This is a genomic window from Pseudomonas fluorescens (assembly GCF_001708445.1).
GTDB lineage: Bacteria > Pseudomonadota > Gammaproteobacteria > Pseudomonadales > Pseudomonadaceae > Aquipseudomonas > Aquipseudomonas gorinensis.
On the sequence record NZ_CP015637.1, the window covers coordinates 2,049,581 to 2,106,519 of the forward strand.

Here is a 56,939-nt window from a genome sequence, read left to right on the forward strand (position 1 = left end):
ATCCCGTTTTTTTCCGGCGGCAAAGGTGCGAGCAGGGCGATGCGCATCAGAGTGCCCCCTGGTACTTGGCGATGGTTTGAAGCACCTTGGCCGGTACTTCGAATTTACGCCGGTTGATGATGATGCCGTCGACTTTGCCGAATGCGGTATTGAGGATCGACAGCGCATGCTCCACCACCGGCACCGTGCTTTTCTGCGCTTCCACCACCAACGCGATCAGGTCCGCGCGCCGCAGCGTGATGAACGCGTCGCGGTTGTCCAGCAGCGCCGAGGCATCCAGCAGCACCACCTCACCAGGCGCCGCCGGCTCCACGCCGCCGACGCGTACGCTGATGCCGTTTTCCTGCAGCAATCGGCGCAATTGCTCCACCACGAACGTCACCCCCTCGCCGTGGCGCGCCGAGGTCAGCCCCAGGGTCATCCCGCGTTCGGCGATGCGCTCCAGTTGCAGCAAACCGTACAGCCGGTAGATGCTCGCATTGAACGCGTTGGTGCTTTGCGCGGTGCTGGTGTCCAGCTCCGGCAGGGTGGTCCATAGCGGCAGGCCGAACTTGCGTTCTACCAGGCCGCCGTCGTGGATGCGCTGGTCGAGCAGGTAGCACAGGTAGATCACCAGCAGGCCGACGACAATGGCGAACGGGATCGCCAACACCAACATCATCAGGGTTTTCGGGAAGATGCGGCCGGGGTTCAAGGTGGCTTCCTCGATCACCGCGATGTTGCTGATCTGGCTGTTGTCCAACTCACGGTCGATGCGCGATTTTTCCAGGTTATCCACGTACAGCGCATAGTTGCGTTCGGTGGCACTCAGCTCGCGGGCCAGGCGGGCCAGTTCCGGTTCGATCTCCAGGGCTTGCTTGCGCTGGCCTTCAAGGTTCGCCAGGTGTTTCTGTTGCTGCACCAGCTGGGTACGCAACGCCAGGTTGTTGCTCGACTCATCCAGCAGCACCCGCTGCAGGTGGATTTCCAGGGTGTTGGGCGCACGGTTTTCCGAGCTTTGCACCGTGTTGCTTTCGCCTGCGACCTGGGCCTGCATCGCGCGTATCGAGGCATCCAGGGCTTTGACCGGCGGCGCGTTATCCGTGTAGGTGCGCATCATGTCGGCCCGTTCCAGCAGCTTCTGGTTCAGCAGGCGACGCAAATCCTGCTGCTGCGGGTTCAGTGCGATCTGGCGCACCGTGGTCACTTCCTTGGGCTGGGTCTTGAGCTGAGCGCGGGTGCTGGCGATGGCGCTGTCGGAGGAAGCGATCAGGCGCGTGGTATTGAACACTTCGCCGCGCAGCACGTTGATGCGTTCGGACAAGTCTTCCAGGCGGTCGGTGATGCTCGCCGCGCCGATCTGGTTCAAATGCGTAAGGATCTGTTGCTTGTAGCGCTTGATCTCGGCGGCGCTGGTGGACACCTGGCCCTCATAGAAGGTGTACAGGCTCTTGCGCCCCAGGGCCTGGGTACGCTCGTTGATGTAGGTCTCGACCCAAGCCTTGACCACCGCCTGGGCGATGTGCGGGTCGCCCCAGGTAAAGGTGATGTCCATTACCGTGGAGCCGGCGGCGTGGCTGACCTCAAAGCTCTTTTCCAGGCCGGCGGCCAGGCGTTCCACCGCGGTGGTTTTTTCAATCACACCCACGGTTTCCAGTACCACGCGCAGGCCATCGAACACCGCGCCCACGCCCTCCTTGATGTAATGCTTGGTGCGCTTCCAGAAGCCCTCCGGCGGTGGCGCGTTGTTGATCACTTCCAGGTAGTGCTCGGCCACCGCGCGCACGATCGGGCGCCCGGTCAGCAGGCGTTCCTCGTCGACAATCGGGTCGCGCTGGGTGCTGGGCATCACCAACGCCTGGCGGTTGCTGATCTCGATCGGCAGTGTCGAATCACGTCCTGGCTTGACCAGCAGGCGCGCGGTGGATTCGTACTTGGCCGGCAGTAAAAAAGCGCCCAGCAGGATGATCACCAGCGCGGCAATCGCGGCCAGTTTGAACTCACGCCGGAAGATGAAGAACAGGCGCAGCAGGTCACGAAAAGAACGGATCTCGATCATGGGATGTCGCTCCTTCAGTTACTGCCGCTGCTGGTTCGGGTGTAGTTGTAGCCAACCCCAATGGACTTGGTGAACGGGATCAGTTGGTTCATGTAGGTATCCACTCCCTGGATGCGTTCGCCGACGTTGGATTTGGGCACGAACACCACGTCGCCGCGTTGCAGGGCTACGGGTTTGCGCCCGCTGGTGCCGGTCTTGAGGAACTGGCTGAAGTCCAGGAAGTAGGCGTGGTAGGCGCCTTGGGCGTCTTCGCGCAGCAGCGCGACCATGCTCGCGTTGCCGGCCTGGCTGACACCGCCCGCACCGACAATCGCCTGTTCCAGGGTATTGGCCGTGGCGATCTGTACCGCCGTGGGGTTGTTCACCGCGCCGCCGACGATTACCGAGTTGCCCGGCGCCTGGTTGATATTCACTGTCACGCGTGGCTCGCGGTACACCGGCGCCAGGCGTTCAGTCAGTTCCTCTGCCACCTCGGCGGGCGTACGCCGCGCGACTTGGATCGGCCCCAGGAACGGGTAGTTGATCTTGCCGTCGTTCTGCACCGTGTACAGCGTCAGCTCGTAGATCGTGCTGACGTTGAACGCCGACAGGGTCGGCATCTCACCGGCATCACGCACGATGCGCAACTGGTCGCCGACGCGAATGCGTTCCACCGCCGGCGGCAACTGGGCGAGCTGCTCGAGAGCGCGCTTGCCGTCTTCGACGGTCTGGTCGTCCGGTGGCACGATACGCGCGGGAGTGTTGCAGGCGGTCAGGGCCATCAAGGCCAGGACGAGCACGGTGCGTTTCATCAAGGGGGACCTCCTGTAGGTCATGATGCTCACCTCCAATAGCCGGGGAACATGCTGATGCGCCGCTTGAGGGCGACGGGGAGGCGGCGCTCCAGTTGGCCCAGCCGATAGCCGAGCAACTTGAACGCGCTGCGCACCAGGACTTCGGGGACGCGGTGCAAGGCACCGGCCCTGCGCAAGGCCGCCAGCTCGGCCATTACATAGCGTTTACCTTCACCGCCGGCATCGCCGAAGGCCTCGCGGATCCACGGCTCGCGACCGTAGAACACGCCAATGTCGAAGTAGCGGTGAAACTCATCCATCAGCCGGTAGTCGTGGGAGTGGTACACCCGCGCCGTGGCGGCGTAGCGCACTTTGTAACCGTCGAGCAGCAGGCGTGCTGCCACAAACGCGTCTTCGCTGCCGATCACATCCACAGGGAAGCCGCCGACCGCCTCCAGGGCGCTGCGCCGGTACACGGAAAACGAGTCGGAGCTGAAGCAGGTCTTGATCCCCAGTTCCGGCGCGTCGGCCAGGCTCTTGCTGCGGCTCTGGGGCGGGTAGTTGAAGTGCCGCGACTGCGCGCCCAGCACACCGGCGTCGGGGTGTGGTAATTGGCGGCCGTAGGCCACGCCGTTGAGCGGGTCTTCCTGCAACTCGTGCAGCAGATTAGCGAAGGTCTGCGGGTCGGCGGGAATTGCGTCCTGGGTCATCACGATCAATGCGTCGCCGTCCACCTGTTCACTGGCCCAGCGTCGCGTGCCGCCATGGTTGAACGTGCTGGCGTCGATCACCTCGACCCGCGCGCCAAACGCCTGAAAGCGCGCCGCGGTGTCATCGCTGGAGGCACTGTCCACCACCAGCATCTCGTCCGGTTGCAGGGTTTGCATCGTCAGGGCGGGCAACAGGCGCGCCAAATGACTGGAGGCGTTGCGGGTCGGGATGATCAACGCGGTGCGCATATCATTTGTTCACGTCGAGGGGCGCGCGCCCGTAGATGTCATCGAAGCGCACGATATCGTCCTCCCCCAGGTACTCGCCGCTCTGCACCTCGATCATCACCAGGTCGATGATGCCCGGGTTGCTCAAACGGTGTTTGTGCCCGGCCGGGATGTAGGTCGACTCGTTGGCGTTGATCAAGAACTCGCGCTCGCCATTGGTGATCTGTGCCGCGCCGCTGACCACCACCCAGTGCTCGCTGCGGTGGTGGTGCATCTGCAAAGACAACGATGCCAGGGGCTTGACCACGATGCGCTTGATCTTGAAGCGGGGGCTTTCCTCCAGAACGGTATAGGTGCCCCACGGCCGCGTCACGGTACGGTGCAAGCTGTACGCCGGGTGGTTCTGACGCTTGAGTTCGGCGACGATGTAGCGCACATCCTGGCTGCGATGGGCGTCGGCGATCAGCAGCGCGTCGGGGGTGTCGACGATGATCAGGTCGCGCACGCCCACCGCGCCCAATACACGCTTGGGCGAGTCGATGTAGCAGTTGTGCACGTCGTGCAGGATCGCTTCGCCATTGACCTGGTTGCCCTGGGCGTCATTGGGGGTGAGTTGGCGCAGGGCTTCCCAGGAGCCGATGTCGCTCCAGCCGATGTCGCAAGGCACCACGGCCACGTGCTGGGATTTCTCCATCAGTGCCACGTCGATGGAAATGTCCGGTGCGCTGCCGAAGGCATCGGCGTCCAGCTCTCGCTGGCGCGAGGTTTTATTCTGCAGGCTTTGGCTATGCGCCAGCGCAGCGCTGGCCGCTTCCAGGACGTCGGGAGCATAGGTCGTCAGTTCGTTGATCAGGGTGCTGGCCTTGAAGCAGAACATCCCGGCGTTCCACAGGTGCTTGCCACCGTCGAGGTAGGCCTGGGCCGTGGCCAGGTCGGGTTTCTCGACAAAGCGTTTGACGCGATACCCGGCACTCAAGGCCTCGCCTTGCTCGATGTAGCCAAAGCCCGTCTCGGGGCGATCGGGCTGGATACCGAAGGTCACCAGGTAGCCGGCTTCAGCCAGCTCGCGGGCCTGGCTCACGGCGGCGGCGAACGCGGTTTCATTGAGGATCAAGTGGTCGGCCGGCATGACCAGCAACGGCGCGTCGTCGCCGAAATGCTCCTGTACATGCAATGCCGCCACGGCAATCGCGGCGGCCGTGTTGCGACCGAACGGCTCCAGCAACAGGTCCAGGGGCAGGTGCGCCTTGTTCACCAGCCGGTAGTCATCGAGGGTGCGAAACAGCAGGTCGCGGTTGGTGACCGTGAGTACGCTCTGCACGCCGGGCAGGCGGCTGGCGCGCTGGAAGGTTTTCTGCAACAGGCTCTGGCCATCGCGCATGCGCATGAAGGGTTTGGGCATGTTCTGCCGCGACACCGGCCACAGCCGCGTGCCCGAACCACCGGAAATGATGCAGGGAATTAATCCGTCGAGGGGATTCATCAATAGACTTCCTTGGTGGAAAGGACGGCCGGGACCGTCATGAAGACGATGTACAAGTCAAACCACACCGACCACTTGGAGATGTACTCCAGGTCGTACTCGACACGTTTCTGGATCTTGAACAGCGTGTCGGTCTCACCGCGGTAGCCGTTGATCTGCGCCCAGCCGGTGATTCCAGGCTTGACCCGGTGCCGCGAGCTGTATTCGCTCACCGCCACTTCGAAGGGAATACCGGCGGCCTTGGTGGCCGTGGCGTGGGGGCGCGGGCCAACGATCGACATGTTGCCCAGCAGTACGTTGAACAACTGCGGCAGCTCGTCGATGCTGGTCTTGCGGATAATGCGTCCGACCCGGGTGATACGTGGGTCGTGACGGGTGGTCTGGCGTTCGGCGGTGAAGTCGCTCTGGTCGGTGTACATCGAGCGGAACTTGAATACGCGGATTTCGTTGTCGTTGTAGCCAAATCGATTCTGGCGAAACAGCACCGGGCCCCTGGAGTCGAGCTTGATCGCAATCGCGGTCGCCAGCATCAACGGTGACAGCACCACCAGCGCCAGGCTTGCCAACAGGCAGTCTTCCAGGCGCTTGATCACCGGCGACCAACCGCGCAGTGGCAACTGCGAGGTGTTGAACATCAGGATGCCACCCACTTCGCTGATGCGGCTGTGGCCATAGCGCAAGGCGGCCATGTCGGGCACCAGCATCACGTTCACCGACATCTGGCGCAGGCGATTGACCAGCCCATGGATACGCTGTTCGGCCGCCCAGGGCAGGCAAATCATGACCTGGTTGACCTGCTCGGCGCGGATCAGCTTTTCCAGCTCGCGGGTGTTGCCCAGCAAGGGCAGGTTGCTCAACGATTTGGGAATGCGCTCGGTACGGTCATCGATAAAGCCGATCAGGCCCGAGCGGATATCGCCGTTGCGTTGCAGGTGATCGGCGACGTGCACGGCGGTATTGGTGAAGCCCAGGATCACCGTGCGTTGCAGGTACATGCCGTGGCGCATCAGCTGGCGGTACAGGCGCAGCATGAGCAGGCGCTCAAGGCAGAACAGCCCCAGGCTGGTGATGTACCAATACACCAGGTTGCGCGGGGTCAGTTGCGGGAAAAACTGCAGGATCTGGTACATGAACAGCAGGATGCAAAACGCTGCCGACCAGGCCTTTATCTTGGTGCGCAAGCGCAGTCGATTGCTGAACAGTTCCTCGGAATAAATACCGAGAGCCTGGAACAGAATAATGGTCAGGATCGCGAAAAACAGCAGCAGGCCGAGAAAGTGGGAGCGCAGTTCAGGGGCCATCGGGTCGATGAAAAATACCAGCACCAACGGCGGCAGGATAGCCGTCAGGCCATGGATCGATTTGACGAAAACAACAAAAAATTCAACAAAACCCGCACGTGTTAAAAACAAGCTGTCGACGGACGACGTCTCTGGCATAAAACATCCCTCATTGCACTCCAGACTTCTCTGTTCGGTTCTTTATTCAATAAGGCGGCGGGCCACTTTATTGAGGGAACGTCGAACGACGGCAACTCTGGATAAAACGCAACCGCCCATTCATATGAGTGGAATGTGCGGGGTAGTGACTAAAGGAGTGGTCCCTTTGTGTGCTCTGTCAACGAATTGACGATGTTGCGGAAGTGTTGTGATAGACGCTTTAGGCGATATTCTTTTGGCATTTTATTGACGATCCTTGTCCAGGCACTCGGTCATGGCGTGTGTTTTTGAGTGTAGGAACAAATGTGAGATTTTTCCTGTTTAACGCAAGAACCTTTTCCAAAGAGAGGTAGGAAAAGGGGACAAGTATGGGTTGATCAGGAGCATAAAGTGCCCAGCCGCCGGGCTTTCGTTGGTTCGGAAGTTGTCTGCGGAACTTACGCTTAAATGATCCGGTTCATCCAGGAAGTTGTCCTGGGAGGCGGTGCCCACTGTTTGATAATAGTGTTTGGCGAACAGGTGAGTGCCCGCCAGTGTGAACGTCCAAACGTTATTCATGCTGTAGTCGATGACCCGTACGTGCGGGATTGTATCCAGCACAATTTTTTGTTTGCGTCAGGTTCGCTGCTTAATCTACGGGCTTTCCCGGTGGATGGGCCGAGCATGATAGATCTCGCAACCTTGGCGGTTTTTTCCGGTGCTGTTGTGCTGTTGCTGTTATCGCCGGGGCCGAACATGGCGTTCGTCATCAGCCACGGCATGACCCATGGCTGGCGCGGTGGCGCGGCCTCGGCCCTGGGCATCGGCGTAGCGGACCTGCTGCTGACGGCATTGACGGCCATGGGCGTGACGGCCTTGGTCGCGAGTTGGCCTCCGTCATTCGACTTGATTCGCTATGCCGGCGTGATTTACCTGCTGTGGCTGGTATCCAAGACCTTGCAGGCAAAGCCCGGTGGTGCAGCTACTCAGGTCGAACGCGTGCGGTTGGGCCGTGTATGCGTACGGGCCATGCTCAACAGTTTGCTCAACCCCAAGGCGCTGTTGTTTTTCGTGGTGTTCCTGCCGCAGTTCGTGCGCCCCGAAGCAGGCCCGATCGCGACGCAACTGTGGGTGCTGGGCGGCGTGCTGACCTTCATCGCCGCCGTGTTTCACCTGGTGCTGGGGGTGTTTGGCGGGGCGGCCAGCCGGTTTTTCAGCGGCCGCCCCAGCACCGCCACCCTGCAGAAGTGGGGCCTGGCCACGGTGCTGACGGTGTTGGCCGTGCGCCTGGCGCTGATGGCCCGACCGACGTGATGGCTTGTTGAAAAAAAGCACGCTCCCCCGGCTCATCGCTGCTGCGATAAGCCGGCGCCCCTACACAACCCACGTTGGCCGCGAGCCGCGTTGTCAACCCAATCGCGCTGCCGCCCGCGCCACAATCTCAGCGCGGGTCTTGCGCGATTCGACCGTACGCTTGTTGGCTTCTTCCAGCACAGCGGTGGGCGCCGTGTCTGGGCGGCCGGCATTGAACGGTGGCGCCGGGGCGTATTCGATCTGCAACTGCACCAATTGTGCCGCCGCTTCGCTGTACAACTCCGCTGCCAGGGTCAGGGCGAAGTCGATGCCGGCGGTGATGCCGCCGCCGGTGAACAGGTTGCCATCGCGCACCACGCGCTCCTGTACCGGGATCGCGCCAAGAGGGGCGAGCAGGTCGTGGTAGGCCCAGTGCGTCGTCGCCTTGCGCCCGCGCAACAGGCCCGCCGCGCCGAGCACCAGCGAACCGGTGCACACCGACGTCACGTAGCGCGCGGTCCGGGCCTGGGCCTTGAGGAAGTCCAGGGTTTGCGGATCTTCCATCAACGGGCCCACACCGGAACCGCCGGGCACGCAGAGCACATCCAGGTTCGGGCAGTCGGCGTAGGTCATGGTCGGGGTAAAGACCAGCCCGGTGCTGGACGTGACCGGAGCCAGGTCTTTCCAGACCAGGTGCAACTGTACGTCCGGCAACGAGCCCAATACGTCGTACGGGCCGGTAAGGTCCAGTTGCTGGATGCCGGGGAACAACACAAAGCCGATCTGCAAAGTCATGAATGACGCTCCGATAAAGGGGTGGACGGCTTCACTCTAGAGGCCTAGGCTTTGGCGCATACGCCATTGAGCCCACGAATCACGCCAATCATGCCCAGACTTGTTCACGTACTCGCCTTCGACAATGCACAAGTGCTCGATGTCACCGGGCCGCTGCAAGTGTTCGCCTCGGCCAATGACCTGGCGCGCCAACGCGGTTTGCCGCTGCCCTATGCCGTCACGGTGATCGCCGATCAGGCACAACCGGTGATGACCTCCGCTGGCCTGGCGCTGGTGGCCGAGCCGTTGCCTGCGGTTGACCAGCCTTGCGACACCCTGCTGATCGCCGGCGGCTGGGGCGTGTACGGCGCCGCCGAAGACCCGGCGCTGGTGGATTGGGTGCGGGAAAAATCCCGGCATACCCGACGCATGGCTTCGGTGTGTACCGGTGCGTTTCTGCTGGCCGCCAGCGGTTTGCTCGACGGCTGCCGCGTGGCCACCCACTGGACGCGTTGTGACGAGCTGGCGCGCAAGTTCCCCGCGCTTCAGGTCGAGGCCAACCCGATCTTTATCCAGCAAGGCACGCTGTGGACCTCGGCCGGCGTGACGGCCGGTATCGACCTGTGCCTGGCGCTGGTGGAAGAAGACCTGGGCCGCGCCGTCGCCCTGGAAGTGGCGCGGCATTTGGTGGTGTTTCTCAAGCGCCCCGGCGGCCAATCGCAATTCAGCGTGACCTTGTCGTTGCAAAAGGGCGACAGCCGCTTTGCCGAATTACACGCCTGGATCGCCGAGAACCTGACCCTCGACCTGACCCTCGCGACCCTGGCCGCCCAAGCCGGCATGAGTGAGCGCAGCTTCGTGCGCCACTACCGTGCCGAAACCGGGCAAACCCCGGCGCGTGCCGTCGAGTTGATCCGTGTTGAGACTGCCCGCCGGCAACTGGCGGACAGTACGGCATCGATCAAGCGCATCGCCGTGCAGTGCGGCTTTGGCTGTGAAGAGACGCTGCGCCGCAGCTTCCTGCGGGCCTTGGCGGTGACGCCACAGGCCTATCGCGAACGTTTTTCGCCAGTGGCCTAGGCAAGCAATTCCAACAGCGCTTCAAGGGTCGCGTGTGGCGCTTCCTGGGGGATATTGTGGCCCACACCGGCCAGCACCTGCCGGCGATAGACACCGCTGAAGTGCGCCACGTCGTCGTCCTCCAGGGGGATCGCCAGCCCATCCATGAGTTCCAGCAGATCCTTGGCCAACGCCGGTATCTACACAACTTTTCAGCCCCTGACACATCTCCCTGTGGCGAGCGGGCTCGTCCCGCGTTGGGCTGCGTAGCAGCCCCAAAACCAGGCACCGCGGTGTGTCAGTTAAAAACACATCGCCTGTAATGGGGCCGCTTCGCGCCCCAACGCGGGACGAGCCCGCTCGCCACAACAGCCTCATCTGCCGGGCATTCAGCGTTGAGCCAGCGTTGTTTAGAACCCTATGGAGTGATAGGGGAAGCCGTGCAGCAGGGGGACCGGCTCACTGTCAGTGGGGCCGTGGGCGACAAGCGCCACTCCTGCGCCAACACCCCCAGCACACACAGGCGACCTCAGGGCTGCCACACCGTCTTCTCTCCACTCAACTTGCGATCCAGGAATGTCGCCGCGCTGATCAACGCCAAGTGGCTCAACGCCTGGGGGGTGTTGCCCAAATGCCGTGCCTGGCTGTCGAACTCTTCGGCGTACAACCCCAGCGGGTTGGCATAACGCAGCAACTGTTCGAATTCCAGGTGGGCCTTTTCCACCTGGCCGGCGCGGGCCAGGCATTCGACGTACCAGAACGAGCAGGCGGCAAATGCGCCTTCGGTGCCTTGCAGGCCGTCGATCTGGCTGTCGTCGTTGCGATAGCGGTACACCATGCCGTCGCGTACCAGGCTGTCCTGGATCGCTTCCAGCGTCGACAGCCAACGCGGATCGGTGGCGGCAACAAAGCGCACCAGCGGCATCAGCAGCATCGAACCGTCCAGCGCGGTGCTGCCGATATGCTGCACAAAATGCCCGCGCTCTTCGTTCCAGAAGTTGCTCCAGATGTCGGCGTAGATCGCCTGGCGTGTCTCGTCCCAGCGCGCGAACGGGGCCGGCAGGGAACGCTTGGAGGCCAGGCGGATCGCGCGGTCCAGGGCTACCCAGCACATCAGCCGCGAATGCAGGAAGTGATGCTGCTCGCCGCGCATTTCCCAAATGCCCACGTCTTTCTGGTTCCAGACTTCACAGACCTGATCGGCCACTTCCACCGTGTGTTTCCAGCCTTCGTGGGAGATGGCTTCGCCGTATTTGTTGACCAGGTACACCGCGTCCATCAACTCGCCGTAGATGTCCAACTGCACCTGGTCGAAGGCTTCATTGCCGATGCGCACCGGGGTCGCGCCGCCATGGCCGCTGAAGTGATCAAGGGTGGCCTCGGGCAGCTCCTGGCGGCCGTCGATGCCGTAGAGGATATTGATTTTGGTCGGTTGGCCACAGCAGTCGCTGACCCGGCCTTTGAGCCAGCGCATGTAGGCGTTCGCTTCATCGATGAAACCCAGGCGCATAAAGGCGTAGACCGTGAACGAGGCGTCGCGGATCCACGTGTAGCGGTAGTCCCAGTTACGCTCGCCGCCGCGGGTTTCCGGCAGGCCGAAGGTGGTGGCGGCGATGATTGCGCCGTGTTTGCGCGAGGTCAGGAGCTTGAGTGCCAGCGCCGAGCGGTTGACCATTTCGCGCCAGCGTCCGCGGTAATTCGATTGGGCGATCCAGCCGCGCCAGAAGCTCAGGGTACGTTGCAGGTACAGGTCGGTGCAGGCGTTGGTGACCCGGGGGTCGTCCTCGCCACCGAGGATGAATTCGGCGCTTTCTTCCTGGTCGAGGGTAAACGTCGCCACGGCGGCCTGGTTATCCAGTTGCAGCGCATGGCTGCCCGCCAGGCGCAGCCCAGGCTGGCCATCAGCGGTGAACAGCACGGCGTTTTCATCGGCGCTGGCGTGAGTTCGCGCACGCGCATAGTCATGGCGCACAGCGCAGCGCAGATGAATCGTTGCCGTTCCGCTGACCACTCGCACCCGGCGAATCAACAGGGGCAGGTCGTCGACGGCTTCACTGACACACAGCAGGTCGGTCACTTCCACTACCGCCTCGTCGCTGAGCCAGCGGGTTTGCAGCACGTTGGTATCGGGCAGGTAGATCTGCTCGCGGCGGGCCTCGGGCAGGTTCGGGGTGAGTTGAAAAATGCCGGCCTCGGGGGTGTCGAGCAGCGAGCAGAAAATCGATGGGCTGTCGAATTCAGGCCAACAGAAAAAGTCGATGCTGCCCTTGTCGTTCACCAGGGCGGCGCTGCGCATGTCGCCGATAATGCCGTGGGCATCGATGGCGCTTTGGGGCTCTTTGTTCAAATCAACCATTGCCACGAAACTCCGGATAAAGGCTCATCCCGCCATCAATGAAAAGGGTACTGCCCACCACATAGTCCGAGGCGTCGCTGGCCAGCCAGACCACCGCATTGGCCACGTCTTCCACGTCGCCCACACGCCCATACGGAATCAACTTGAGCAGCTCTTTTTCCGCCGCGCCCTCAGTGGCCGCCTGGTTGATCGCCGTGCGAATCGCTCCTGGGGCAATGCCGTTGATGCGGATGCGTTGCTCGCTGACTTCCTGGGCGAGGGTGCGCATCAGCATCTCCACGCCGCCCTTGGACGCGGCGTAGTTCACATGCCCGGCCCAGGGGATCAACTGGTGCACCGAACTCATGTGGATGATCTTGCCCGCCGCTCGCGACACACCATCACGCACGCCCTGGCGCTGGAAAATTCGCACGGCGGCGCGGGCGCAGAGGAACTGGCCGGTGAGGTTGACGCCGATCACCGTGTTCCAGTCGTCGAGGCTCATGTCGACCAGGTTCGCGTCTTTTTGCAGGCCGGAATTGGCCACCAGAATGTCCAGGTGGCCAAAGGCTTCGAGGCTCTTCGCGAACAGGCGTTCCACGTCGGCCTCCTTGGACACATCGCCACCGATGGCAATCGCCCGGCCGCCGTCGGCATTGATCTGTGCGGCGAGGGCCTCGGCGGGTGCCGCCTGGGCGTTGTAGTTGAGCACCACGGCCGCACCGGCAGCGGCCAGGGCCTTGGCTGCACCGGCACCGATGCCGGAGCTGGCGCCGGTGACCAGGGCCACTTGTTGCTGCAATGAAATCTGCATCGACCATCCACCGTATTGTCAGAGTCCTTTCAGCTGACTGGCGGCGCGGCGCGGAAGTTCACCGGATGTCTTGAGCGCGACGACAGCTGTCTCTTTCAATCGTTTTCGCCAGCGTGCTTTTCGCTAGACTCAGGGCCTGTTGACGCGAGACCCGCCCATGACTGCCCAATCGTCTCCCAGGCCGTGGCTTGAAGCCTATGCCGACAATTACCACAACGATGAGGTGGTGCACGCCCATTGCCATGCCGAAGCCCAACTGATTCATGGCGTCTCCGGGGTCATGCTGGTCAGCACCGCGCAAGGCAGCTGGCTGGTGCCTTCCGGGCACGCGCTGTGGGTGCCCGCGGGGACGGCCCATGAGATTCGCATGGCCGGTGACGTGCATATGCGCACACTGTTCCTGGCGCCGGATGCCGAGCCCGAATTGGGCCGAGTGTGCCAGGTGATTGAAGTGTCGGCGCTGCTGCGCGAACTGATCGTCGCCGCCACCTTGATCGCCGGGCAGAACAGCCCGCGCATGCAGGCGATGATCGAGCTGATCCGCATGGAGCTGCTCACGGCGCCCGTGGTCGCGATGCATGTGCCGGTGCCCGCCGAGGCGCGGTTGGCGCGGTTGTGCACGCACTTTATCCGCAACCCTTCCGATGACAGCAGCCTGCAAGCCTGGGCCGACATCCTGAACATGAGTACACGGACCCTGAGCCGGATTTTCCAGCGCGAACTGGGCATGAGTTTTGGCGAATGGCGCAAGCGCGCGCGGCTGGCCCTGAGCCTGAAATTGCTGGCCCAGGGCGTCTCCATTCTGGAGGTGGCGCTGGAGCATGGCTATCAAAGCCCGAGCGCCTTCAGTGCGATGTTTCGGCGAGCGATGGGCTACCCGCCGAGTCATTTCCGCCCGGGGGCCTGATTCGCTCATCCCGGTGTCTGTCCGGCGACGACACATGGCCTGGGTGCGCGCGAAACCCGTGGGGCGACTGCCTATGCTGCAAGGCCCTTTCTTGAACGAGCCTTGTGATGCCCAGCTCTGTGATTGTCGCCTTACACCGCACACCGCTCGCGGTTGTGTTGAGTGCGCTGGTCGCGTGCGGCCACGTGCCGTCGACCCAGGTCACCGCGCAGCCCGCGCCACGCTTGTCGGTGGAAACCAGTGACGCGCTGCCCGACCATTGGTGGCAGTTGTACCGCGACCCGCAATTGGATGCCCTGGTGGAAAAGGCACTGCGTGAGAACAAAGACCTGGAGGCAGCCGGTGCCCATGTCGATGCATTGCTCGCGCAGTTGCAGCAATTTGAAGGTGAACGCCGTGCCTCGACGACGTTGTCCTATGGCCTGGACTATGGGCGCAGTCGTGATGACCGGACCCTGGCCAAGGCCTCTGGCCAGTCAGCGGATGGACAGTGGAGCCATACCCCGCAATTTTCCCTGAGCTACACCCTGGACCTGTGGGGCGCGGTGCGCTATCGCATTGCCGCCGCCCGCGCCGATGCCCAGGTGGCACGGGCGATGGAAGATGAGTGGCGCGTGACCGTGGCGGCGCAGACCGCCAGGGCCTATGCCCAGGCGTGTGTCTACACGCAACAGGCGCAGGTGCAACGCCATTCGGTGCAATTGCTGGAGCAGAGCGTCGACATCACCCAGCGCTTGCGCCACGCCGGTGCCGCCACCGAACTGGACGTCGCGCGCCTCCAGGGCTTGCTGGAGGAGACCCGCGCGCCCTTGCCCATGTTCACTGCCCGGCGCCAGAGCGCGCTGTATGAACTGGCCGCGCTCAGCGGCCAAACCCCGGAAAAGGTGATCGCCTTGCGCTGTGCCCAGGCGCCGCAATTGCAGGCACCGTTGCCAGTGGGCGAGGGCTGGGCGCTGGTGCAACGGCGCTCCGATATCCGTCGCGCCGAAGCGCGGTTGCGTTCAGCCACAGCGTCCACGGGCGTTGCCCGCGCGCAGCTTTATCCGCGTATCACCTTTGGCGCCATGTTGGGCTCTTCGGCTGCCAGCCTGGGTAAGCTGGGCAATGCTGACGCTGTGGTGTACGGCATTGGGCCCTTGCTGTCCTGGCAGTTTCCCGACCGGCAGATCGCCCATGCGCGTATCAGCCAACGCCAGGCCGAGACCCACCAGGCCCTCGCGCAATTCGATGCCACGGTGCTGGGCGCGCTCAAGCAAGTCGAGCAAGCCTTGGCCCTGTACCAGGGCGAACAGCAGCGTCGCCAGGCCGTTGCCGACGCTCTCGATAACAGCCGTCGCGCCTTCGACCTGGCCCGGCGTAGCTTCCAGGCCGGTGGGCTGGATGCCCTGCAACTGCTCGACAGCGAACGCAACCGGGTCAGCCTCGAGGCGCGCCTGGCCCAGGTCGACCTGCAATTGATCAACCGTCAGATCGATGTGTTCCAGGCCCTGGGTGGCGGCTGGCAGCGTGACGATCCAGCGTCTTCCATCACTGTTAATACCCTCGGAGCTCGCCCATGAACCAGGCAATTGAAGTCCTTCCTCCTACGTTGATGCAGCGTCATCGCCGGGCACTGGTCAGCGCTGTTTCAGTCGCCGCTTTGCTGGGCGTCTTAGGGGCTGGCGCCTGGTGGTGGAACCTGGGCCAATACTTGGAGGAAACCGATGATGCCTATGTGCGCGCCGACTGGGTGGCAATCAGCCCGCGGGTGGCCGGTTACGTCAGTGAGGTGCTGGTCGATGACAACCAGGCGGTCAAGGCTGGAGATGTGCTGGTGCGTATCGATGCACGGGATTACACCGAGCGCCTGCACAGTGCCGAGGCGCAGTTGCAGCAAGCACATGCGGCGGTCACCGCGCAGCAGGCACGCCTGGACACCTTGGACGCACAATTGAGCGAACAACAGCAACGCATCGTTCAAGCACGTGCAGCCCTCGACAGCGGTGAGGCTGAAGCGCGACGGGCGCATTTGGACTACCAGCGCTATCGCGACTTGGTGGCACAACAGGTGGCCAGCGCGCAGCACCTGGAAACCGTGAGCGCCAGCCAGGCCCAAGCCCTGGCGGCGCTGGCCCAGGCGCGTGCCCAGGTCGCGCGCCAGCAGGCGCAGGCGCAGGTTATCCAGGCACGTCGACAGCAAGCCCAGGCCCAGTTGCTCGAGCGCCAGGCGCATATTGGCGAAGCCCAGGCCAGCCTGGCCCTGGCCCGCAATGCCTTGGCCGATACCGCCATCCGTGCGCCCTTTGATGGCGTGGTCGGGCAACGCAAGGTGCGGCGCCAGCAATACGCAACGCCGGGTCTGCCGCTGTTGGCCGTGGTACCGGTGACCCAGGCTTATGTGATCGCCAATTTCAAGGAGACCCAGCTGCAGCACATGGCACCGGGGCAGGCGGTGGAGATTGCGGTGGACAGCTTCAGTGGCCAGCACTGGCAGGGTGAAGTCCACAGCATCGCCCCCGGTTCCGGCGCCGTGTTTGCGCTGTTGCCGCCAGACAACGCCACGGGCAATTTCACCAAGATCGTCCAGCGTTTTCCGGTGAAGATCCGCCTGGTGCAGCGGGGCGGCGCGAGCCCGCCGATCCTGCCGGGCATGTCGGTGATCGCCACGGTCGATACCCGTGGGGAGCGTGCCCATGGAGGCTGAGGCGCATTCGTCCCAGGTCTCGCTGCGTGCCTGGGTGGCCGTGATCGGCGGGCTGTTTGGTTGTTTCATGGCCGGCATGAACGTGCATGTCACCAGCGCCGCGCTGCCGGAAATCGAAGGCGCCCTGGGGGCGACGTTCGAGGAAGGCTCGTGGATTTCCACCGCGTACCTGGTGGCGGAAATCATCATGATCCCCCTCACGGCCTGGCTGGTGCAGGTGTTCTCGCTGCGCCGCGTGATGCTGGTGGGCTCGGGCCTGTTCCTGGTGGCGTCGGTCGCCTGTTCGCTGGCGCCAAACCTGCAAACCATGATCGTGATCCGCGTGGTGCAGGGCGCGGCCGGGGCGGTGCTGATTCCGTTGTCGTTCCAACTGATCATCACCGAGTTGCCGGCTAGCAAGGTGCCGCTGGGCATGGCGCTGTTCAGCTTGGCCAATAGCGTGGCCCAGGCGGCCGGCCCTTCCATGGGCGGGTGGTTGACGGACATGTATTCCTGGCGCTGGATTTTCTACCTTCAACTCTTCCCCGGTATCGCGTTGCTGGCGGCGGTGGCCTGGTCCATCGATCGTCAGCCCATGCAACTGAAGCTGTTGCGCCAGGGCGATTGGTGGGGAATTGCCTGCATGGTGCTGGGCCTCGGTGCGCTGCAAATCGTGCTGGAGGAGGGGGGGCGCAAAGATTGGTTCGGCTCGCCGTTCATCGTGTGGATGACGTTGTTGGCGGTGGTGGGGTTGATCGGCTTTGTTGCCCGTCAGTTAGGAGGGCGGCACGGGTTTATCAACTTGCGGTTGCTGGGGCATTACAACTTCGGGGTGGCCAGTGTGGCGATGTTCATTTTCGGCGCCAGCACCTTCGGCCTGGTGTTCCTGGTGCCCAATTACCTGTCGCAACTGCAGGACTACAACGCGCGGGAAATCGGGGTAAGCCTGATTCTCTACGGGCTGGTGCAACTGGTGATGGCGCCGTTCTTGCCACGGCTGATGAAGTGGCTGAGCGCCAAGCTGCTGGTCGCTTCGGGCTTCGCCATCATGGCGTTGGGCTGCTGGATGGGCGCCCATCTATCGACCGACAGTGCCAGCAATGTGATCGTGCCGTCGATCGTCGTGCGCGGCATCGGCCAGCCGCTGATCATGGTGGCCTTGTCAGTACTCGCCGTGCAGGGGTTGGCGAAGGCGGAGGCGGGCTCGGCGTCGGCGGTGTTTTCGATGCTGCGCAACCTGGGTGGTGCCGTCGGCACGGCGCTGCTGGCGCAACTGGTGGTGGTGCGTGAGCGGGTGCATGCGGCACGCATCAATGAGTCAGTCACGGTGTTCGACCCGGCCTTGCAGCAACGCTTGCCCGGTGAGGGTGTGTTGCAGGCGCAATTACCGGACCAGCAATGGGCCTTGCAGATATTGGATCAGGGCATTCATCACCAGGCGTTCCTGATGGCCTACAGCGATGCGTTCTACCTGGCATGTGTGGCCTTGACGCTGTGTGCCGTGGCGGCGTTAATGTTGCGGCGCGGTTGAATCTCGACCCCAGTGAAGGCCCTCAAGAAAGTGATGCTTTTCGATCTTAAAAATCAATAGGTTGCGCGTTATTTAATGCATGCACTGCTTAAGGGAGTGGCACTGCGATTCGAGCCTGTTAGCCGAAACGCTTGAAAGGAAAAAAGTAGTGACGATGCACAAAGTAATCTGGATGAAGCGTTACCGCGCAAGGTTGATTTTTGTCATCTGTCTCATCGTGGCTATCGCTTTGGTGGTTCTCGCGCGGCTTGACACTTATGGTCTGGATCGCAGGGCCAGCGAACCTTTTGCATTCGACGCAAATGGACTGCGCCTGGCCGGCACGCTCTGGCTTCCTGACCACGCAGCGACAGCGGCAGTCGTTCTGGTTCACGGAGATGGCCCCCAGGATCGCACGTCGCAGCAAGGTTACGATCCCCTCATCAATGCGCTTCTCGATGCAGGTATCGCGGTTGCTTCGTGGGATAAACCAGGCATTGGGGCGTCGCAGGGGAATTGGCTCAGCCAGTCCATGGCTGATCGCTACGTGAACGCGCGCAGCGCGTTGTCCGCCTTGCGCAGTAAGCTGCAAGGAATCCCTGTCGGTGCGCTTGGGTTTTCTCAAGCCGGCTGGGTACTGCCCCGATTTGCGTCGGGTGAGGCGGACTTTCTTGTGCTTGTCGGAGGTGCGGTATCCTGGCAACGGCAAGGTGATTATTACACTCGGACGCGGTTGCAACGCACAGGGATGTCCGAGCGTGACATTGACACAACGATGGCTGAGATGGCCGCCGCCGATGACCGCTTGTTTGCCTCTTCGCAGGTGCCGTCGGCTGCTCTTCTGGACGGTATAAGCCCAGAGCGCTGGGCTTTTGTACGGCGAAATGTGCACGAAGATGCGACCAGCGCCTTGAAAAAACTCGATATACCGCTCCTTGCGTTGTGGGGGGCGGACGATCTGAATGTCGATCCCGAAGCCAACCCAGCCCTCTATCGAAAGACAGTTGGGGGCAACCATCCAGCCAACCGGATTGAAGTCATACCGGATGCAACTCATGGGCTACTGAGGGCGGCGTCTTACAACACCCAACTCACCAGCGAATGGTCCTGGTTCACCACGATGAGGTTCCTGATGGAAAGTCGTCATGCCTACGCACCAGGCGCCCTTGAAACGATAAACGAGTGGGTTCATGCAAGATCCGGCCAGTAGATGCGCTGGCTGCTAGCAGTTCGACTGCATGCGGCCAACCACTCGGCAAGCGATGCAGGAGCATCAAGGGTTTTGATTGTCGAGGTGCCGTTTAAACGCGTCGAGCGCAGTAACAATCAGAGGGCCTATCACCGGGTCGGTGGTGATGCCCTCGGCGCTCAACTCGCTGGACAGGAGGTTAACCGACATCGACGCCTCCTCGATGACGCGGGCGGACATCGTATCCAGGACCAGCCGCAATGCGGCTTGCGCATGACTGGCTCTGGGTGAAGCGTTGAAAAGCGCGACAGGCTTGCCTGGGAACTCTTCACTGCTCACGAGCCAATCGAGCATGTTTTTGAATGCGCCGGGAATACCTCGAGCGTACTCGGGGCATGAAAACAACAGCCCATCCGCTTGCCCGATAATTGAGCGTAACTCGATGATTGTCTCGGGGGGATCCTCGAGCAGATCCGGGTTGAAGTGAGGCAATTTACCGATACCGTCGTACTGTGCGACCGATACCCCTTCGGGGCATAGACGCTCCGCTGCTTGTAGCAAAATTGAGTTGGAGGAGGCCTGACGCAGACTTCCCGAGACAGCAAGCAAACGCACCATTTCAGCACCGTTCGTGGTTCATCAATCGGTGAAGTTTCGCACGAGCCGAACCACATGCACCATTGCGGCATAGCCATGCGGCAATGGACATCTTCTTCCCGCTTGCGGCTACGAACGAATGTGTTTACAGGATGAAAATCTATTCGTTGGATTCAGGGAGAGGGTTGGTCGGATGTATAGGTGCACCCGTCATCGCACCGAGCGCATAAGCAGGGACAGCAAAGCCCGCTTGGCTGACGCTGGCGTGCAAGTCTGCGGGCTACTGGCGCAGTTGTTTTGGGGAGGCGTTCAACAGGCGGCGCATAAGTCGCCGTAGGGCCGTGGCATCCTGGTATCCCACCTGTTCGGCGATAGATTCAACAGAATATCTGCTGGTTTCCAGCAGCACACGGGCCCGGTTGAGTTGCACACGCTGGATCAAATATTGGGTTGAAAGGCCGGTAGCTTTTCGAAGGTGTCGGGACAGCGTTCGCTCAGACATGCCGGCGTACGCTGCAAGGCTCGGGACACTGGGCGGATGGGGCAGGCATGTTTCGATGTAGGCGGTGAGGTTAGCGACCAGTGTATTGCCCTGGGCCATGATTGCTGGGTTGATGAAGGGGGTCTGTAGCTGTCGGCCGGCGAGCAGAAGCGCTTTGCCCACATAGTCGGCGAGCTCCGGCGACAAGCGTCTACGCAGCAGGTGCAGCATCAGGTCAGTTTGCGCGAAGGCCGCGCCTGCGGTCGTCAAGGGTGGGTCGCAGAGCACCATGACGTTGGGGTCGACAATGCAGTCAGACGCGATGCTCGACAGCCAAGGGGCGAGCCACCAGGAGGTCGTTACCTGTCGACCATCGAGTAATCCTGCGGCATGCAGGAGAAAGACCGCCGAGCACGACGCTGCAATCTCCCTGCCTTTATCCGCATGAGCCTTCAGCGCCGGCAGTATCTGACGCACCCAGTCTTCCTCAAGACGCTGCAGCAGCGTGTCGAAGTCGCTGATGCCAAGGCCTGGAATGACCCAGCAGGAGTTGTCCTCGACGTCTGTTGTCAGTTCGTCAACCAACAGGTGCATGCCGTGCCCTAGCGCAACCAGCCCCGACTGCGGCCCACAAACTCGCCAGCGTGGCACGGCAAGGCCGTGCCGTTGCGCAAGTGTTGCGGCGGTGCCGAGGATGTCCAGGGTCGCTGCGACGCTTGAAGCGAACGCCCCAGGAAAGATGAGAATAGTGAAATCGTACATTGTCCGATTGTGCCCGAAAACAGACGAATCGGTCACTTATGCGCTGAAGAGATAACTGGCCCAATGGCGTTTCCAGTTAACAATGAGGTTTCGCCATGCCAAACATTCTGATCAAAGTGCCTACCGGAGCTTTCAATCAACCACAGCGCCAACAGCTGCTTCGAAGCGTGAGCGATGTGGCAATGGTTAACGAGCATATGGGCGATGCCCCTCAACAGCGTGCGTTGTGCTGGGTGCTCATCGAGGAAGTTCAGGCTGATGAATGGCTGTGTGGGGGCGTTGCTCCTCATGCCCGGTTTGTCCCATGCATGGTCGTCGTCAAGGTACCTGCCGGCGTTCTGGATGCGCCGATGCGCCAGCGCTACGTGCGTGAACTGCATGGCGCACTACAATCGAGCCAGGCAGTGGGGGATCAGCGCCAGTTGCTGAGCTCAATACAGATCCAGGAGGTTGTTGACGGAACCTGGGGGGCGAATGGTGATATTTGGCATTTGGCCGACTTCACCCGTGCAGCCGGATACGGGCATCTATAGGCCCTCCAGACAGCTTACATCTGAACCTCCATGTCTTCTTCCGTGCCCCTGTCTTCAGTTGAAATGTCGTCACCGTCACCGGCGGCGTCAGCCCCGAGGCATCCGAAAGTGCCTCACTTCGAGGCTGGAAAACATCTACGGAGGCGGGGGCGATTCACTGGGCGAGCCACGTACTTTCTTCGTACGGGCCAGTGTCGGGTTCTGACTCTGGGAGGAAGGAGAAAAGTCGCAGCACCACGCTGTGTTTTTTTTCGCGTATCGATCCGATCTCCTACCGATCAGTCGGCGATTTGATGCCGACTGGAGGAACTGAATCAGACATGTCCGCCACACAGAGGTTGCCTGCATTCCCTTATTGGAAGCCGGTGAACCCTGTAATACAGCCGGACTGGAGATTCAAAAAAATGGCGGTATCAGCCCTCGATAAATCCGTGTCTCATTCGCCCCCTAATTCGTCGTCCTCCAAAGCCGAGACCAAGGTCAAGGACACTGTCACCTCCCAGGGTGATGGGCAAAAAGGCGCACGTATCGCATTCAACCCGGGCGGCGACAAACCTGGCAAATTGTTTGCCAACAAAGAGCTTGCCCAGCACCGAGAAAGTGGGAGCGGGGCGCAGGGTGAAAGTCGACAGACACCGGCGTCTGGGACCCTCAGCCAAATCACGCAAAAAATGAAGGGCTGGTGCGGTGGGCAGCGACCGCCCAAGCCGGTCCCGTGCAAGCCCGACCCTTGCTACAGCAAACCACCGAAGCCGCCCAAGCCGGTCCCCTGCAAGCCCGACCCTTGCTACAGCAAGCCGCCGGAGCGACCTACGCCGTGCAAGCCTGACCCTTGCTACGGCAAACCACCGAAGCCGCCCAAGCCGGTCCCCTGCAAGCCCGACCCTTGCTACAGCAAGCCACCAGAGCGACCTACGCCCTGCAAGCCTGACCCTTGCTACAGCAAGCCACCAGAGCGGCCTACGCCGTGCAAGCCCGACCCTTGCTACAGCAAGCCGCCGGTGCGCCCCACGCCCTGCAAGCCTGATCCTTGCTACGGCCACAAGCCCGACCCTGCGTACTCACAGAAGAGCAACGACGATCTGGCACGCCAGCTGTTGAACAACTTCGATGCCTTCAAGGATCCGAAAACGCCGTGGTTCGTCACCACGCAGGGTCTTTCGGACATGGCCAACAAGCCGTTGACCGGTAACCCCGCCCAGGATCAGAACATCCGCCTGGCGCGTGAGCTGTTAAGGCGCCCGGAAGTGGTGAACGCATTGGATCGACACAGCTCCACCGGCGCGCTGGATGGCCTGATCGACCGGCAAAAAATTCAGATGACCCTCAGCAGCCAAAGTCCTTTGAAATACCAGGATGACTCGCGGTTGGCGCAAGAGATGCTCGAGCATTTCGAGGGATTGAAGGACCCGGCCAACCCGGGCTTCATCAGCATCGACAAGTTGCACGGGCTCGCCTCGTGGCCGACGAGCGATCCGGTTCATGGACGCCTGGCCTGGATTGCGCAGGAAGTCCTCAAGCGCTCCGAGGTGAAGGAAAACATGGACGGTGGGGATTACTGGGGCAAGGACGGCTGGATTCACTGGGACACATTGCGCCAGATGTCCCGCGGATAAACGTGCACCGCAGAGTAATTCATTGAGCGGGAGAATCGCCACGAACCCCTCGTGGCGCATTCCCTTGGGGGGCCCTATGACTTCGACTTCGTTCAACGCTGGTCAGTCTGGATACCGACAGTCTGCCAGCGATCAAACCCATGCGGAGGCTCAAGAGCCCACTTGCGACAAAGCCCCCGCGCAAATACTCCATGCTTATGAGACCCAGCGCATGAAGGACTTTGCCGGTCAGCGCAGGTTCCAGGCGCCAGTGGCTGACGATTTTGCCCGAGGCATGCTTGCGCCCGGCCAGGAACTTGGAAGGGACGCTCAACCCCTGGCGTCGCTTCGTGGTGTCATGGTCTCGGTGATGATTGGGCTGAGGTCCATGTGCAGTGGGCAAAAGGCCGAAAACAACCGCGCGGCGCCTCCTCACGACCGCGACTGATCGGCCATCGTGGTGCGTGCGTTTACATGCTGTCATCGCTATTCGCTCGTCCCCCGGAACTATTGCGATCGCCCAGCCACACATCGGTGGCTTGACTGGTATCCATCCGCGGATCTCGGCCACCTTGGCAGTGGGCGCCAGACAAGCTCGGATCTGGAAAAAGTTGGAGATAATGCATGAAAATTGATGGTGCAATACCTCTCGGGCGGCCAGCGGCCATGGGAGGGGCAGAGGTGCAACCGGTTTTGCCGGCGCCCGTTGTTCACACGCCGTGCGAGGAACCCAGTCTCGCACCGGATGCGCGGCCACGGCGTCCGGTGCTGTTGCGTGGGGCCTTGTCGGCGTTGCGCTACCAGGCATTACAAAATCCACCGGCTGCGCGCGCGAATACGGTCCCACCCGGTCCTCACTCCACCGATAGCCAGTTGGCGGGCGAGCTGGAGAAAAACTTTGGTGAATTGCACTCGTTTTTCAAGGAAGGGCGCCTGACGCAGTCGTCCTTGCATCGCATCGCTGCTGAAGCGTTGAGGGGAGAGTAATGTGCGGGACCGCATGATCCTGATGGTCAGGGAAATTCTCAAGCGTCCGCCTCTTAACGACGCAATCATCGATTGCGAGGGGTACATCACTCGCGACAGCTTGAGGGTGGCTGCTGCAACGCTGCTGGGCAACAGTACGCCAGGGGCCTTCAGCCAGGATCCTTTCCAGGGGCAGGGCAATGCCCTGGTTGTCGAGGCCCTGCAAGGTCATTTCACACAATTGAAAGACCCGACCAAGGATCGCAAGTTTTTTTTTGAAGCGCTTGAGTACGTGGAAATTGCGCTGCTCAAAACCGTGATGAATGACCCCGATGCCATTGATTCACTGGGCCTGCCCATACTGGAGCCTTGCACTGGCCTGCCCAGGAAGAAGTACAGCGAACATTGCGTGTACATGGCGAAAAATATTATCGAGCGCCCGGGGTTACTGCGTTCGCTGGAGCGTGCCAACCACACGCGCCTGTTTGGTTGGCCCCGGTATGAGGGTTGGCTCAGCAATAAGAGTCTTGAACGCTGGCTTGAACAGTACAAGGCGCATAAGGCCAGGTAGCCCTCGATCCGGGCTTATTGCCTCGAGTGGCCTTATACCTTGAGGATCTTGCCACTGATGGCCACACCCGCCAGCAGCAGCGCGATCAACACAAAGGCGGTGCTCAGGCTACTGCCGTGGGCGATAAAGCCGATCATCGCCGGGCCTGCGAGTATGCCGGCATAGCCGAGGGTGGTGATGGCTGGCACGGCGATATGTTCAGGCATGACGGTCTGCTTGCCGACCGCGGTATACAGCACCGGCACGATATTCGAGCAGCCGGCGCCCACCAGGGCGTACCCCAGCAGGGCGGTTTCCCACGCAGGGAGCAGGGTGGCCAGTAACATGCCCGTGGTGGCCAGCGCACCACCGATCATGATGACGCGGGTGGCGCCCAGACGCCGCACGATCGCATCACCGGTCAGGCGTCCGGCCGTCATGGTCAAGGCAAAGGCCGCATAACCCAGGCCGGCATAGGCTTCGTCCAGGCCGCGTTCGGCGCTGAGGAACACCGCGCTCCAGTCGAGCACGGCACCTTCGGCCAGAAACACGATAAAGCACAGGCAGCCGATAAACAGCACGACGCCGTGCGGCACCGCAAAGGCCGGCCCCGAGCTTTCACTGCCATAGGGCAAGAAGTGTGGCCCGGCCTTGAGCAGTGCTGCCGCCATGATGACGATCACTACCAGGGTCGCCTGCAAGGGCGACAAGCCCAGCCCCAGCATCCCGGCAACGCCCGCAGCGCCGACGATGCCTCCCAGGCTGAACAAACCATGGAAGCCCGACATCATGGTTTTGCCGCTGGCGCGCTCAACGATCACCGCTTGCAGGTTGACCGTGGAATCCACCGTGCCCAGGCCTGCGCCAAACAGGAACAGCCCGGCGATCAACAAGGGGATCGAACTGACGGTGGCCAGCATCGGCAGGGCCAGGCAGATCAGGATCGTCCCGGCGGTCAGTACGCGTCGGCAACCGTAGCGCGAGGCCAGCGCGCCCGCCACGGGCATGGCAATGATCGAACCCACCCCCAGGCACAGCAGCAACAGGCCAAGCGTGCCTTCATTCAACTGCGCGCGCGCCTTGGCATACGGTACCAACGGCGCCCAGGCGGCGATGCCGAAGCCAGCGATAAAAAAAGCGATACGGGTCGACATTTGTTCCAGCCGACCGGGAACCACGGGCGCTGGGGTGGGGATGGCAGTCATGAAAAATCCTTGGTCTTGCGTTCAATGAACGATGTCCGGCGCGACATCCTTGCATATCAAGCCGTATCGAGCGAGTCAGGGTTCCCCTGGTTTCAGGTTTGCTGCCCAGGCGGTGAATTCTTTTTTTACAAACACGGAACGCTGTGGACCTGATTTGCCACACAGAGCCTGTCGAGTTTGTAGGAGGTGGCCTGGAAGATGTGTAATTCCTGTGAGAATGGATGAACCCCAGCTTTCTTGTGGTGGATGACCACCTTCCAGCCCACCTCCCACAGCTCGACCATTCTGTAATACGCTGCTGCCCCGGTGAGTAGGCAACTGGATGGACGAGCTGATGAAAGTTCTCAGGCAGGCGGCAGCATGACCCTGTTCTACGATGCACGCGGCAATATCTATGGGGTAGTCAACCCCGCCTTTTTGCGCAGCCGGGGTGTGGGTGTGCCCGATAGCGCCGCCCTCGCGGCGAGTAACCGGGAGGCATGGGCGGCATCGGCCATCGCTTCCGAATGCGGTTGGGGTTCATTGCCGCGTCCGGCCGACGCCAAGGCCCATCGCTGTGATGGGCTGCTGGTCGGGCCGTTTCAGGCTGAGCCGCCGTTCGATCTGTTGATCGTCAATACCGATGGCTCCCTCGCCGAGCGCAGTGGCAACGGCTTGACCATCTTTGCGCAGGCGTTGACCGACCAGGGGTTGATGACCCAGGGCTGTGAACTGCGGGTGCATCACGACAAATCGGATGCCGCGTCGCCGGTGGCTACGTCGGTCGAGCCCGCACGGTATGGGCAGGTCGATGGGTTCTGGCTGGCCTTGGGGCAACCTGAGTTCGGGCCCTTGGCCGTGGGGGCGGTGGGCGTCGAGCCCGTGCGGGTGGAGGCGCATGGGTTCAGCCGGGTGGACGCGTTGGTGGCAATCAATCCGCAATGGGCCTGCAGTCAGTTTGTGCGGGTCGGCAACCCTCATTGCGTCACACTGGTCGACCAGGTTTCGGCATTGCCGGACAACCCTTCGATGCACCAGCCCGCATTGTTCCTCGCCCTGCAAGCCGTTGCCTTCGCACCACCTGTCGGTAGCGGCCAACCCTGTGCCGCCGGCATTAACCTGCAATGGGCGGCGCGTGATCACGGCAACCGGGTGTTGGCGCGAGTCTTCGAACGGGGCGAGGGACCTACGGCGTCGTCGGGCACCAGCGCCAGCGCTGTGGCATGCGCGGCGTGGCGGGCCGGTTGGGTTGAGGGCGGTGAAGTGGCCGTGGTCATGCCGGGCGGCACGGCGCCAGTGCGCTTGCAAACGCAGGCCGAACGCTTGCTCGGCGTCAGCCTGTTTGGGACGGCGCGACCACTCCCCGCAGCGTAGGGGAACCCTTGGCGGCTTTAATTTATGTGGGCTAGTTCTTTAGCGGTTAGTTATTTAGATGTAAGCCTGTGTCGTACTTTTCTTATTGTTGATCACTGGTTGAGTGGCTGTATTTAATATTTAGCAAAAGACACTTCCATCCTCATCGTACGAATATTCTGTTTTATTTCTGACCGGCCGAATTTCCGCTGGAGACGCTAAGCTTTTGGGCGTTCAGGCGCTTTTTCTCTGCAACTCGATCGATGTTGCGAGAGAGGGTATTTCAGTCAGAAAGTGGATGGCGGGTAACAACGGATGGTTAATGCGTTTGTTTCGTCACGTTTCAAATTAATAGTTCCAGGCATAAGTACAGACTTTCAAGTACTGGCTTTCAACGGCAGCGAGGCCGTCGATCAGCCGTACTTCATTGAGGTGCAACTCGTCAGCGAAAACCCTTCCCTTGACCTGGAGCGTTTGCTTCACCAACTTGCCTATCTGGACTTCGGCGAGGCCGATCAAGGCCTGCATGGGCAGGTCTACGCCATTGGCCGGGCTGATCCGGGTGTTCGGCTCACCCGCTACCACCTCACCCTGGCACCGCGCCTGGCCAGCCTGGCCTACCGGCGCGACCAACGCATCTTCCAGCAGCGCAGTGTGCCGCAGATCATCATGGCCGTCCTCGAGCACCATGGCATCCTGGCCGACGCCTATGCCTTTGAGCTCGGCCCGGTGGTCTATCCGCCGCGCACATTCTGCGTGCAATACGCGGAAACCGACCTGCACTTCATCCAGCGCCTATGTGAAGAAGAGGGGATTCACTACCATTTCCGCCACAGCGTGAACAACCACCTGCTGGTATTCGGGGATGACCAGACGGTGTTTCGACGCTTGCCACAGCAGCGTTACTGCGTCTCGCCTGATCCGACGACCGAGGCGCGGGGCGTCCAGCGTTTCGACAGGCGCCTGGAAACCCGCAGCCGGCAAACGGTGCGCCGCGATCATGACTTCGAACACCCAGCGTTGCGCCTGCAGGACCAGGCCGGCACGGTGTCTGCGCAACCGCTGGAAGACTATGACTACCCCGCTGGTTTCACTGGCCATGCGCGGGGTGTGCAATTGGCGCGTCGAGGCCTGGAGCGCCATCAGAGCGACCGTCATCGGGCATCGGGCCAGAGCGATCAACCCGTATTGCGCAGCGGTCATTTCCTCGACCTGCGTGACCATCCGGACCCGGTCTGCAATGACTTGTGGTTGCTCACCTCGGTGCGTCACGAAGGTTATCAACCGCAAGTACTTGAAGAGGCGGTATTTGCGCCAGGGGCCTTCCAGGGCTATCGCAACCGCTTCACCGCGACGCCCTGGCGCGCGGTGTATCGTCCGCCCCTCAAACATGCCAAGCCAACCATCAAGGGCAGCCAGACCGCTACGGTGACCGGGCCTGCGGGGGAGGAGGTGCATTGCGATGCCTATGGCCGGGTCAAGGTGCGCTTTCATTGGGATCGCCTGGACCCGACGGATGATAAAAGCAGCGCCTGGGTGCGCGTGGCCACCGGTTGGGCCGGTGCCGGGTTTGGCGCCATGATGATTCCCCGGGTCGGCATGGAGGTGCTGGTGACCTTTCTTGAAGGCGACCCCGACCAGCCGCTGATCAACGGCTGCCTGCCCAATGCGCTACGCCTGCCGGCCTATTCGTTACCGCAGCACAAGACCCGTAGTGTGCTGCGTACCTGCAGTTCCCCGGGAGGCGCAGGCGGCAACGAGCTGCATCTGGAAGACCGGTGCGGCGAGGAGCTTATTTACCTGCGCGCCCAACGTGACCTGGAACAACAGGTCGGCCATGACAGCCGGCTGGAGGTGGCCGGGGAGCGACGCGAGATCATCCACGGGTTAAGTACGGTCCGCCTGGATAACGAGGAGCATCGTCACATCACCGGTGATCGCAAGGTGGTGTTGCAGGCGAACGACCACCTTGACGTACAGGGCGAGAGCCGGACCTATGTGAAGCAGACCCTGGTGGTCGAAGCCGGACAACAGGTGCATATCAAGGCCGGTGCCAACCTGGTGATCGATGCGGGCGCACAACTGAGCCTCAAGGCTGGCGGAGAGCACCTGGTGCTGCAGGCAGGAGGGATTTTCAGCAGTCGGCCCATCAGCCTTGGCGGCTCACCGTCCGAAACCCGTGCTGCGAATGCCTCGCCTGTTACCGGCAGCCTGAAAGTCGCCGCCGTGCAAGGCGTCATCATGGACCTGGCGCGGCAACTGGGCGCGGACTTCTGCCCCCTGTGCGAACGCTGCCGTGAAGGCCAATGCGACATGACCGGGAGGGCGGCTTGATGCCGATGCTTCCCAACCGCTGGATGGCCCGACAACAACAGGCAGGACGCCGGATATGCCTGATGCTCGATGGTTACAGCGCGGCCCGCCAGCCCATGTTGGCGGCCCGCGACCTGTCGCACTATCGCTGTCTCTACAGCGAGACCGTCGCGGCAGAACTGGCGAACACGGGGCCCGTACTCCTGCTGCTGGGGCCGATGAGCGAGCCCGCATTGGTCGACCTGTTGCAACACCCCGAAGCCAACTGGGGGTGGCTGGGCAGCCTGCCTGACGACGATTTGACCGGTGTGACAGCGCATTGGCGCGAGCGGCTGATGGTCGGGCCCGAAGGGGAGCAGGCGCTCTACCGTCTTCACGATAATCGCACCCTGGCCCGTGCCCTGGCCTACCTGCCCACAGCGCTGTGGCCGGAATTCCTCGGGCCACTGATCAGCGTGTGCTACTGGCACGAAGGAGGTTGGCGCCATGGCGAAAACCCTGCCCCCGGCCACTACCCGGTGCCTGTTCCGGCGCCATGGCTGAACACCCCGAACCCTCAGGCCGACGCCATCCTGCACGCCAATATCCTGCGATACCTGCTGGCCGAACACAGTGAAGACCTTGCCGCACTGGTCGAGTTTCAAGACCCCAGGGCGTGGCTGAGCCAAGTGCTGGAGCAGGCTCGCGCCTGGCAATGGCACGCGCCGGAGCAGCTGGAATTCCTGGTGGTTCGACGGCTGAAGGAGGCGACTCGCAACCGTGTGATCTGTTGGCAGCCGCGAGCGGGTGAGGCGCCAGGGGAGCATTTTGAACGGCTGGTGGAGCAATGGCGTGGGGAGGAGCGCAATCATGAGTAGATGGATAGGCGGTGCGTTGTTAGTTGTTGCCCTGGTGTGGCTCCCTGGGTGTACGGGGAAGAGAGGTGAGCATTTTACGCTGGAGGTGGATATGCCGGCGGAGTTCAAAGTCAAAACGGCGGCCAACTACCATCCCGCCCCTGGTGAGACTTGCACGTTGCCGCAGCGCCGGGGCAGGCGTCCTGAGCGCAAGGTGTTTTTTACTGAATACAAACCCGTGGCCAGTCGGGTGAGTTATGAGCTGCCGCTGACTGAAACAGTAGACGGCTGCCCGCTGGTCGTGAGTAGTGTGGTGTTTGATTTTTATGCGAAGTGGGGCAAGCGGGATACGGATGTTGGGGGGGATATTGCAGGTATCTCCATTCAAGACCGCTTAGAAGACAAATTGCCGACGATGCCTGAGTCACGCGTGCACGAATTGTCAGGGCAATGTCAGTGGTTGTTTCGGACGGTGGGCCCACAGCACGCAATCATAAAGGTCCTTAAATGCAATTCATTGAGCGAAGGGGGGCAGTTACAGAAAACACCAGCAGGAGGCGTTGTACAGCGGGCTCAACTGACGGGAAAAACACTTAGGATGGCCCTACACGTTATTGGTGAAGAACGACCTTACATGGGAGATAACTGGATTCGTTTTCCCCAAGGCTGGAGGCGCTGCCGAGGGAAGAGCTTAGAAGATCAAGACGCGTTCTGTCGGGGTAATACCACTGACTTCAAGTCTTTCAAAATGCCAGATGGGCGTATTTGCGACTGGTATCCACACTGTACTGAATAAGGATGTTCAGCATGGCAATTGAACAATGGAAGCGCGCTTTTTTTAATGGAACGATGCCTGCTTGTGCGTTACGAGGAGGTTGGCTGAGTTTTTGTCTGGTAGACGAGTTAGGTGATGGGAAAGCCTATGGTGGGCTTGCTTATGAAATGGCTGATTGTGCAGGACAGCGATACAAAGGGCATTTGGACGGGCAAGGATTCGCAAGGTTGGAGGACATATGTCGAGGGCCGGTCGTACTGGTTTTCGATGCATTGTATGACGCGGAGGAGGGGTACTACCCAACCTTGCTGAAGCGAGAGAGATATCCAATACCTATCACCAATCTCCAGGTTCGAGCTGAAAAAACGCGCTTCAAGCATTTGGGTGGTGAACGTAACGAGCAAAATCCTGCGTGCCGATTGGGGGATCAGTATTATCAGGTTGAAGTGCGTGATTTGGTTCGGCACGTTGCTCATTTACCACCCCTTACGCCGAGTGCGCATGGTGTTCAACGCCACGCGTTAAAAATGATGGCCGACTTGGGGTTCGGCCCACCTGAGCCAGTTCTTTCAGGGGTTGTGCTTTTTCCCAACCGACACACCGTTCTTGAGGTCCGTCCGTTGCGGGCATTGCGCCCCATGCTTTCCATCGATGATCGGTTTTGTGCGTTAAATCTATATCAGTTGGCGCTGATGTCGACCTTGAGTTACTGCGATTTTGGTCAGCAACCTCCAAAGAAACCATTGGATCAAGTCAGCTTTCCATTGGAACCCAGTGTTGGAAATTTGTTTGCGGAGAAGCTCTCGGGGTATCACGAAGCCTGGAAAGTTGATGGGGAACAGGTTCAGCGTTTTTATCCGCTGTATGAGGAAGTCCCGTACTCCCTTCGCTTTGAAATATTGCCCTTCGATCCTGAAATTTATCCTCAGAACCGGGCTGAATTAGGAGCGGTACAGGAACATCCTGCGTATTTGCATTTTTTTGACGATGATAAGTTCGGTACCGATACGCAAGCTTTCATCAGTCACCACGATGAGGTGGTCCTGATTGCGATACGCGGCACTGCCAGTGCTGCTGATGGGCTGAGAGACGCCAATGCCCACCAGGTAGATTTTGCCGACGGCGTGGGCAAAGCCCATGAAGGGTTTTATCAGGCATACCGCGCCATGCGAGATTTTGTATTGCGCTATCTCGACCAGTTCTATCGCAGCCAGCGCATCGTGATATGCGGCCACAGTCTGGGCGGAGCAATTGCCTTGCTGTTAGCAGAAGGGCTGCGGCGCGCCCCGGATCGTAACTACACTCCTCTCCTCTACACCTACGGCGCCCCCCGCGCCGCCGATTCCAAATTCACCGACGGTGCCTCAGCCCTGGTCCACCACCGCATCGTCAACCATAACGATCCCGTCCCCAGTGTTCCCGCGCCCTGGATGAACACTACCGCCAAACTCTGGATCCCCGGCGCCGTGACGTTATTCAGTGCCCCTACGCCCGGGGGCCTGTTGTTCGCCGCTGGCCTGGTGCGGGTTGGTGGCAATCCCTACCAACATCATGGCGAACAGCAGCACTTCATGCCGATCACATTGGAGGATGGCACGCAGGCGTCGGTGTTGTGGAAACCCGGTTGTGAGTCCATCCAGGAGGCCGCCTGCAATCGTGCGTTGCAACTGCACGGCGATATGCCCGACCGCGACAACTTGCTCAAACAGCTGTTCCAGGCCGACCAGCATTTCATGACCGCCAGCTACATCCCCGCCGCCTGGGCCACGCTGCGCCGCTGGCAGCACACCCTGGGGAGCCAGGGGCCTTTGGTCACACCGAGGGAATACGCGTTGCTCGACCATGCGCTGGAGACCATGCGCCAACAATTGCGCGACAAGAACCGCGAGCTTGAGCAGCGGCGTCCGCCGAACCAGCGTGGCCAGGCCCATGAGCACAATCAGGCTCTCAATGCCGAAATCGACCGCTTGAACACCAGCCGCGAGCGGCTGCACAGCCTGCGCTGGCGCCGTCTCGAGGTCCGTGACGTGTATGGCAGTCATAGTCACTCCGCCAGCCTGCAACCGAGTCTCAAGCGTTGGTTCAGCCACCGGGAAAACCGTGAGCGTTCGCCGGTAGCGAGTGTCCCGTCCCCCGTTCATGGCGACCGGGGGAGGGTGCACTCGCTGGATATCGACTCGATCGTTTAGCCCACTCTTTACAGGAACTCGACCTGCGCCGGCCGCCGCTTCATCAACACCTTGCCATGGCGGATCGAATACAGCGGCAGGCCCTGGCTGCGAATCACCTCATAATCGCTGTCGGCCGACAGGATCAACAGGTTGGCCGGCCGCCCAGGCTCCAGGCCGTAGCGCTCGCCCAGGGCCATGGCTTTGGCGCTGTTGTCGGTGACCAGGTCCAGGGCGCTTTGCAGGTTACGGTAGCCGAGCATATGGCAAATGTGCAGGCCGGCTTCCAGCACGCGCAGGATGTTGCCGTTGCCCAACGGGTACCAGGGATCGACGATGGAGTCCTGGCCGAAGCACACGTTCATGCCGGCTTCGAGCAGTTCGTTGACGCGGGTGACGCCACGGCGTTTCGGGAAACTGTCGAAGCGCCCTTGCAGGTGAATGCTTTCGGTGGGGCAGGAGACGAAGCTGATCCCGGAATGCCCCAGCAGGCGAAACAGTTTGGCGCAGTAGGCGTTGTCATAGGAACCCATGGCCGTGGTGTGGCTGGCAGTGACGCGGGCACCCATGTCACGGCTGCGGGCTTCCTCGGCGAGGACTTCAAGGAAGCGCGAGTGTGGGTCGTCGGTTTCGTCGCAGTGCACGTCCACCAGGCAGCCGGTACGTTCGGCCAGGTCCATGAGGAACTTCACTGAACTCACCCCTTGGTCACGGGTGTATTCGAAGTGCGGGATGCCACCGATCACGTCGGCGCCCAGGCGAATGGCTTCTTCCATCAGTTCGCGACCATTGCGGTAGGACTCGATGCCCTCCTGGGGAAAGGCGACGATTTGCAGGTCGATCAGGTGCGTGCTTTCTTCGCGCACTTGCAGCATGGCCTTGAGCGCCGTGAGGTCCGGGTCGGTGACGTCGACATGGGTGCGAACATGCTGGATGCCATGGGCGGCGAGGGCCTGGATGGTTTTCTTGGCGCGCGTGCGGGTGTCTTCCTCGGTGATGGTGGCCTTGCGTTCGCCCCAGCACTCGATGCCTTCGAACAGGGTGCCGCTCATGTTCCAGCGCGGCTCTCCGGCAGTCAGGGTGGCGTCGAGGTGAATATGCGGTTCGACGAACGGTGGCGTCACCAGGTTACCGGCAGCGTCCAGGTCGTCGGGCCCTGCAGTTGGCGACCCCGTTTGCGCAGTGATACTGGCGATCCGGCCATGTTCCAGGTGCAGATCATGCAGGCCTTCACGGTGGCGCAGGCGGGCGTTGATGATGTGCATGGGCAAGTTCCTCTTGGCTAAAACAATCAGGCAGACAGCCGCCAGATCATCAGGGCGATACCGATGTCCAGGCGGTCGTATGAATTATCCAGCGTCAGCCCGCACAGGGCTTCGATGCGCTGGACGCGGTGCGTCAGGGTATTGCGGTGAACGGCCAGGCGCTGGGCGGCGGCCACAAGGTTACCATTCTCATGAAACCAGGCTTCCAGGGTCGGCATCAGGCTTGGGCCGTGATGCCGGTCATGGCGCAGTAACGGGCCCAGGCGCTCATTGAGAAACTGATCGAGCAGCGCGCGATCGCGAACACCGCTGAGCAGTTTCAGCACGCCCAGTTCGTCATACACGCACAGCCCGGCGCGCTCGCTGAAGCGTCGCGCGGCGGTCAACGCCTGGCGTGCTTCCTCCTGTGCCAGGGCCAGGCGCGCAGGCGGATGGGCGGCGGCGCTCAGGCCGATAAACACTTTCAGGGGCGCCAGGCGCAGGTTCAATGGCTTCAACCAACTGGCCAACTGCTCGCGGTTGGCCAAGGCGGCAACGGCATCCGCGGCCGGCAGCAACAACGTCCATTGCCCGGCCCTCCCGAGGACGGGTATCGGCGCCGAATACTGACGCAGGCGCCGAGTAATGCTTTCGTGTTGCCGAGCCAACTGCGCTTCCATGTGCCCGGCATCGCCCTGGGTAAACAATGCGTCGCTGCCCTCCAGCTGTAATTGCACCACTTGCCAATGCCCTGCCAGCGACAGGCCCAGTTGGGCGGCGCGGTGCAGCAGGAGGTCCAGGGATTGAAAGTCGCCGGCCAGCAAGCGTTCCAGCACATCGTGCCGCGAACGCCCCAGTTGTTCGGACTGGATCAGCGCCGAGCCGATCGCCTGGGTCACCAACACCATTTTCAACGAGTAGGGCTGCTCGATCAGGGGCAGGCCAGCGGCTTCGGCGGCGTCCAGCAAGCGCTGGGGGATCACCTGGATATAGGCGGGGCCGGTCAGGATCACCAACCCGGCCACTTGGCGCTGACAGGCTTCGTCCAGCAGTTGCAGGAGGTTGGCCTCATCCCGGGGGTGGTTGATACCGGTGACGAACACCAGTTCACCGCCGAGCACCCATTCGGCGATCCCAGTGTTTTCGGCCACATACGGCCAGCGCACCACGTTATCCAGGCCGGCCGAGCCGGCGCGCAGGCGCATGGACTCCAGGCCCGGTAGGGCCAGCACATCGGCAAGGGTCAGGCTCATGCCTGGGCGTCAGCCAATGGCGTGCGCACACGCAGGACGGCGGTGAGCACCACGTAGGTCAGCGACGCCGCCACAATCCCCACCAGCGGCGCGACCCAGGGTGAGTTGAATGCCAGCAACGTACCCACGGCGTACGCCACCAGGCCCGGCCAGTTGAACGCGGGCAGGCGCGCCTCTGCCAGGCGCGGGTACTGGCCGCGATAGCGATAGAAGAAGTCCGCCATGATCACGCCGCCGATGGGCGGGATCACCGTGCCGAGCAGGATCAGGTAAGGCACCAGCAGGTCGTACATGCCCAGCAGGGCGAGCAGGGTGCCGATCACCGCACCGGCGAGGGTCACGGTCTTGCGGCGTCGGGTGCGCAGCAGGTTGCAACCGGCGACGGCGAAGTTATAGATGGTGTTGTCCTGGGTGCTCCAGATGTTGAGCAACAGCATGGCCATCGCCGCCATGGCAAAACCTTGCAGCAGCAAGACTTCCACCACATCCGGTTGCTGATAGACGATGGCCCCATAGGCGCCGATCAATACCATCAGGCCATTGCCGACAAAGAAGCCGATCAGGCTGGCCAGTACCGCGACCTTGGCCGAGCGGGAAAACCGTGTCCAGTTGGTGGCCTGGGTCGCGCCGCTGACAAAGGTGCCGAACACCAGGGTGATCGCCGTGGACAAGTCCAGCGTACCGCTCGGCACCACCGCCAGCAGGCCGTCCAGCCCGCCGACCTTGACGGTCGCCACCCACATCGACAGAAACAGCAGAATGCCCATGGCCGGCACCGCGATGTACGACAGAATCTCCAACCCTCGATAGCCCACATAGGCCGTGGCGCAGAACACCAGGCCAAACAGCACCATCAGCGCCAGCACACTGCCCTGGCTCAGCTCGAAGTATTTGCCCAGCACCACGGCGGCCGTGGCGGTGCCCCAGGCATACCAGCCGATCTGGGTGAAACCGAGGATCAAGTCACTGAGCTTGCTGCCCACTTCGCCAAAACAGAAGCGTCCCATCAGCACTGAATTCAGCCCACTCTTGAAGGCGATGTAACCCAGGCCGGCGGCGTAGATGCCCAACAGCAGGTTACCCAAGGCCACGACGCCGAGCATGTCGATGAAACTGAAGGCCACCCCCAGCTTGCCGCCGGCAAACATGGTTGCGGTAAAAAACGTGAAACCCAGCAGCACCATGGCGGTCGACGCCAGCCCCTTGCGCGCATGCATGGGGACTTCGCTGAGGGGGTAATCGTTGCCTGGATCTTGCTGCGTCATGTGCCTTGCTCCCTGAATGAGTGACGCAGGCCTATTGCACCGCGCGTGCCACATTCGCCGCAGTGAAGGACGCATGGCGGGCGTTGTGCAGTGTGCACAGTATTTATAGCCAATCAGGGGGGCGCGCGCGGGCAGGAGTGTTCTGTGTGCCCAATCGGGCACGAAAGCGGTGCAGCGGTGATACAAATTGGATCAGTCGAACAGGGTCTGGGTGGTCTCGCCGCGATGAAAGGCAAACGCCGCTTCCAGATCACTTTCAATGGTGCGGCCACGGGACAGTGGCGGCAGGTTGTCCAGGGCGAAAAAACCCACCTCGGTGGTTTCAAAACCCGCCGCGGGTGCCAGTTGGTCGACCCGCTCACAGAGGAAATACAGCTTGTAGAAGTCCCGCACATCCGGCCGGTACAACCCCTTGGCCTTGTGCGTCACGCTGTACAGCGCGCGTGCGGTCACGGTCAGCCCGGCTTCCTCGCGAATTTCCTTGATGATGTTTTCTGCCGCCGACAAGCCGATATCGGCGTAGCCCCCTGGCAGGGCCCAGCAACCATCGGTCAACTCGCGCACCAGCAGGATCTTGTCACCCTCGATCACCGCGCCGCGCACATCGATCATCGGCGTGGAATAGCGCTGGGCAAAATCGCTCACCAACCCGGTGATGCGCTCCAGCGGCACATTGCCCAGTTGTGCGAGCATGCTATGGGCAATTTCGGCAATTTCTTCCAGACGCTCGCGCTCGAAATCGTCGGTGCAAAAATGCAGCCCGGTGGAAGCCAGTGCCTGCAAGCGTTTGGCCTGGGCCAGCCAGATGTTTTCCATACGAACCTCGTGGGTGACTGAACAGGGGCAGGTCCAAGCCTGTAATACCGGGCATAAAAAAACACCGCAAGGGTGATGCGGGTCAAGCAAGGGATAGAGCGGATCACCGCTAACCTGTGGCGAAGGGGCAAACGCCCTCGCCACAGTGACCGTGTTCTTCCTTGGCTGACTGGCATTACCGCCAGGGTGTTTTGTACCGCATGGGTTTATTCACCGCGATAGATGCAGCCGCTGGTGCAGGTCTCATGGATGCGAATGGCGCTGAGCTCCGGCAGCAGGGGTTTGAGTTCGGCCCAGATCCACTTGGCCAGTACTTCGCTGGTCGGGTTTTCGAGGCCCGGGATGTCGTTCAGGTAGTTGTGGTCGAGGCGTTCGTAGAGCGGCTTGAAAATCGCCTTGATCTCCGAGAAGTCGCGAATCCAGCCTGTATGAGGGTCCAGGTCGCCGCTCAGGTGGATCGCCACCTTGAACGAATGCCCATGCAGGCGCCCGCACTTGTGGCCTTCCGGTACATGGGGCAGGCGGTGGGCGGACTCGAATGTAAATTCCTTGAAGATTTCCACAGTATTTTTCGGCTCGGTCAGGTTTCTGGCAGGCGGCGAGTTTAACAGCTACATCACACGTCGCGCATACCGTCCCTCTGCAGGCGCGAACAGGCTCGCTCCTCCAGGAGAAAGGCGTTGGGTCAAAGGGCTTGCAAGCGCTCGCCTAATCCACCGTTATCGGCCAATGCCAGAAACTCATCGCCCAATCGCTGACTCTCGCTCATCGCGGTCTGCCAGTACCGGTTACGACTCGGGTCATCCCCCATGAAGCGCTTGAAATCGCTGCGATCCGGCAGTTTGCCGTGGGGCAAGCGGGCCAGGTAGTCCTTGGACGGCGCCAGCAGCAACACATCCTGCAAGCCTTGTGGGTTGCTGCGCCGCCACGGCAGGCCCTTGTCGAACCAGCCGGGGATGACCCGGTCGGTGAAGTGCGGGTACAGCACGATGTCGTCGCCGTGGTAGGGCAGGTCCAGGTGATAGTCCAGCAGGCCGCCGTCGCGGTAGGTGCCGGCACCCGCTCCGGGCAGGTCGCGTACGCCTTGCATCACCATGGGGATCGAGCCGGAGGCCAGCAGCGCCTGGCGCAGGTTGCCCAGGTCCAGGGTGAGGAAGCGCGACGGAAAATCCTTCAACGGATGCACTGGCGGCGCCTGGCGGGGGTCGTGGACGATCAGTCGTTCGAAATGCCGCGACAGCCGCGCGCGGCCACGCAGGTTGTCGGCAATCACCGACGACAGGCCGAGGCCAAGACGCCCGCGATGGTCATCGGCGAGCAGGCCGTGGCTCTTGACGACCATGATGTTCAATCGATAGTTGGGGGTGTCCAGCACCTGGGCATCACGTCCGGCCAGCAGGTCATCGAGCATACGCTGGCAGCTCTGGCTGACGTCGGCCATGGTGACGCCCTTGGCAAAGCGTTGTTCGTTGTACAGTCGGCCGAGGTCGAGCAAGCCTTGCACCGGGTCGGGCAGGCAGGCACTGGCAAAGCGCCAGGAGCCGATCGACGCGCCGATCAGCGCGCGTTCCCGTGGCGCGCGGGGCAGCCAGTCGCCGAACAGGGCCAGGTCCAGGCCCTGGATGCCCAAGGCTTTAGGGCCGCCGGCCGCGCCGGGGAGGGTGCCGACGTCGGCCGGCTGCAGGCCCTGTTCGCGAATGCGGGTGAACGCACGTTTACCGGCCTTGAGCGTCAGGGCGGGAAACTTGATATGGATGGCTGTCATACCGGTCTCTGTTGAGGCAAGTTCAGGGGCGAGGTTGCTCGCGAAAACGTCAACGATAACGCGTGAATCCTGGATACACACGATGCTGGCGAAATCTTTGTGACCGCGTTTGCGCATACTCGTAATTGCCATGGTGGCAATTCAGTTTCAGTTAAGTTGCAGCCGTTACCGTGACCGGCGTAGGAAAACATCGTGTAACGGAGACTTATCATGAAGCGCCTCACAGCTCTGGTCGCCGCCGCTATCATCACGTCCACGGCGACCCAGGCTGGAGCCGTGGACCCTGACAAGCCACTGACCGTGCCCGCCACTGTTACAATTGTCGCCTTTGATCAACTGGACGCCACCGCCCTGGCCCTGCATCCCGGCTCAACGCTGTTGGACACCGATCTGGATGAGGCCTATGGCAAGTACATCTATGAAGTCGAACTGGAAGATGCCCACGGTATCGAATGGGACGTTGAATTGGACGCGCTCACCGGGCAAGTTCTCAAGAATCATCAGGATACGTAATGAAGGTATATCGACGTGCCACGGGTTTGGCGGTGCTGGTGCTCCTGGCATTCTGCTCAAGCCTGTCGGCCCGTGACCTCAACCAGGATGAAGCCTTGGCGCTACGCCAGCAGGGCGTGATCCTGCCGCTGGAGCAACTGTTGCAGCAGGCCATGGCGCGGCACCCCGGCTCGCGGTTGCTGGAGGCGGAACTTGAGAAAAAACATGGCCAGTACGCGTATGAAGTGGAACTGGTGACCACCGAAGGCGTGGTGCGCGAGATTAAGCTCGACGCCACGACCGGTGCGCTGATCAAAGACGAGGAAGACTGATGCGCCTGCTGCTGGTGGAAGACAACGTACCCCTGGCCGATGAACTGCTGGCTGGGCTGCAACGCCAGGGCTATGCGGTCGATTGGCTGGCGGATGGGCGCGACGCGGTGTATCAGGGCCGCAGCGAGCCCTATGACCTGATCATCCTCGACCTCGGCCTGCCTGGCTTGCCGGGGCTGGAAGTGCTGGCGCAATGGCGCGCAGCCGCGCTGGCCACCCCGGTGCTGGTGCTCACCGCCCGGGATTCCTGGGCCGAGCGCATCGAGGGGCTCAAGGCCGGCGCCGACGATTACCTGAGCAAACCCTTTCACCCTGAAGAACTGCACCTGCGCATCCAGGCGTTGTTGCGCCGTTCCCATGGCCAGGCCAACCAGCCCACCCTGCAAGCTGCCGGCCTGCATCTGGACGAGGGCCGCCAGTGCGTGTTGCGCGACGGCGAGGAAATCCAACTGACCGCCGCTGAATTCCGCCTGTTGCGTTATTTCATGCTGCACCCGGAACAGATCCTGTCGAAAAGCCATCTGGCCGAGCATCTTTATGACGGCGAGACCGAGCGCGACTCCAATGTGCTGGAAGTGCACGTCAACCATCTGCGCCGCAAGCTGGGCCGCAGCGTGATCGAAACCCGGCGCGGCCAGGGCTACCGGTTTGGCGCCAGCCCTGCATGAAGTCGATCCAGCGACGCCTGAGCCTGGGGCTGATCAGCGTGATGGTGATCGTCGGCGTGGTACTCGCGCAAACCAGCCTGTGGTTGTTCGAGGCCGGTTTGCAGCGTTACCTGGAAGCTGGCTTGCGTAACGACAGCGAGAACCTGTTGGTGGCGCTGGTGCGCGGGCCCAACGGCGTGCAGTTGGATGAGCACCGCCTGTCGCCGGCGTATCAGCGGCCGTTCTCCGGGCATTATTTTCGTATCGATTTTGCCGACATTCACTGGCGCTCCCGCTCGCTGTGGGACCAGGAACTGCCCCGGCTCCCCGAGACCGGGCTCAAGGGCAACCTGCAACTGGGGCCGGAGGGCCAGCAGCTGCTGGTACTACGCTCGGACTACAAGCGCTTTGGCCAAGCGATTTCGATCAGCGTGGCCCAGGACTACACACCGGTGCGCGAAAGCTTCCGACTGATGCGCCAAATCGGCCTGGTGCTGGGGCTGGCGGCGCTGCTGCTGGTGCTGATCCTGCAACGAGTCACCGTGCGCCGGGCGTTGCGCCCCCTGGAAACCGCGCGCAACCAGATCGCCCAATTGCAACAGGGCCAGCGTTCCCAGCTCGACACCCAGGTGCCGCTGGAACTGGAGCCGCTGGTGGCGCAGATCAACCACCTGCTGGCTCACACTGAAGACAGCCTCAAGCGCTCGCGCAACGCCCTGGGCAACCTGGGGCATGCACTGAAAACCCCGCTGGCGGTGCTGCTGAGTGCGGCCTCCAGCGAGGCGCTCAAGGACCACCCCGAGTTGCGCAAATTGCTTCGTGACCAGTTGGAGCAGGTGCAGCAACGCCTCAATCGTGAACTCAACCGTGCGCGCCTGGCCGGCGAAACCCTGCCGGGCGCCTTGTTTGATTGTGAAAAAGAACTGCCCGGCCTGCTGGCCACGTTGAACATGATCCACGGCGACCACCTGGACCTGAGCCACCACGTCGCCCCGGGCCTGCAACTGCCGTGGGATCGCGAAGACCTGCTGGAGCTGCTCGGCAACCTGCTGGACAACGCCTGCAAATGGGCAGATGCCGAAGTGCGCGTCAGCGTCAGCGAGACGCCACACAGTTACCTGCTGACGGTGGAGGATGACGGCCCTGGCATTCCCGAGACCCAGCGCGACGAAGTGTTCAGCCGTGGTACACGTCTCGATGAGCAGACGGACGGCCATGGCCTGGGCCTCGGGATCGTGCGGGATATCGTCGAGGTGTGGGGCGGGGTGTTGCAGTTGCAGGAGAGCGAGTTGGGCGGCTTGAAGGCGTTGATCGAATTACCCAAGCGCCATGGCTGACACACCTTAGATAAAAATGTGGGAGCGGGCTTGTTGTGGTGAGCAGGCTCGCCACAACAAGGCCACTCGCCACAAGGCCACTCACCACAACAAGCCCACTTACCAGCCCACTCACCCTAGAGGTCACAGTCGGCTGTGCGACAGCGCCACGTCGACGAGGGTGTGGGGCCTCTTACATTGGACTGCCTTCGACCCTCAGACGCGGAACTGGTCCATCAACCCCTGCTGCTGGTTGGCCAGGCTGTTCAACGCCTGGCTGACCCGCGCCGATTCATTGGCTTGCTCCGACAGCGACTCGGTGACATCGCGGATCGTTGCCACATTGCTATTGATCTCTTCGGCCACCGCACTTTGCTCTTCGGCGGCGCTGGCGATTTGCAGGTTCATGTCGCTGATCACCGTCACCGCGTCGCCGATCTGGCGCAGTGCGGTGACCGCTTCGCCCACTTGTTCGACGCTGCCCTGGGCCTGGCGATAGCTGTTGCCCATGGCGCCGACCACGTCGGTGGTGCCGCTTTGCAGCTGTTCGATCACCAGGCGGGTTTCTTCCACTGACTCCTGGGTCCGTCGCGCCAGGTTGCGCACTTCGTCAGCCACTACGGCAAAGCCACGGCCTGCCTCACCGGCGCGGGCAGCTTCGATGGCAGCGTTAAGGGCCAGCAGGTTGGTTTGCTCGGCAATGCCGCGAATCACTTCCAGCACCGAACCAATCTGCTCGCTGTTGGCCGCCAGGCCTTCGACCTGGGTCATGGCCGTGCTCATGTCCGCGGCCAGGAGCCCGATGTTGGTGGTGGTGCGGTCGATTACCGTCAGACCGTCGCGGGTTGCCTGGTCGGCATCCCGCGCCGCTTGGGCCGCCTGGGCCGCGCTGCGGGCGACGTCCTGGGCGGTGGCGCTCATTTCATGGGAGGCGGTGGCCACCTGGTCGACCTGGCGGTATTGCTGTTCCATGCCGGCGCTGGTTTGGCTGGCAATCGCGGCGGATTGGTCGGCGGTGCCACGGGCGTCCTGCACCGAGCGTTTGACCTCGGCAATGATCGGTTGCAGCTTGTCGAGGAAGCGGTTGAACCAGCCGGCCAGTTGGCCCAGTTCGTCTGGCTTGTCATAAGCCAGGCGACGGGTCAGGTCGCCTTCGCCGCTGGCGATGTCTTCGAGCATGTGCGCCACACCGAGGATCGGTCGGGTCACGCTGCGCGCCATCAGCCACACCAGGATCAGGCCGATCACGGCGGCCAGCAGGCCCAGGCCCAGTTCCAGCAGGGTGCCGCGGGTGTTATCGGCATCCATCTGCGCCTTCAGTGCTTCTGCCGGCCCCACCAGGACTTTTTCCGGCACATCCAGTAACACTCCCCACGACTTGCCACCGGGAATCGGCGCGAACGGCGCCAGGACCTTCAGTCGATGGTCGGTGCGCAGGCTGCTGATTTGCGTACTGCCGGCCAGGGCGCTGGTCAGTTGTGCGCCGTTGGCGCTGTCGACCTGCTCAAGGCGCTGGCTGAGCTTGCTGGCGTCCGGGCTATAGCCGGCAAGCAGGCCGGTGGGGCTGAGGATGCTGACCTGGGTCTGCCCGTCATACAGCTTCTCGCTGGCCCGTTGGCTGATGCTCTGCAGGCTGTTGAGGTTGATGTCCACCGACAACGAGGCGATGACTTTGCCGTTGACCATCAGCGGGAAGACGATGCTGGTCATCAGCACGTTCTGCCCGTCGATCCGATAAAAATAGGGTTCGATCACGCACGGCTTGAGGGTGGTGCGTGGGCAGGTGAACCAGGCGTTGGCTTTTTCACCGCTTGGGCCGACGGATGTGTCGGTCATGTCGCTTTCGGGCAGCGGCATCGACGTCAGTTTGCCCGGCGTCGGTTGCGACCAGTACAGGGCGAACCGGCCCTTGTCGTTGCTGCCCAGCTCTGCCTGGTTGGCGAACAGTTCGTCCTTGCCGTCCAGCGCATTGGCTTCGAACACCAGGGACAGGCCCAACAGGTCCGGGTTGGCCTGCAGTGCAGCCTTGACCTGGCGGGTCAGGTCTTCGCGGGTGTCGAAGGCGTCGAGGAAGCGTTTCTCGGCCTGTTCGCGCAGGAACAGCACCTGGCGGGAAAAACCGTGGCCGTACTGGTAGGCGTCCATGAACTGCTGGCGAATGCCCAGCGCCTGCACATCGCCTTGCGCCTCGATACGCGCCTGGGCGGCTTCATCGAGCATCTGCATGCTCGAAACCTTGACCTGTTCGGAGCTGTGCTCCATGCGATACAGCGACAGACCTACCAGCAGGGTCACGATCCCCAACAGGCAAAGGCCGGCGAGCAGGGTGATTTTCCATTGAATGGAGAGCTGTCTGAGGGACATCGCGGAGCATCCTTAACCTGAAAACACAAAGAACCCCTGTATCGACCGCTGCAAGTTTTTCTTTATTCAAACGTTCAATTTAAATCTCGCGGCGGCGTCGTTTTTTGACATGCGGCCCCGCCTGCTGCAAAGTGCGCGCCCTCTAATAAGACCTCCTTGAAGCCTGCATGCTGGCCGCCATTACCGTGGCCGCACGCGTGGGCATGCCTGTTTTTATGTTTCTGTCTTGAGGTAACCATGATTAACGCAGTCATCGCCGCGGTCGGCACCATGCTGGTGCTCAGCCTGTCCCGCGTGCATGTGGTCATTGCCATCATTGTCGGCGCCCTGGTGGGTGGCCTGACTGGCGGCCTGGGCATCGAGGCCACTCTCCAGGCCTTCAATGGTGGGCTGGGCGGTGGCGCGACCGTGGCGTTGTCCTACGCATTGCTCGGCGCTTTTGCGGTGGCCATTGCCAAGTCCGGCCTGGCCCATGCCCTGGCGGACAAGGCGTTGATGTTGGTGGACCGCCAGGAAGCCACGGGCGGCAGTCATGTCAAATGGGTGTTGATCGGCCTGTTGTGGGGGGTGGCAATTGCTTCGCAGAACATCTTGCCCATTCATATCGCCTTTATCCCACTGCTGGTGCCACCGCTGCTCTACGTGTTGACCAAGCTGCAACTGGATCGCCGCCTGATCGCCTGTGTGATGACCTTCGGCCTGATCACGCCGTACATGTTCCTGCCGGTAGGGTTCGGCAATATCTTCCTCAACCAGATCCTGCTGGCCAACGTGGCCAAGAGCGGCGTGGACATCAGCCAGGTCAATGTCACCCATGCCATGGGGCTGCCGGCGTTAGGCATGGTGGTTGGCCTGCTGGTGGCGGTGTTTATCAGCTATCGCAAGAAACGCGTGTATGACCTGGAGAAAATCGAGCGGGTCGAGCAAGTGGCGGTGCAGTACAACCCGCTGACCCTGCTGGTGGCGGGTGTGGCGATTGCCTCGGCGTTCATTATTCAGCTGTGGCTGGATTCGATGATCATCGGCGCCCTGGTGGGGTTCCTGATTTTCTCGGTGTCGGGCATCGTGCGCTGGCGCGAGACCGACGATTTGTTCACCGAAGGCATGAAGATGATGGCCATGATCGGCTTCATCATGATTGCTTCGTCGGGTTTTGCCGAAGTGCTCAAGGCCACCGGCGACGTGCGCTCCCTGGTGGAAGCCTCGGCGGCGTTTATCGGGCATAGCCGTGGGGTTGGGGCGTTGTTGATGTTGCTGGTGGGCCTGTTGGTGACCATGGGGATCGGTTCGTCGTTCTCCACCGTGCCGATCCTGGCGGCGATTTTCGTGCCGCTGTGCGTGCAATTGGGCTTCAGCCCGCTGGCCATCGTATGCATCGTCGGCACGGCCGGCGCCCTCGGCGATGCCGGCTCGCCTGCCTCGGACTCCACCCTGGGCCCGACTTCCGGCCTGAATATCGACGGCCAGCACCACCATATCTGGGACACCGTGGTGCCGACATTTCTGCATTACAACATCCCGCTGCTGGCGTTTGGCTGGCTGGCCGCCATGATCCTCTGACCGGCATGTTGCACCGCCCTGGCTCGCGAAGAACGTCAACGATAACGCGGCAAACCTGACACCCTGCGGTGCTCAGGTTTTTCGTGAGCACGCTCGCTCCTACAGATATTTCTCAATTGGCCGCTAACCTCTTTAAGTCGCCACTAATAAGAGAGAAAAGCCATGCGTCTGAGTTTGAAGGCCAAAGTCCTGTCCCTCGCCGTCGTGCCGGTGCTCTTGTTTGCCCTGGTGATCAGCCTGACCACCGTGTCGATCCTCCAGGGGCAAGCGCGTAACGAGGTGGATGAAACCCGCCAGCGCCTGCTCAATGACGCCAAGGCCACCCTGAAAAGTTATGTAGAAGTGGCCATGACCACCATCAAGCCGCTCTACGACGCGGCGGCCCCCGGCGATACGGCGGCGCGCGCCGAGGTGGTCAAGCTGCTGTCCAGCACCAGCTACGGCAAGGACGGTTACTTCTTTGGCTACGACTCCGAGACCATCCGCCTGTTCAAGGGCAACAGCCCGGACGGTGTGGGCAAGAGCTTCAAGGACAACCGTGACCCCAACGGCGTCTACGTCAACCGCGACCTGGTCAAGGTCGGCAAGGATGGCACCCACTACCTGCAATACAGTTCGACCCAACCGGGCCAGACCGAACTGGTACCCAAGATGGGCTACACCGAATACCTGCCCAAATGGGACATGGTGATCGGCACGTCGGTCAACCTGGACGGCATTGAAGCCCAGGTGGCGGTGGTCGAGGCCAAGGTGGAAAAACGCATGGAAGGCGTATTGCTGAGCATCCTCGGCGTGGCCGTGGTGGTGTTGCTGGTGATCGCCGCCGTGGGCGTGGTGCTGGCCAATACCATCCTGCGTCCACTGCACCTGATGAAAGCCAACCTCGACGACATCGCCGCCGGCGAAGGCGACCTGACCCGCCGCCTGGCCATCACCAGCCAGGATGAACTGGGCGACCTGGCCGGGGCGTTCAATCGGTTTGTCGACAAGATCCACGGCCTGGTGCGCCAGATCACCGAAATGACCGCGCAACTCACCGGCCTGGTCAGCCAGGTGTCCGAGCAGGCCCAGCGTTCAGAACAGGCCATGGAGCGCCAGCGCCACGAGACCGACCAGGTGGCCACGGCGATCAACCAGATGTCTTCCGCTGCGCAAGAAGTGGCGCGCAGTGCCCAAGGTGCCTCCGTGGCCGCGCAACAGACCGACGCCGAAGGCCAGGCCGCCAAGCGCGTGGTGGACGGCAGCATCGCGCAAATCCATGCGCTGGTGAACGATATCCGCAGCAGTGGCGTGTCCCTCGACAGCTTGAAGCAGGATGTATCGTCGATTGTCAGCGTACTGAGCGTCATCCGCTCGATTGCCGAGCAGACCAACCTGTTGGCCCTCAATGCCGCCATTGAAGCCGCCCGGGCCGGGGAGGCCGGGCGGGGTTTCGCCGTAGTCGCCGACGAGGTGCGCGCGCTGGCCAGCCGTACCCAGACCAGCACCCAGGAAATCCAGGGCATGATCGACCGCCTGCAAAAAGGCACCGAGGCCGCTGTCGATGCCATGCGCCGCTCCAGCGATGCCGGTGACGGCACTTCGGCTCAGGCCAACGAAGCCGGGGCGTCACTCGACACCATGGCGCAGTTGATCGGCACCATCAATTCGATGAACGCGCAGATCGCCAGCGCCGCTGAAGAGCAAACGGCAGTGGCCGAAGAGATCAATCGCAGCGTGCATCAGATTGCCGTGGCTGTGGACAGCGTGGCCGATGAAACCCAATTGGGCGCCCAGACGTCGCGCAGCCTGGCTGATCTGGGCCAGCGCCTGGGGCAATTGGTCGGTCAGTTCAGGATCTGAGCGGCTACACGATGTCGCGCATCAACAGGCCGTAGCGCAAATCCATCTCGGCTGGCAGGGGGACATACACTGTGTGTCCATCCCCCGGCGCCACCTCGATAGCCTCGCCCTTGGCGTTATGCAACGTGGCCAGGTCGAAGTGAAAGTTGCCGGCGGGGGTCATCAGTTCCAGGTGATTGCCCACCGCAAAGCGGTTTTTCACCTTGACCTCGGCCAACTCGCCACGGCGCTCGCCGGTCAACTCCCCGACAAACTGCTGGCGCTCGGAAACCGAGCTGCCGTTCTGGTAGTTCTGGTATTCGTCATGGACATGACGGCGCAGGAAACCTTCGGTGTAGCCGCGCTGGGCGAGGGACTCCAGGTTGGTCATCAGGCTACGGTCGAATTCACGCCCGGCCACCGCATCGTCGATGGCCTGGCGGTACACCTGGGTGGTGCGCGCGCAGTAGAAGTGGGACTTGGTGCGGCCTTCGATCTTCAGTGAGTGCACGCCCATATGGGTCAGGCGCTCCACGTGCTGTACGGCGCGCAGGTCCTTGGCGTTCATGATGTAGGTGCCGTGTTCGTCCTCGAAGGCGGGCATGTGTTCGTCGGGGCGATTGGCTTCTTGCAACAGGAACACCTGGTCGGTCGGTGCGCCGATACCCAGGGTTGGCTCGGGCTGATATTCCTGGACGATATCGCCGGTGGCATTTTCCACTGCGGGCGTGGCCTGGTATTTCCAGCGGCACGCGTTGGTGCAGGTGCCCTGGTTGGCGTCGCGCTTGTTCATATAACCCGAGAGCAGGCAACGCCCGGAATAGGCCATGCACAACGCACCGTGCACAAACACCTCCAGCTCCATGGCCGGCACTTGCTGGCGGATCTCGCCGATTTCTTCCAGGGACAACTCCCGCGACAGGATCACGCGGCAGATGCCCTGCTGTTGCCAGAACTCCACGCTGGCCCAGTTCACTGTGTTGGCCTGCACCGACAGGTGGATCGGCATCATCGGGAAATGCCGGCGCACCAGCATGATCAGCCCCGGGTCGGACATGATCAGCGCATCCGGGCCCATCGCGATCACCGGGGCGAGGTCCTTGAGGAAAGTCTTGAGCTTGGCGTTGTGCGGCGCGATGTTCACCACCACGTAGAAACGCTTGCCCAGCGCGTGGGCTTCCTGGATGCCGAGCGCCAGGTTGGCGTGGTCGAATTCATTGTTGCGCACTCGCAGGCTGTAGCGCGGCTGGCCGGCATAGACCGCATCGGCGCCGTAGGCGAAGGCGTAGCGCATGTTTTTCAGGGTGCCAGCGGGGGCGAGCAGTTCGGGAGCGAGGATAGGTGGCATGGTCGGCACTTGGGGCAAAAGTGCGGCAGGGTAGTGCAAGCCGGCGAAGGCTTTATTGATCTGGGTCTACGCTCGTAACCTTTGATCGTTTTTGACCACGCCTTGCATAGTTGCGCGGCAGGCTCGCGCATTCAGGTGCAGCGCAGCATCGGCAAAGGTCATCTGCTCGGGCATAGGCGGCTGTATTCCACCAGGAAGGGTGGCCTGCTTCAGGTTTCCCTATGGCGTCGGAGACCGCTTATTGCAACAGCATCCGAAATGCCGATTTGGGTTAATCATGTTCCTTGGCCCTCATTATCATTGGTTAAAGCTTGATCACTCCGTATGCAGAGGATTGGTACAAAGAGGGATGGGGGCCATTTCGCGAACTATCTACTTTTATAAACCATTGAAGGCACAGATAAAGCCTATGAACTTCAGGAAAATCCAGTTTTCGCATGTTGCAGTAGCACTCGCAACGTTGCTGACAGCAAGCACTTTTGCGTTATCGGCCACCGCTGCTGAAAAGAGCGCGCCTCCTGATCTCAGCGGCCTTTGGGTGGCTCCTGGCGCCGGACTCGATCCATCGAGTCGCGCTACCGGAGCAGAGGGGGACGACTCACTTGGCGAGGCACCGCCACCGCTCTTCGGTACCCTCCCTGAATATAAGGGCGTTTATCTCGAGAGCTTCAAGAAGCGCAATGGGGCATTGTCCAAACTGGGTGTCGGGTTCAAAACAACATGCAAGCCACTCGGCATGCCGACCATGATGTCCAGTTTGTACGCCGTAGAGATCTTGCAAACACCCAAGCAGATTAACTGGTCTCAGGAGCTCTACAAGGAGACCCGCAGAATCTACTTGGATGGACGCTCTCACCCCAATCCCGAAGAAGTCCCTCCAACGTTCAGCGGGAGTTCGCTTGGCCACTGGGAGGGCAAGGTACTGGTTGTAGAAACTACACAGGTTCGCCAGGAAACCACGCTAGGGGAGTTTGCCCAAGCTGAAGATGCGAAGGGCCATAGTCCACTCATGACCATCAAGGAGCGCATCTTCATCAATGGGGATGGGATGCTTCAGGTCGATACCGTGGTTGAAGATCCAGAGGCACTGGCCAAACCATGGAAGTTGGATCCGATCATCTTGATGCGCGCACCGAAGGGAACGGAGTTTCTTGAGTACATCTGTGACGACAACAACACTGAAACAATCGATCCGGCAACCGGTCGCGAAGTCACTAATATCCCTGAACGAAGCAGCCCGCCCTCGACTAATAAGTAAACAATCGATGGATGGCAAGTGAGTTCGCCTCCACGATACGGGGACTTTGGTCTGAGTGCGAATAATAATAAAGGAATCGTCAGTTGAATATTAAATCTACACTTCTTGGTTTGGCCCTGATTAGCGTGCCCGCGACTTTTGCGTTTGCTCATCATTCCTTCTCGGATTTTGACATGAGTAAAATGGTGGAAATCAGCGGCATCGTAGCGGAGGTTCAATATCGAAACCCGCATGTCTGGGTATTCGTTGATGTGGATAATCAGGGGCAGCCCCAAAGCTGGGCTGTTGAGGCCGGCGGCCCCAACATCCTGATGCGCCAAGGGTGGAAGGCGAACACGCTGAAGGCCGGCGATAAGGTAGATATACAGTTGGCCCCGATGAAAGATGAAACTAAAAGGGGGGGCGCGCTCCAAGCGATGCGCTTTCCTGACGGTAAAATCATCGGAGTGTGGAAATAGTCTCTGCGCTGCGGGCTGTTGAAATCTTCTTCGGTATGAAGGCCATATCATATCGGCGCCGATGTTGAGTCGGTTCCGATGCATCACGTCAGAGTTCTCGACGCATCATAAACAGCAAGGCATACACAGCCAGCCACCACTAAGCGACCGGACTCTCTAACGCGAGTCATCATGCCGGTGCATATCCTTATCATGAACTCCCATCCCTGATCGATATAGGGCACTCCCCACAGGGGGTATTCCATATCGGTAATCTGAACGGTATTTCCAACGCTAACTTACTGCCCATTATCGGGCATTCGCCTTGATGCGCGCACTAATCTTGTGTGCCTTTATTATGGGGGGCTAAAAACTTTATCTGCGCCGCTATAAGTGCCGATTTGGGATATCAAATTAGCCTGATATCACATTAGCTTGATTGGCTGAAATATTTCCAGTTGAAAAATGCCCATCCATCACTTGTTGGCGGAAATAATCCGCCTCGGGTGGATTGAAGCAAGGTGCACATGGCTGAACCACAGAAAAACATAATAAGAGGCAGGCACTATGCGCGCAGCAAGAATTATACCTTTCGCTTCAGCCATGCTGATCTATTCGCTTTGCCAACAGGCGCAAGCTTACAAGTTATATAGTGAGAATGATGGTACAACCGTTCTGAATGCTGATCTGACGGGCGCGGTAGGTTTTTATAGCCTCAATAGAAACTATCTGGCCGATCCGGATAGAAACCCAAGTCGAATGAACTGGCAAGAGGGTTTTATCAAGTATGGCTTTAGCGGTGCTACCGATAAAATACCTACAGGCTCGGTATACGGTGGTTTCAGCCTTATCAGTACAGGCTCTTTTGGGGATGGCGACCCCGGCGGCACGACTGCTGGCGACGAGCGTGCAACCACGGTCGAAGAGGCCTACGTCGGTTGGCGCTCAGGCGATATGTTTCCTGTGTTAGGTCAAGACGGCGTGGATTTATCCGTTGGCCGTCAGTTGGCCCCAACTCACAGTTTTATGATCGTGGAGGACGGCTTCTCACCCGGCAGTGCTTATAATCCAGACCCAAATCTGCCATACGGTTCGTTCAATCGCGGCGGCGCTTATAGTCTGGGAATGCGACTGGCATTTGGTAACACCGTCGTACTGCGTTTAGGTGGCGATGAAGGCCTGCATGGTAATCTGATGTGGATCAAATCGAATAACCGTGTCGAGGGTGAAGCTGAATTTGCAGTTGCCAACCTTGACTACACCACCGACTTCGGCACCATCGGCACCACCTATGTTCAAGGTCTCGATGTGAACAAGAAGTGGACCCAGGGCATTACTGCGGAGCGCGACAGCCTTAAGGCCTACAGCATTCGTGGCGAAAGTAGATTAGGCATTGAAAATGCTGATTTTGCTTTTGAAGTTGCCCGTCAGAATAACAAAGGTCGCATCGAAAGTGGGATGTTCTTTGATGTGGGCTATACCTTTGCTGACGCCTTCTGGAAACCCATGCTGAGCTTTCGGCAGTCGCGTTTCAGTAAAAACTGGGATCCGATCTTCCCGGGTGGCTACCGTAAGCGTGCCCCAGGTGAGGTAGCGTCAGGCTTTGCCGGCCCTACTACCAATAATTACAAAATCAACGACGTGTTCCTATCGATTAACCCCACTGATAATCTGTCCTTCAATGCTCAGTACTTCGTATACACTCAACTGACTGATCGCAATAGTGCGGACCGGGGAGGCAAGGAACTTGATCTTTCCGTGAATTGGATGGCTACCGAGAACATCATAGTTTCCCCACTGATTGGCTTCTTTAAACCTAATTGCTGGCTGGAGAATGGCGGCCTGCAAAATGGTGATGACTCCATCGCCACGTTACTGCAACTAACAGTGTGGTTCACTTATTAATTAGGTTGTGGACTGCGAGCACCCAGTGATGGCGCCGTTGCAGTCTTGAACGTGTAATGATCTTCGAGTCCCGCCTCGGTTTCCGCGGCAGAAAAGTACGCACTTTAGATTGAAATCTGTAAAAGGTTCAGGACTCGGATTTCACGTGGCAATGTGCAAAAAAGGTATTTTCCTCCATCAGTATTCGAGCATTCTGGGCAAACCGACTTTTTCAACACAATCGACCCCTAGCGCGTGGCGCATGTTTTTCAGGGTACCGAAGGGGGCGAGCAGTTCGGGAGCGAGGGTAGGCTGCATGGTCGGCACTTGGGACAAAAGTGCGGCGGGGTAGTGCAAGCTGGCGAAGGCTCTATTGGTCTGGGTCTACGCTTGTAACAAAGATGGCACTCGCAGGGTTCGCAGTGGACTAAGCATCAGGGCGCACACACGCGCCCTGCTTTTTTGACATGGATCGGACATGAACGCGACCAACCTGCAATTCAAAACCCTGTTGCTCTTACTGGTCCTGGTGACCATGGCCTTTATCTGGATTCTGTTGCCGTTCTACGGCGCGGTGTTCTGGGCGGTCATCCTCGGTATCATCTTTGCGCCCTTGCAGCGTCGGCTGCAGTTCAAATTTGGCTGGAATCGCAACCTCACGTCCCTGACGACTCTCACGGCCTGCCTGATCATCGCGATCCTGCCGGTGATCATCACCAGCGCGTTGTTGGTACAGGAAGGGGCGACGCTGTACAAGAACATCGAGAGCGGCAAGTTGGACGTGGCCGGTTACATCGAACAGTTCAAGAACGTCCTGCCACCGTACTTCCAGCACCTGCTGGATCGCTTCGGCATGGGCAACCTGGAGGGCTTGCGCGAGAAAATCGTCAAGAGCGCGATGCAGGGCAGCCAATTCTTCGCCACTCAGGCGTTCAGCTTTGGCCAGGGCACGTTTGATTTCCTGGTGAGCTTTTTCATCATGCTGTACCTGCTGTTCTTCCTGCTGCGCGACGGCCCGGAGTTGGTGCGCAAGGTGCGTACCGCAGTGCCCTTGGCCGAACCGCAAAAGCGTCGCCTGCAACTCAAGTTCAACCGCGTGGTGCGTGCCACGGTCAAGGGCAACGTCCTGGTGGCCGTGACCCAAGGAGCGCTGGGCGGTTTGATTTTCTGGTTCCTGGATATCCCCAGTGCGTTGCTCTGGGCGGTATTGATGGCATTTCTATCGCTGCTGCCGGCCGTGGGCGCGGGGATCGTATGGGCGCCGGTTGCCGTGTATTTCCTGCTCAGCGGGGCGATCTGGCAGGGTGTGGTGCTGGGCTTGTTCGGCGTCTTTGTGATCGGCCTGGTGGATAACGTGCTGCGCCCGATCCTGGTGGGCAAGGACACCAAGATGCCCGATTACCTGATTCTGATCTCGACCCTGGGCGGCTTGTCAGTATTTGGCCTCAACGGGTTTGTGATCGGGCCGCTGGTAGCGGCATTGTTCATGTCCAGTTGGGCGCTATTTGTCGAAAGCAAGCCACGGGTCAAGCTGCCACTGCCCTGATTCTCAGGCGTGGAGCCGGACGTGGGTCGCGTGTTGCAGTTGTTTTTCTGCGGCCGACAACGAGGTGAGCGGGCCGCTGATGGGCTCGCCATCACGGACCACATACCAGCAGGCAAGCAAGCCGGCCTTGCGAAGGGGCGCGGGGACGGCGCTACCGATAACGGACATGATCTGAACAGTGGGCATAAATACCTCCAATCGCTATGGAGGTCACCTTACGGGGTGCAGGCGTGCAGGAAAAATCACCTGGCTCGATAGTCGACATCAACGCCAGGCGTCAATCCACCACTTGATCGAGCATGCTCACGACTTCCTGCTCGCTGAGCAGGCCCTTGCGTACCAGGTTTTCCGTAAGCAATGCCAGGAACTTCGCGCTGCGGTGGCCTTCGAGGTGCTTGAGTTCAGTCAGGGCGCTATAGACCCTGCTGGACGTACAGAGGCCGGCGGTGCGGTGCGGGTTTTGTGTGGGCATGGTCAGTCGTCCTTGTTGTTTTGGGGTGGACTGGTTTAAGAGTGAGGGGGTGTCGTGACGTAAACATGACAGCGCGAGCCCCGGTCGGGCAAGTAGACTTTCGATCTGAATGATGTGGGATTGCTGCTTGGCCGTTGTCTTCAAAGCGACATTGGCCTCCCGAATCCAGCCTTTTTCGCCCGAAAAAAAGCCCCGCGTGTGGGCGAGGCCTGTTCAGGTGTGTCAATTCAAGCTTACCAGCCGCGGCCATAGTAGCCATGGGGCGGGCCGTAGTAACCGCGGGGAGGGCCGTAGTAGCCGCGTGGCGGGCCGTAATAGACGGGCGCCGGACGGTAGTAAACCTGTTGCTGCACATACACCGGTGGCGGCGGGGCGTAGTAGACCGGCGGCGGAGCGGCATACACCGGCTGCGGCTGGACGTACACCGGCTGCTGCACATAGACCTCACGCGGCTGGCTGGCAACCACGGAGCCGACGACGGCGGCACCGACAAGAGCACCCAAAACGGCCGGGCCACCCCAACCACCACCGTGGGCTGAGGCTTGGCCTGCCATAGCGAGTGCGCCGATAAGCAGGGCGATCTTGGGGAGTTTACGCATCATGGTCATTCCTCGGTTAGCCCCTGCGCTTGTGGTCTGCAATCAATAGACTCAAGGATTGTCGCGGGGATACTTTTAAGACAACGTATTTCTGAAAAACAGCACAGCCACTAGGTAAAGGTTGTGTAAGGTCTGTACCCATTTGCTTACTTAAAGGAGCTTGCGATGCAGATGCACCCCAACAAGGACACCCAATTGTGCATGTCACTGTCGGCGCGCCCTGGGAATTTTGGCCTGCGTTTTCATAACCATCTGTACGAGCAGTTGGGTTTGAACTTCTACTATAAAGCCTTCAGCAGCCAGGATTTGCCCGGTGCGATCGGCGGTATTCGCGCCTTGGGCATTCGCGGTTGCGGGGTGTCCATGCCGTTCAAGGAAGCCGCCATTGCCTTAGTGGACGAACTGGATGATTCGGTTCAAGCCATTGACTCCCTGAACACTATCGTCAACACCGACGGCCACCTCAAGGCCTACAACACCGACTACATCGCTATCGAACAACTGCTGAAAAAACACGGGGTGCCACAGGATTCGACCTTTGCCCTGCGTGGCAGCGGCGGCATGGCCAAGGCCGTGGCCAGTGCCTTGCGTGACGGTGGCTATGCCCATGGCGTGATCGTGGCGCGCAATGAGGCGGCGGGGCGGGCATTGGCGCAGAATCTTGGGTACGAATGGCGGGCTGAACTGGGTGATTTGCGCCCACGGATGCTGATTAACGTAACGCCGATCGGCATGACCGGCGGGGCCGAGGCGGACGCGTTGGCGTTTGAGGCGGATGCCGTTGATAAAGCCGAGACAGTGTTCGATGTGGTGGCGATCCCCGCCGAAACGCCGTTGATTGTGCGAGGGCGGGCCAAGGGCAAGCGGGTGATTACTGGCCTGGAAGTGATTGCGATCCAGGCGCTGGAGCAGTTCGTCCTGTACACCGGCATTCGACCGACTCAGGAACAGTTCGAAAAGGCCGTGGTGTTTGCCCGAAGCTGAAGAACGCTGGTGATCAAATGTGGGAGGGGGCTTGCCCCCGATGGCATAGGTATCTACACAACGTTGGCTCAACGCTGAATGCCCGGAAAATAGGGCTGTTGTGGCGAGCGGGCTTGTCCCGCGTTGGGCTGCGTAGCAGCCCTAGTCAAGAAGAACGCGGTGTATCAGACACTCTGCAGAGGCTGGTTTTGGGGCTGCTACGCAGCCCAACGCGGGACAAGCCCGCTCGC

The 56,939-nt window shown here is 60.9% G+C and carries 51 protein-coding genes and 3 pseudogenes (1 of these 54 cut by a window edge); 29 read left to right on the forward strand and 25 right to left on the reverse strand.

Annotated features, from left to right (window positions below; translation table 11 throughout):
- The 6 genes in view from A7317_RS09355 to A7317_RS09380 are tightly spaced (at most 29 nt apart) and all read right to left on the reverse strand, a layout consistent with a single transcriptional unit that may run on beyond the window.
- Nucleotides 1-47, reverse strand: partial view of a glycosyltransferase gene (locus A7317_RS09355; RefSeq protein WP_069075625.1) — the 5' portion only. 1,144 nt of this gene lie to the left of the window's left edge; only the first 47 of its 1,191 coding nucleotides appear in the window; its start codon is at nt 45-47; the stop codon falls past the left edge of the window.
- Complete coding sequence (locus tag A7317_RS09360; RefSeq protein WP_069075626.1) at nt 47-2,038, reverse strand: GumC family protein; 1,992 nt, start codon at nt 2,036-2,038, stop codon at nt 47-49. The genes A7317_RS09355 and A7317_RS09360 overlap by 1 nt, the downstream gene beginning before the upstream one ends.
- 14 nt (nt 2,039-2,052) lie before the next feature.
- Nucleotides 2,053-2,829 carry a polysaccharide biosynthesis/export family protein gene (locus tag A7317_RS09365; RefSeq protein ID WP_069075627.1) on the reverse strand — a complete coding sequence of 259 codons (777 nt, stop codon included), beginning with the start codon at nt 2,827-2,829 and terminating at the stop codon, nt 2,053-2,055.
- Nucleotides 2,830-2,858: 29 nt separating this feature from the next.
- Complete coding sequence (locus A7317_RS09370) at nt 2,859-3,770, reverse strand: glycosyltransferase family 2 protein (RefSeq protein WP_069075628.1); 912 nt, start codon at nt 3,768-3,770, stop codon at nt 2,859-2,861.
- A gap of 1 nt (nt 3,771) precedes the next feature.
- On the reverse strand, nt 3,772-5,232 hold the full coding sequence (locus tag A7317_RS09375; RefSeq protein WP_024074432.1) for a mannose-1-phosphate guanylyltransferase/mannose-6-phosphate isomerase: 1,461 nt from the start codon (nt 5,230-5,232) through the stop codon (nt 3,772-3,774).
- Nucleotides 5,232-6,671 carry an undecaprenyl-phosphate glucose phosphotransferase gene (locus A7317_RS09380; protein WP_069075629.1) on the reverse strand — a complete coding sequence of 480 codons (1,440 nt, stop codon included), beginning with the start codon at nt 6,669-6,671 and terminating at the stop codon, nt 5,232-5,234. Before A7317_RS09380 ends, A7317_RS09375 begins: the two co-directional genes overlap by 1 nt.
- 663 nt (nt 6,672-7,334) lie before the next feature.
- On the opposite strand from A7317_RS09380, the gene A7317_RS09390 reads away from it, so the two are divergent.
- Entirely contained in the window at nt 7,335-7,964 is a 630-nt protein-coding gene (locus tag A7317_RS09390; RefSeq protein WP_069075631.1) for a LysE family translocator, read from the forward strand.
- A gap of 93 nt (nt 7,965-8,057) precedes the next feature.
- Here A7317_RS09390 and inhA read toward each other — a convergent pair whose 3' ends face one another.
- On the reverse strand, nt 8,058-8,738 hold the full coding sequence (gene inhA, locus A7317_RS09395; RefSeq protein WP_069075632.1) for an isonitrile hydratase: 681 nt from the start codon (nt 8,736-8,738) through the stop codon (nt 8,058-8,060).
- 90 nt (nt 8,739-8,828) lie between these two features.
- Between inhA and A7317_RS09400 the strand changes: the two genes are divergently transcribed.
- The gene (locus A7317_RS09400) at nt 8,829-9,797 is read left to right on the forward strand and encodes a GlxA family transcriptional regulator (RefSeq protein ID WP_041160887.1); all 969 of its coding nucleotides are present in this window, start codon (nt 8,829-8,831) and stop codon (nt 9,795-9,797) included.
- Here A7317_RS09400 and A7317_RS30590 read toward each other — a convergent pair.
- The 3 genes and pseudogenes from A7317_RS30590 to A7317_RS09410 all read right to left on the reverse strand — a co-directional run.
- Nucleotides 9,794-9,925, reverse strand: a pseudogene (locus A7317_RS30590) (alpha/beta hydrolase); the annotation flags it as partial. The gene A7317_RS09400 and the pseudogene A7317_RS30590 sit on opposite strands and share 4 nt — an antisense overlap.
- A 380-nt stretch (nt 9,926-10,305) precedes the next feature.
- A complete protein-coding gene (locus tag A7317_RS09405) occupies nt 10,306-12,132 on the reverse strand; it encodes a glycoside hydrolase family 15 protein (RefSeq protein WP_069075633.1) in 1,827 nt (608 codons plus the stop codon).
- A complete protein-coding gene (locus tag A7317_RS09410) occupies nt 12,125-12,925 on the reverse strand; it encodes a glucose 1-dehydrogenase (RefSeq protein WP_024074439.1) in 801 nt (266 codons plus the stop codon). Before A7317_RS09410 ends, A7317_RS09405 begins: the two co-directional genes overlap by 8 nt.
- A 157-nt stretch (nt 12,926-13,082) precedes the next feature.
- Between A7317_RS09410 and A7317_RS09415 the strand changes: the two genes are divergently transcribed.
- The 5 genes from A7317_RS09415 (at nt 13,083) to A7317_RS09435 (ending at nt 19,214) form a co-directional block, all read left to right on the forward strand.
- Nucleotides 13,083-13,832 carry an AraC family transcriptional regulator gene (locus A7317_RS09415; RefSeq protein ID WP_024074440.1) on the forward strand — a complete coding sequence of 250 codons (750 nt, stop codon included), beginning with the start codon at nt 13,083-13,085 and terminating at the stop codon, nt 13,830-13,832.
- A gap of 107 nt (nt 13,833-13,939) precedes the next feature.
- On the forward strand, nt 13,940-15,391 hold the full coding sequence (locus tag A7317_RS09420; protein ID WP_069075634.1) for an efflux transporter outer membrane subunit: 1,452 nt from the start codon (nt 13,940-13,942) through the stop codon (nt 15,389-15,391).
- Nucleotides 15,388-16,515 (forward strand): HlyD family secretion protein, encoded by a 1,128-nt coding sequence (locus tag A7317_RS09425; protein ID WP_069075635.1) that lies wholly within the window; start codon nt 15,388-15,390, stop codon nt 16,513-16,515. The genes A7317_RS09420 and A7317_RS09425 overlap by 4 nt, the downstream gene beginning before the upstream one ends.
- On the forward strand, nt 16,505-18,025 hold the full coding sequence (locus A7317_RS09430) for an MDR family MFS transporter (RefSeq protein ID WP_069075636.1): 1,521 nt from the start codon (nt 16,505-16,507) through the stop codon (nt 18,023-18,025). The genes A7317_RS09425 and A7317_RS09430 overlap by 11 nt, the downstream gene beginning before the upstream one ends.
- A gap of 154 nt (nt 18,026-18,179) precedes the next feature.
- Nucleotides 18,180-19,214 (forward strand): alpha/beta hydrolase family protein, encoded by a 1,035-nt coding sequence (locus A7317_RS09435; protein ID WP_051448915.1) that lies wholly within the window; start codon nt 18,180-18,182, stop codon nt 19,212-19,214.
- A 63-nt stretch (nt 19,215-19,277) separates the two neighbouring features.
- On the opposite strand, the gene A7317_RS09440 is transcribed toward A7317_RS09435, so the two are convergent.
- Nucleotides 19,278-19,811: an NADPH-dependent FMN reductase gene (locus A7317_RS09440; protein ID WP_024074445.1), complete on the reverse strand. Its 534-nt coding sequence runs from the start codon at nt 19,809-19,811 to the stop codon at nt 19,278-19,280.
- A 259-nt stretch (nt 19,812-20,070) separates the two neighbouring features.
- Nucleotides 20,071-21,033 (reverse strand): GlxA family transcriptional regulator, encoded by a 963-nt coding sequence (locus A7317_RS09445; RefSeq protein ID WP_024074446.1) that lies wholly within the window; start codon nt 21,031-21,033, stop codon nt 20,071-20,073.
- Between the two features lie 95 nt (nt 21,034-21,128).
- Between A7317_RS09445 and A7317_RS09450 the strand changes: the two genes are divergently transcribed.
- The 5 genes from A7317_RS09450 to A7317_RS09470 all read left to right on the forward strand — a co-directional run bounded on the left by A7317_RS09450 (nt 21,129) and on the right by A7317_RS09470 (nt 24,698).
- Nucleotides 21,129-21,566, forward strand: coding sequence for a tautomerase family protein (locus A7317_RS09450; protein WP_024074447.1), 438 nt, complete (start codon nt 21,129-21,131; stop codon nt 21,564-21,566).
- 682 nt (nt 21,567-22,248) lie between these two features.
- Nucleotides 22,249-22,395 (forward strand): hypothetical protein, encoded by a 147-nt coding sequence (locus tag A7317_RS30595; RefSeq protein WP_155766388.1) that lies wholly within the window; start codon nt 22,249-22,251, stop codon nt 22,393-22,395.
- Between the two features lie 172 nt (nt 22,396-22,567).
- Entirely contained in the window at nt 22,568-23,182 is a 615-nt protein-coding gene (locus tag A7317_RS30600) for a hypothetical protein (protein ID WP_155766387.1), read from the forward strand.
- Nucleotides 23,183-23,785: 603 nt separating this feature from the next.
- Nucleotides 23,786-24,148, forward strand: coding sequence for a hypothetical protein (locus A7317_RS09465; RefSeq protein ID WP_024074450.1), 363 nt, complete (start codon nt 23,786-23,788; stop codon nt 24,146-24,148).
- A gap of 1 nt (nt 24,149) precedes the next feature.
- Nucleotides 24,150-24,698, forward strand: a complete 549-nt coding sequence (locus tag A7317_RS09470) for a hypothetical protein (RefSeq protein WP_024074451.1) — start codon at nt 24,150-24,152, stop codon at nt 24,696-24,698.
- A 32-nt stretch (nt 24,699-24,730) separates the two neighbouring features.
- Here the strand turns inward: A7317_RS09470 and A7317_RS09475 are convergent, their stop codons facing one another.
- Nucleotides 24,731-25,882 (reverse strand): MFS transporter, encoded by a 1,152-nt coding sequence (locus tag A7317_RS09475; RefSeq protein WP_024074452.1) that lies wholly within the window; start codon nt 25,880-25,882, stop codon nt 24,731-24,733.
- Nucleotides 25,883-26,242: 360 nt separating this feature from the next.
- On the opposite strand from A7317_RS09475, the gene A7317_RS09480 reads away from it, so the two are divergent.
- The 5 genes from A7317_RS09480 to A7317_RS09500 all read left to right on the forward strand — a co-directional run bounded on the left by A7317_RS09480 (nt 26,243) and on the right by A7317_RS09500 (nt 33,327).
- Nucleotides 26,243-27,235 carry a diaminopimelate epimerase gene (locus A7317_RS09480; protein ID WP_069075637.1) on the forward strand — a complete coding sequence of 331 codons (993 nt, stop codon included), beginning with the start codon at nt 26,243-26,245 and terminating at the stop codon, nt 27,233-27,235.
- Nucleotides 27,236-27,529: 294 nt separating this feature from the next.
- On the forward strand, nt 27,530-29,548 hold the full coding sequence (tssI, locus tag A7317_RS09485) for a type VI secretion system tip protein TssI/VgrG (protein WP_069075638.1): 2,019 nt from the start codon (nt 27,530-27,532) through the stop codon (nt 29,546-29,548).
- Entirely contained in the window at nt 29,548-30,384 is an 837-nt protein-coding gene (locus A7317_RS09490; protein ID WP_069075639.1) for a DUF4123 domain-containing protein, read from the forward strand. Before tssI ends, A7317_RS09490 begins: the two co-directional genes overlap by 1 nt.
- On the forward strand, nt 30,377-31,159 hold the full coding sequence (locus A7317_RS09495; RefSeq protein WP_069075640.1) for a hypothetical protein: 783 nt from the start codon (nt 30,377-30,379) through the stop codon (nt 31,157-31,159). The genes A7317_RS09490 and A7317_RS09495 overlap by 8 nt, the downstream gene beginning before the upstream one ends.
- Before the next feature lie 11 nt (nt 31,160-31,170).
- On the forward strand, nt 31,171-33,327 hold the full coding sequence (locus A7317_RS09500) for a lipase family protein (RefSeq protein ID WP_069077381.1): 2,157 nt from the start codon (nt 31,171-31,173) through the stop codon (nt 33,325-33,327).
- Between the two features lie 8 nt (nt 33,328-33,335).
- Here the strand turns inward: A7317_RS09500 and codA are convergent, their stop codons facing one another.
- The 6 genes from codA to A7317_RS09530 form a co-directional block, all read right to left on the reverse strand.
- Entirely contained in the window at nt 33,336-34,571 is a 1,236-nt protein-coding gene (gene codA, locus A7317_RS09505) for a cytosine deaminase (RefSeq protein WP_024074458.1), read from the reverse strand.
- Nucleotides 34,572-34,597: 26 nt separating this feature from the next.
- Nucleotides 34,598-35,803 carry a PucR family transcriptional regulator gene (locus A7317_RS09510; RefSeq protein ID WP_069075641.1) on the reverse strand — a complete coding sequence of 402 codons (1,206 nt, stop codon included), beginning with the start codon at nt 35,801-35,803 and terminating at the stop codon, nt 34,598-34,600.
- Nucleotides 35,800-37,068, reverse strand: a complete 1,269-nt coding sequence (codB, locus tag A7317_RS09515) for a cytosine permease (RefSeq protein ID WP_024074460.1) — start codon at nt 37,066-37,068, stop codon at nt 35,800-35,802. The genes A7317_RS09510 and codB overlap by 4 nt, the downstream gene beginning before the upstream one ends.
- Before the next feature lie 192 nt (nt 37,069-37,260).
- The gene (locus A7317_RS09520) at nt 37,261-37,884 is read right to left on the reverse strand and encodes an NUDIX hydrolase (RefSeq protein ID WP_024074461.1); all 624 of its coding nucleotides are present in this window, start codon (nt 37,882-37,884) and stop codon (nt 37,261-37,263) included.
- 206 nt (nt 37,885-38,090) lie between these two features.
- A complete protein-coding gene (gene queD, locus A7317_RS09525) occupies nt 38,091-38,447 on the reverse strand; it encodes a 6-carboxytetrahydropterin synthase QueD (RefSeq protein WP_048729689.1) in 357 nt (118 codons plus the stop codon).
- A 122-nt stretch (nt 38,448-38,569) separates the two neighbouring features.
- Complete coding sequence (locus tag A7317_RS09530; RefSeq protein WP_024074463.1) at nt 38,570-39,649, reverse strand: hypothetical protein; 1,080 nt, start codon at nt 39,647-39,649, stop codon at nt 38,570-38,572.
- Nucleotides 39,650-39,859: 210 nt separating this feature from the next.
- On the opposite strand from A7317_RS09530, the gene A7317_RS09535 reads away from it, so the two are divergent.
- Genes A7317_RS09535 through A7317_RS09550 form a run of 4 tightly spaced genes read left to right on the forward strand, consistent with a single transcriptional unit; the run spans nt 39,860 to nt 42,457 of the window.
- On the forward strand, nt 39,860-40,162 hold the full coding sequence (locus tag A7317_RS09535; protein ID WP_024074464.1) for a PepSY domain-containing protein: 303 nt from the start codon (nt 39,860-39,862) through the stop codon (nt 40,160-40,162).
- Nucleotides 40,162-40,473 (forward strand): PepSY domain-containing protein, encoded by a 312-nt coding sequence (locus A7317_RS09540; protein WP_024074465.1) that lies wholly within the window; start codon nt 40,162-40,164, stop codon nt 40,471-40,473. The genes A7317_RS09535 and A7317_RS09540 overlap by 1 nt, the downstream gene beginning before the upstream one ends.
- Nucleotides 40,473-41,141 carry a response regulator transcription factor gene (locus tag A7317_RS09545; protein WP_069075642.1) on the forward strand — a complete coding sequence of 223 codons (669 nt, stop codon included), beginning with the start codon at nt 40,473-40,475 and terminating at the stop codon, nt 41,139-41,141. The genes A7317_RS09540 and A7317_RS09545 overlap by 1 nt, the downstream gene beginning before the upstream one ends.
- Nucleotides 41,138-42,457 carry a sensor histidine kinase gene (locus A7317_RS09550; protein WP_024074467.1) on the forward strand — a complete coding sequence of 440 codons (1,320 nt, stop codon included), beginning with the start codon at nt 41,138-41,140 and terminating at the stop codon, nt 42,455-42,457. The genes A7317_RS09545 and A7317_RS09550 overlap by 4 nt, the downstream gene beginning before the upstream one ends.
- Before the next feature lie 195 nt (nt 42,458-42,652).
- Here the strand turns inward: A7317_RS09550 and A7317_RS31480 are convergent, their stop codons facing one another.
- The gene (locus A7317_RS31480) at nt 42,653-43,408 is read right to left on the reverse strand and encodes a methyl-accepting chemotaxis protein (RefSeq protein ID WP_370531116.1); all 756 of its coding nucleotides are present in this window, start codon (nt 43,406-43,408) and stop codon (nt 42,653-42,655) included.
- A 102-nt stretch (nt 43,409-43,510) separates the two neighbouring features.
- Nucleotides 43,511-44,800 (reverse strand): annotated as a pseudogene (locus A7317_RS31485) (HAMP domain-containing protein); the annotation flags it as partial.
- 240 nt (nt 44,801-45,040) lie between these two features.
- Between A7317_RS31485 and A7317_RS09560 the strand changes: the two are divergent.
- The 3 genes and pseudogenes from A7317_RS09560 (at nt 45,041) to A7317_RS31495 (ending at nt 48,202) form a co-directional block, all read left to right on the forward strand.
- Nucleotides 45,041-46,360: a Na+/H+ antiporter family protein gene (locus A7317_RS09560; RefSeq protein WP_172831378.1), complete on the forward strand. Its 1,320-nt coding sequence runs from the start codon at nt 45,041-45,043 to the stop codon at nt 46,358-46,360.
- Between the two features lie 162 nt (nt 46,361-46,522).
- Nucleotides 46,523-47,344: pseudogene (locus A7317_RS31490) on the forward strand (cache domain-containing protein); the annotation flags it as partial.
- A gap of 102 nt (nt 47,345-47,446) precedes the next feature.
- Nucleotides 47,447-48,202: a methyl-accepting chemotaxis protein gene (locus A7317_RS31495; RefSeq protein ID WP_370531117.1), complete on the forward strand. Its 756-nt coding sequence runs from the start codon at nt 47,447-47,449 to the stop codon at nt 48,200-48,202.
- Between the two features lie 4 nt (nt 48,203-48,206).
- On the opposite strand, the gene yegQ is transcribed toward A7317_RS31495, so the two are convergent.
- Nucleotides 48,207-49,529 (reverse strand): tRNA 5-hydroxyuridine modification protein YegQ, encoded by a 1,323-nt coding sequence (gene yegQ / locus A7317_RS09570; protein ID WP_069075644.1) that lies wholly within the window; start codon nt 49,527-49,529, stop codon nt 48,207-48,209.
- A gap of 409 nt (nt 49,530-49,938) precedes the next feature.
- Here yegQ and A7317_RS09575 point away from each other — a divergent pair, with 409 nt between their 5' ends.
- From A7317_RS09575 to A7317_RS09590, 4 genes are all read left to right on the forward strand, one after another.
- Nucleotides 49,939-50,787 (forward strand): hypothetical protein, encoded by an 849-nt coding sequence (locus tag A7317_RS09575; protein ID WP_146015762.1) that lies wholly within the window; start codon nt 49,939-49,941, stop codon nt 50,785-50,787.
- Between the two features lie 83 nt (nt 50,788-50,870).
- Nucleotides 50,871-51,245, forward strand: coding sequence for a DUF6152 family protein (locus A7317_RS09580; RefSeq protein ID WP_069075646.1), 375 nt, complete (start codon nt 50,871-50,873; stop codon nt 51,243-51,245).
- A gap of 546 nt (nt 51,246-51,791) precedes the next feature.
- The gene (locus A7317_RS09585; protein WP_069075647.1) at nt 51,792-53,129 is read left to right on the forward strand and encodes a hypothetical protein; all 1,338 of its coding nucleotides are present in this window, start codon (nt 51,792-51,794) and stop codon (nt 53,127-53,129) included.
- 457 nt (nt 53,130-53,586) lie between these two features.
- Nucleotides 53,587-54,654 carry an AI-2E family transporter gene (locus A7317_RS09590; protein ID WP_024074472.1) on the forward strand — a complete coding sequence of 356 codons (1,068 nt, stop codon included), beginning with the start codon at nt 53,587-53,589 and terminating at the stop codon, nt 54,652-54,654.
- 3 nt (nt 54,655-54,657) lie between these two features.
- On the opposite strand, the gene A7317_RS09595 is transcribed toward A7317_RS09590, so the two are convergent.
- From A7317_RS09595 to A7317_RS09605, 3 genes are all read right to left on the reverse strand, one after another.
- Nucleotides 54,658-54,840 (reverse strand): hypothetical protein, encoded by a 183-nt coding sequence (locus A7317_RS09595; protein ID WP_024074473.1) that lies wholly within the window; start codon nt 54,838-54,840, stop codon nt 54,658-54,660.
- A 91-nt stretch (nt 54,841-54,931) separates the two neighbouring features.
- Entirely contained in the window at nt 54,932-55,126 is a 195-nt protein-coding gene (locus A7317_RS09600) for a hypothetical protein (RefSeq protein WP_024074474.1), read from the reverse strand.
- Between the two features lie 233 nt (nt 55,127-55,359).
- Nucleotides 55,360-55,734, reverse strand: coding sequence for a hypothetical protein (locus A7317_RS09605; protein WP_041160888.1), 375 nt, complete (start codon nt 55,732-55,734; stop codon nt 55,360-55,362).
- Nucleotides 55,735-55,890: 156 nt separating this feature from the next.
- Between A7317_RS09605 and A7317_RS09610 the strand changes: the two genes are divergently transcribed.
- A complete protein-coding gene (locus tag A7317_RS09610) occupies nt 55,891-56,709 on the forward strand; it encodes a shikimate 5-dehydrogenase (RefSeq protein WP_069075648.1) in 819 nt (272 codons plus the stop codon).
- Nucleotides 56,710-56,939 lie beyond the last annotated feature (230 nt).

Bases quoted from the DNA above. Each gene is read 5' to 3' on its own strand.
- A7317_RS09360 (WP_069075626.1), bottom strand. From the start codon at position 2,038: ATGATCGAGATCCGTTCTTTTCGTGACCTGCTGCGCCTGTTCTTCATC.
- A7317_RS09365 (WP_069075627.1), bottom strand. From the start codon at position 2,829: ATGAAACGCACCGTGCTCGTCCTGGCCTTGATGGCCCTGACCGCCTGC.
- A7317_RS09370 (WP_069075628.1), bottom strand. From the start codon at position 3,770: ATGCGCACCGCGTTGATCATCCCGACCCGCAACGCCTCCAGTCATTTG.
- A7317_RS09375 (WP_024074432.1), bottom strand. From the start codon at position 5,232: ATGAATCCCCTCGACGGATTAATTCCCTGCATCATTTCCGGTGGTTCG.
- A7317_RS09380 (WP_069075629.1), bottom strand. From the start codon at position 6,671: ATGCCAGAGACGTCGTCCGTCGACAGCTTGTTTTTAACACGTGCGGGT.
- A7317_RS09390 (WP_069075631.1), top strand. From the start codon at position 7,335: ATGATAGATCTCGCAACCTTGGCGGTTTTTTCCGGTGCTGTTGTGCTG.
- inhA (WP_069075632.1), bottom strand. From the start codon at position 8,738: ATGACTTTGCAGATCGGCTTTGTGTTGTTCCCCGGCATCCAGCAACTG.
- A7317_RS09400 (WP_041160887.1), top strand. From the start codon at position 8,829: ATGCCCAGACTTGTTCACGTACTCGCCTTCGACAATGCACAAGTGCTC.
- A7317_RS09405 (WP_069075633.1), bottom strand. From the start codon at position 12,132: ATGGTTGATTTGAACAAAGAGCCCCAAAGCGCCATCGATGCCCACGGC.
- A7317_RS09410 (WP_024074439.1), bottom strand. From the start codon at position 12,925: ATGCAGATTTCATTGCAGCAACAAGTGGCCCTGGTCACCGGCGCCAGC.
- A7317_RS09415 (WP_024074440.1), top strand. From the start codon at position 13,083: ATGACTGCCCAATCGTCTCCCAGGCCGTGGCTTGAAGCCTATGCCGAC.
- A7317_RS09420 (WP_069075634.1), top strand. From the start codon at position 13,940: ATGCCCAGCTCTGTGATTGTCGCCTTACACCGCACACCGCTCGCGGTT.
- A7317_RS09425 (WP_069075635.1), top strand. From the start codon at position 15,388: ATGAACCAGGCAATTGAAGTCCTTCCTCCTACGTTGATGCAGCGTCAT.
- A7317_RS09430 (WP_069075636.1), top strand. From the start codon at position 16,505: ATGGAGGCTGAGGCGCATTCGTCCCAGGTCTCGCTGCGTGCCTGGGTG.
- A7317_RS09435 (WP_051448915.1), top strand. From the start codon at position 18,180: ATGCACAAAGTAATCTGGATGAAGCGTTACCGCGCAAGGTTGATTTTT.
- A7317_RS09440 (WP_024074445.1), bottom strand. From the start codon at position 19,811: ATGGTGCGTTTGCTTGCTGTCTCGGGAAGTCTGCGTCAGGCCTCCTCC.
- A7317_RS09445 (WP_024074446.1), bottom strand. From the start codon at position 21,033: ATGTACGATTTCACTATTCTCATCTTTCCTGGGGCGTTCGCTTCAAGC.
- A7317_RS09450 (WP_024074447.1), top strand. From the start codon at position 21,129: ATGCCAAACATTCTGATCAAAGTGCCTACCGGAGCTTTCAATCAACCA.
- A7317_RS09465 (WP_024074450.1), top strand. From the start codon at position 23,786: ATGAAAATTGATGGTGCAATACCTCTCGGGCGGCCAGCGGCCATGGGA.
- A7317_RS09475 (WP_024074452.1), bottom strand. From the start codon at position 25,882: ATGACTGCCATCCCCACCCCAGCGCCCGTGGTTCCCGGTCGGCTGGAA.
- A7317_RS09480 (WP_069075637.1), top strand. From the start codon at position 26,243: ATGACCCTGTTCTACGATGCACGCGGCAATATCTATGGGGTAGTCAAC.
- tssI (WP_069075638.1), top strand. From the start codon at position 27,530: ATGGTTAATGCGTTTGTTTCGTCACGTTTCAAATTAATAGTTCCAGGC.
- A7317_RS09490 (WP_069075639.1), top strand. From the start codon at position 29,548: ATGCCGATGCTTCCCAACCGCTGGATGGCCCGACAACAACAGGCAGGA.
- A7317_RS09495 (WP_069075640.1), top strand. From the start codon at position 30,377: ATGAGTAGATGGATAGGCGGTGCGTTGTTAGTTGTTGCCCTGGTGTGG.
- A7317_RS09500 (WP_069077381.1), top strand. From the start codon at position 31,171: ATGGCAATTGAACAATGGAAGCGCGCTTTTTTTAATGGAACGATGCCT.
- codA (WP_024074458.1), bottom strand. From the start codon at position 34,571: ATGCACATCATCAACGCCCGCCTGCGCCACCGTGAAGGCCTGCATGAT.
- A7317_RS09510 (WP_069075641.1), bottom strand. From the start codon at position 35,803: ATGAGCCTGACCCTTGCCGATGTGCTGGCCCTACCGGGCCTGGAGTCC.
- codB (WP_024074460.1), bottom strand. From the start codon at position 37,068: ATGACGCAGCAAGATCCAGGCAACGATTACCCCCTCAGCGAAGTCCCC.
- A7317_RS09520 (WP_024074461.1), bottom strand. From the start codon at position 37,884: ATGGAAAACATCTGGCTGGCCCAGGCCAAACGCTTGCAGGCACTGGCT.
- A7317_RS09530 (WP_024074463.1), bottom strand. From the start codon at position 39,649: ATGACAGCCATCCATATCAAGTTTCCCGCCCTGACGCTCAAGGCCGGT.
- A7317_RS09535 (WP_024074464.1), top strand. From the start codon at position 39,860: ATGAAGCGCCTCACAGCTCTGGTCGCCGCCGCTATCATCACGTCCACG.
- A7317_RS09540 (WP_024074465.1), top strand. From the start codon at position 40,162: ATGAAGGTATATCGACGTGCCACGGGTTTGGCGGTGCTGGTGCTCCTG.
- A7317_RS09545 (WP_069075642.1), top strand. From the start codon at position 40,473: ATGCGCCTGCTGCTGGTGGAAGACAACGTACCCCTGGCCGATGAACTG.
- A7317_RS09550 (WP_024074467.1), top strand. From the start codon at position 41,138: ATGAAGTCGATCCAGCGACGCCTGAGCCTGGGGCTGATCAGCGTGATG.
- A7317_RS31480 (WP_370531116.1), bottom strand. From the start codon at position 43,408: ATGGAACAGCAATACCGCCAGGTCGACCAGGTGGCCACCGCCTCCCAT.
- A7317_RS31495 (WP_370531117.1), top strand. From the start codon at position 47,447: ATGGAGCGCCAGCGCCACGAGACCGACCAGGTGGCCACGGCGATCAAC.
- yegQ (WP_069075644.1), bottom strand. From the start codon at position 49,529: ATGCCACCTATCCTCGCTCCCGAACTGCTCGCCCCCGCTGGCACCCTG.
- A7317_RS09575 (WP_146015762.1), top strand. From the start codon at position 49,939: ATGAACTTCAGGAAAATCCAGTTTTCGCATGTTGCAGTAGCACTCGCA.
- A7317_RS09585 (WP_069075647.1), top strand. From the start codon at position 51,792: ATGCGCGCAGCAAGAATTATACCTTTCGCTTCAGCCATGCTGATCTAT.
- A7317_RS09590 (WP_024074472.1), top strand. From the start codon at position 53,587: ATGAACGCGACCAACCTGCAATTCAAAACCCTGTTGCTCTTACTGGTC.
- A7317_RS09595 (WP_024074473.1), bottom strand. From the start codon at position 54,840: ATGCCCACTGTTCAGATCATGTCCGTTATCGGTAGCGCCGTCCCCGCG.
- A7317_RS09600 (WP_024074474.1), bottom strand. From the start codon at position 55,126: ATGCCCACACAAAACCCGCACCGCACCGCCGGCCTCTGTACGTCCAGC.
- A7317_RS09605 (WP_041160888.1), bottom strand. From the start codon at position 55,734: ATGACCATGATGCGTAAACTCCCCAAGATCGCCCTGCTTATCGGCGCA.
- A7317_RS09610 (WP_069075648.1), top strand. From the start codon at position 55,891: ATGCAGATGCACCCCAACAAGGACACCCAATTGTGCATGTCACTGTCG.